Source organism: Pseudomonas sp. 43NM1, assembly GCF_002836905.1.
In the GTDB taxonomy this organism is placed as follows: Bacteria; Pseudomonadota; Gammaproteobacteria; order Pseudomonadales; family Pseudomonadaceae; genus Aquipseudomonas; species Aquipseudomonas prosekii.
The window spans coordinates 56,737-100,712 of the sequence record NZ_MKGS01000003.1 but is presented as its reverse complement, the minus strand read 5'-3'; the positions used below and the strand labels follow the sequence as shown (position 1 = coordinate 100,712).

Here is a 43,976-nt window from a genome sequence, read left to right as displayed (position 1 = left end):
CATCTGGCCACGATTCGGTACCCGAATTTCTTGACGACCATAGAGCCTTGGAACCACCTGATCCCATCCCGAACTCAGTAGTGAAACGATGCATCGCCGATGGTAGTGTGGGGTTTCCCCATGTGAGAGTAGGTCATCGTCAAGATTAAATTCCGAAACCCCTATCTGCGTATGCAGGTAGGGGTTTTGTTTGTCCGCAACAAACACGAAATGCGCCTACGAAAAAGCCCCACTCAGACAACGTCTGGTGGGGCTTTCTTGCACCTACCGAAAATCAAACCACAGAACCAAGCCAACCCAACCCAACCCACTACATCCCATTGTCGCCTTCAACTTTCCCAACCGAAGTCGTCACCCCCGTCATACTCCGTCGCCCATTAACCTGATAACCACGCCCGCCATCTACGGACTCCGGTTTGCGCATCAAAAGTTGCGCATACAGTCCGTCCTTGGCGCTATAACCCCCGAACCAATCCATCAGTCGGCCGATATAACAATCGCCGCCCAGCGTGATCGGCATATCACCGACAATTTCAAACGTGTAATGCCCGGTGCCATAAGAGGAATAAGCGCCGTCACCCTCACCTGTCGGTGGAATAGGGCACAACGGGCGGCTCTGATCGCCCACATCTTTCGCTTCAGTCTTACTGACTTCGCTCAATGCCTGAGTCAGCGCTGTATGCAGCGCCGCGTCCAGAGTTGTTACCACGCCGGTTTCTTCATCTTTCTGAGTCTTGGGCACAGACAGCTCATAGCGATAATTGACACTTATAGTCGGCACATCGCCATTAAGCTTCAATGGATTGAGCAGGTAGACATGATCAACCCCGTAATAACTGTTCTGATAAGCCGCATAAATGCGCCCACGAGCCTTCACCCAGGTTACGGTTTGATTCGCCCCGCGACCATTCAGCGAAAAAAGGAAGCTTTCAGAATCCGCTTCAGAATTCGTTTCAGAACCAGGGCCGGCGACTCTCTTGACAAAAACATCGCCACTGCGCCGAAACGTTTCAATGTATTCAAACAACCCAGTGCCACCGGTGTAGGTATCGACCACCAGATCGCGAAGTCCATCGCCGTCCAGGTCCATCAACGTGTATGACCGATTTCCGTACTCCCCGGTAATCTCAGAAGCAGTCAACGCCTTCCATTCATCCTTAGTTACTCCCGCCGGGGCCGTCTTGGGCAGATGAGGTTCGTCGTCAGCGCCCTCGCTCGCAAAACCGGTCGTCCCAGCCTTGACCGCGAGCGAGTCCAACACCCGCTCCAGAGGAAACTCAGGGTCGGATTTTTCTATTGCCTGCCGTAAATCTTCAGATGCCAACCTGTCGACATCATCCGGCCTGTAAGCAACCGCCTCACTCCACTGCGCCTTCAACTCCTGCAAGCGTTCGCGATAGCGCTGATCAAGACATGCAACATCCTCTACGCAACGATCACGACTCTTCAGCCACGCACGCTGCGCTGTTCGCAATTCAACCTGTTGTTCGGAACTGGCTTTGACCAGTGCCCGATAAGCCGCGCCCATCTGCGTATCCAACGCGTAAAGCGCAGTATTCGCGCAGATGGATTTTTCGACGGTGCTCACTGCTTTCGTACAATCCATTCCAGTCGCCAGCGCATGCTCAGTAGACAGCAATGCACAGGCAGACAAAATCCAGCGTCCTTTGGTGTACACGTAATAAGACCTTGAGTTCGTAGAGTAAGTAAGTCCCGGCAAAGTGTGCATCAACCAAGCCTCTCAATACATGATTCTGCGCAGAACTCTTCAAGAGAACGCCACTGCTGGCCGATAACCCGAACGGCCGTTGTTTACTTTATCTGCAGCCGTTCGCCAGTCCCTCACGGGCGCGCGCGAAATCGTATGTTTGCTTTTGGGTTGTTCTTCTTAAATTGCCTGGAAATCTTCGATGCTGTCGTATCACCAAAAGAGTTTTCTGATCGTCGATGATTTCTCGGATTTCCGCAGCTCCGTCAGGTCCATGCTGCGAGAACTGGGCATCAAGGATGTCGACACCGCTGATACCGGTGAACAGGCGCTGCGGATGTGTGGGCAGAAGTCGTATGACTTCATCCTTCAGGACTTTCACCTCGGCGATGGCAAGAAGAACGGTCAACAGGTGCTCGAAGACCTGATGATCGAGAAACTGATCAGCCATGAAAGCGTGTTCGTCATGGTCACCGCCGAAACCAGCCAGGCCATGGTGCTCAGCGCCCTCGAGCATGAGCCCGACGCGTACCTGACCAAACCGTTCAACCGCTCCGGCCTCGCTCAACGCCTCGAGCGACTGGTGCAGCGCAAAACCTTGCTCAAGCCGATCCTGCAAGCGCTTGATCGCAACAAACCCGTCGAAGTGCTCAATGCCTGCATCGCCCTGTGCAAACAGGACGTCCGCTATGCGCCGCTGTGCCTGCGTTATCGCGCCGATGCCTTGCGCGACCTGAATCAGAACGAAGCGCTGGAACGCCTCTACGACAGCATCATTGCTGATCGGCCGCTGCCATGGGCATTCGCCGGGTTGGGCAAGTTGCTGTTCAAGCGCGGACAGGTCACTCAGGCCAAAGAAGTGTATGAAAAAGCCCTGAAAGTGTTTCCGATGATGCCGGCACTGTATGACGGCATGGCCGACGTGCTGGTTGCCCAAGGTGACACCAAAGGCGCCCAGCGCATTCTGGAAGAAGCCATTCGCCTGTCGCCACTGGCGGTCCGGCGTCAGGCGCTGCTGGGTAAGTTGGCAATGACTAACGAAGATTTCGAAACGGCCTCCAAGGCCTATCGCCAAGCGGTATCGCAAGGTGCGCAGTCGCGTTTCAAGGATGCCGAAAGCAACCTTGGCCTCGCGCATGCCTTGATCAGCAAGGGCAGCGACAAGGGCCTCGACACGCGCACACGACTGGAAATCAACACCACACTCAGCGCTGTCGCCAAGGAGAATCCTTCCGACCCCGGCCTGCAGGTGCGTGCGCGGCTGATGAAAGCCACCAGCCTGCTGCTCAACGACGCCGAGACCGCGGAAAAGCTCACCGAGCAAGCGATGATGCGCATCGAAGGCATGGAGCAATTCATGAGCGCCGAAGCAGCGCTGCTCGTCGCCAAGCAACTGCAAATGCTCGGTCAGGCGGATGCCGGTGCGTCGATGCTGAAAAACTGCGCGGAGATTTACGGTGACGACCCGGCGGTGATGCAAGGCATCGCCAAGCTGACCGACGATCCGACTATCCTCAATGCCGGCAATGCCGCCGCTGACCTTAACCGCCAAGGCGTGCGCGTGTACAAGGCCGGCAACCTGGTGGAAGCGCGGGACGTGTTCCGCAAAGCCCTGGCGCTGCAACCGAAGAACATCAGTATCGCGCTGAACATGGCGCAATCGTTGCTGCACGGCACGGACACCAGCGTGCCGTCGGCAGAACTTGAAGCGTGTCGCGCCTGCCTGAAAACGGTCGGCATGATGCCCGATACCGATCCGCGTTTTCCCCGTTATCAGAAGCTGCGAAGCAAGGCGTTTGGCGAATGAACGACACTGAACAGGCTCTCGATTTTTCCACGGTGATTGCCTCCACCGTGCACGACATGAAGAACTCCCTGGCGATGTTGATGCAGGCCCACAGCCAATGGCTCGCGCGCCTGCCGGATCAGCAGCAGAGCACGGAGCAGGGCGTTATCGAGTTTGAATTCGCCCACCTCAACGGCATGCTTGTGCAACTGCTCGGGCTGTACAAGTTGGGCGTCAATCAGATGCCCTTGCAGCCGGCTTACCACGAACTCGACGACTTCATCGAGGCGCAACTGGCCGCGCATCAGGATGTGTTCGCCAGTCGCGGCATCATGGCCACCTACGAGGTCGATCCGCTGAGCCCGTTGGGTTTCTTCGACCGCGAACTGATCGCGACCGTGCTCGGCAACAGCATCAACAACGCGATCCGTTTTGCCCGCGATTCGCTGTTGATCACGGTCAGCGACGAGGCCGGTCAGTTGGTTATCACGGTCAACGACGATGGCGAAGGCTACCCGGCGCAGATGATCGAGCGCCAGGCCGATTACGTGCAGGGCATCAACCACAGCAGCGGCAGCACCGGCCTCGGTTTGTATTTCGCCGGACGGATTGCTGCGTTGCATCAGCGCAATGGCGTCGGCGGTTTTACTCGCATCAGCAACGGCGGGCCGCTTGGCGGCGGCGTCTTCAGTGTTTATCTACCCTGAAACGATGCAGCAGGCCTTTTTGTTCGCCGGTGCTTGATATTCCGAACGGGCGGAGCCTATTTTGTTCGGGTCGCCGTTCGCGGCTCGCACAACAACAAGGATTGCGTCATGACAACCGATGGCCAGCGCTCACTCGCTCAGCGATTGACCGGCATTGATGAGATTGAATGTGTTACTCCGGATTTGAACGGCGTACCACGGGGCAAAGTAATGACCGCCGAGGGTTTCCTCGAAGGGCGCCGGTTGCAGATGGCGCGGGGCGTGCTGCTGCAATGCATCATGGGCGGATATCCGCCAGCGCGGTTTTACGGCAGCGATGATGGTGACCTCGCATTGGTGCCGGACTCCGCACAGATTCACCGCTTGCCCTGGAGCCGCCAGCCGCGCGCGTTGGCCATCTGCGACGCCGACGAATTGAGCGGCGAGAGCTCGGCGCTGTCGACGCGCGGTCAGCTCAAAGCGGTCATCGCCCGTTACGCCGCGCGCGGTTTGGCGCCGGTAGTGGCGACTGAACTTGAGTTCTTCGTGTTCGCGCCCAATTCCGATCCGACCCAACCGTTCCAGCCCCCGCTGGGCCTGGACGGTCGTCGTGAGGAAGGGCATTCGGCGTTCAGTGTCAGCTCCAACAACGGCCTGCGCCCATTCTTCAGCGAAGTCTACGAATGCATGGCCGCGCTGGGCTTGCCGCGCGACACGTTCATGCACGAGATGGGCGTCAGTCAGTTCGAGATCAATTTGCTTCATGGCGATCCGTTGCTGCTGGCCGACCAGACATTCCTGTTCAAGCACCTGTTGAAAGAAGTCGCGCTCAAGCACGGCTTGACCGTGGTGTGCATGGCCAAGCCTTTGGCGCACACGCCGGGCAGTTCGATGCATATTCACCAGAGCATCGTCGAGATCGGCAGCGGCCGTAACGTGTTCAGCGACCAGCATGGCCAACCGACCGCGACGTTCCGGCATTTCATCGGCGGGCAGCAGGCTGGCATGGCGGACTTCACCGCGCTGTTCGCGCCCAACGTCAATTCGTACCAGCGCTTGTGCCATCCGTTCGCCTCGCCGAACAACGCCTGCTGGTCCGAAGATAACCGTGCGGCCGGTTTGCGCATTCCGGCGAGTTCGCCAGTGGCCCGGCGCGTGGAAAATCGCCTGCCTGGCGCCGATGCCAATCCGTACCTGGCGATCGCCGCGAGCCTGGCTGCCGGGCTGCACGGCATCGAAAACGAGCTCGAACCGAGCGCGGCGATTCAGGGCGAATTTGTCGTCCCGGATAATCTTTCGTTGCCATGTACCTTGCATGCCGCTCTTGAGCGTCTGAAGCGTAGTCAATTGGCGATGGAACTGTTTGGCAAGGAGTTCATCGAAGGCTACATCGCTTCGAAGACCATGGAGTTGACCAGCTTCTTTGATGAAATTACTCCCTGGGAACGGCGTGTTTTAGCAGCCCAGGCCTGACGATCCGTCGTCTTCGGGCTATCGTTTTCCGATAGCCCGATCCACTGCAAGGAGCCGCTCGGAACGCCGATGCGCCAAATCTGGAAATCCTTTCGAGCGCTGTATTTTGCCTCGCTGATGATGTTGATCGGCTCGGGCCTTTTAAGCACCTATCTGGCCTTGCGCCTGGCCGCTGACAACGTCGACAGTTTGTGGGTAGGTGCGTTGATGGCGGCGAACTATTTCGGCCTGGTATTGGGCGGCAAGATTGGTCACCGGCTGATTGCCCGGGTCGGGCACATTCGTGCCTATGCTGCGTGCGCCGGGATCGTCGGCGCCGCGGTGTTGGGCCACGGTTTGATTGACTGGCTGCCGGCGTGGCTGTTTTTGCGGGTGATCGTCGGTCTCGGCATGATGTGCCAGTACATGGTCATCGAGAGCTGGCTCAACGAGCAGGCTGAGGCCAAGCAACGCGGTCTGGTATTCAGCGGTTACATGATCGCTTCGTACCTGGGTCTGGTGTTGGGGCAACTGATCCTGGTTCTGCATCCGGGGTTGGGCTTGGAACTGCTGATGCTGGTCGCGCTGTGTTTCGCCTTGTGTCTGGTGCCGGTGGCCCTGACCCGACGCATTCACCCGGCGGCGCTGCACCCGGCGCCGATGGAGCCGCGCTTCTTTATCAAACGTGTGCCGCAGTCATTGAGCACAGTGCTCGGCGCCGGTTTGATCGTCGGTTCGTTCTACGGTCTCGCGCCGCTGTATGCCTCGCAACAAGGGCTGTCGACGGAGCAGGTCGGTCTGTTCATGGGTAGCTGCATTTTTGCCGGTCTGGTGGTGCAGTGGCCGTTGGGCTGGTTATCCGATCGTTACGACCGGGCGCTGCTGATTCGCTGTTTTGCGTTTTGTCTGGCATTGGCGGCGTTGCCGCTGGCGATCATGACTGACGTGCCGCTTGAAGTGCTGTTCATCGCCGGGTTCCTCTGTTCGCTGGTGCAGTTCTGTTTGTATCCGCTGGCCGTGGCGTTCTCCAATGACCACGTCGAGGGTGATCGCCGAGTGTCGCTGACGGCGATGTTGCTGGTGACTTACGGCGTGGGCGCGAGCATCGGGCCGTTGGCCGCTGGCGTGCTGATGAAGCTGTTCGGCAGTCACATGCTGTATGCCTTTTTCAGCTTCTTCGCGTTGGTGCTGGTGTGGCGAATTCGTCCGAAAGCGGTCACCAATCTGCACGTGGTCGACGATGCGCCGCTGCATCACGTCGCCATGCCAGACAGCATGTCGAGCTCGCCGCTGGTCGCGGCGCTCGATCCACGTGTCGACGAGCAAGTGGTGCATGAGCAGATGCATAACCCGGTCGAGCCTGAACCAGAGCCTGAGCCGGAACAGCAGCCAGAATCCGACCCCGCTACCGACGAGCCGGAAGACCCGGACGCCGGACGCGAACAAAGCTTCACCGAAGCCAGGCCTTGAAATAGGCGCATAAAAAAACGGGCAGTCACCGCAAGGGACTGCCCGTTTTTATAGGCGCGGGATACTGCTACATATCGTCTTTATCAAAGCGCCGCGCTTCGCGTTGCAGCTGATAGACGAAGCGTTCGACCTGCCGTTGCACCAGCCCGCTCATATTGTGAAAGCGCACCCCGGCGAAGGTGGTGGAGATTCTTTCTTCGAAATGCAGGTAACGCAATTCAACCGGGGCGGTCATGCTGCCGAAGGGCAGGGCGGCGATGAAACGGTCGTAGACCTGGCCCAGTTGCAGGCTGGAGGTGATATCGCCCTCGAAGCGCAACTTGCAGCCGGTCGCGGAGATGTCCAGCAGCTTGCCGCTGATGGGCGACTTGAGTTTGTCGCCGCCCAACTCAACGCTGACCAGTTGTGCGAGTTTCAATGCGGCGCGGAAGGCGTTGCGGCGCTGGTGATAAACCACTTCGGTCGGCAATGCGCCACGGTAGCAGCGTGCGCCATCGGTTTCGCTGATAGTCAGCGGGCCGTTGCTGTCCCAGGCGATGCGCACACCGTCGTGGAAGCCTTCGACGCGATAGGGTTCGCCGGCCAACAGGAAACGTTCACCGTCGCGCGGGATCATTTCGTCCAGGGCCATTGTGTTGCTGTCACGATCGATGTCCACCAGATAGCTCTGGAAACGCTGGCTACGTTCGTGGAACGTGATGATCAGCGGATCATGGCTGTCTTGCAGCTGGCGCAGGTTGCCGGAGATTTCCAGGGGAGTGGTGAGCACCTTGGGTGGCTGCGGAGCATCATCCGCGCTTGAGGCATTGAACACGGTTCATCAATCTCCAGACAAAATATGACTACTAGCAGCATTGGCTAGCATTCTGCCAGCATGTTTCGTGTCTTGATAGGGCGTGCTGATTTGCGCGCTCACGCCTGGCTGAGCGGGCGGGGCTTCGCCAGCTTGGCGGTGGAGCCGCGGGCGTCATACAGCGCTGGAGGTTCGCCGCCGGTGAGAATCTTCAATTGATTGGCGGTGGCGGCCTGCTGCATCAGGATCGACTGGCCATTTTTGACGTTGGCCGCCTGGCATTGAGCCAGCAGATCAGTCAGCACATCGCTCTGCGCCAGCAACTGGTCGCCAATGCTCGAATGGCTGGCGAGTTGCTCAAGACCCTCGCGGGTCATGGGCAGGTTGAGGCTGACGAGGATTTCGCTGCGCTTGCGGCCATGCTGTTCGAGCAGAATGATCAGTGCCTGTTTCTGCGCCAGAATTTCTTCGAGCAGTGGCATGTCGCGACCGTGCAAAGCGAGGGACTCGGTTTGCAACAACTCCAGCAAACGTTGAGCTGGAGCAAAGTCATCGGTGATCAATTGCAATAAATTAGTGTCGTGCATGGCTGGCCTTGGGTTTTAAGCGTCCAAAAGCCGGCGCAGGCGAAGGCCTAGCGCTGGGCTTCGAAGTTGAGCAGTTTGCTGGCTACACGGCTGCTGTCGACTTTATAGCTGCCATCGGCGATTGCTGCTTTCAACTCGGCCACACGGGCGTTGTCGACAGCAGGTTGATCGCGCAGCTTGTCAGTGACCTTCTGCAACTGTTGAGCCTCATTGCTGAGGTGTACCGATTCCCCGCTTTTGACGGTACTGGCCTGTTCGGCCGGGGTATTCAGCGCTGCGGATTTGCCGGCGTCGGCGGTTTCCTTGGCAACGTTGGTACGAGTACTGCCCGAAAGTGACGAGGCGTTATTTAAACGGCTGAAATCAATGACCATGACAAAAAACCTCTGGGTATTTGGACGCTTGCCATGTTTTCGGCACTCCCTGCGAAAACTTTAGGCCCATTTAAACAATGAGCTGCAACGCGCCACCACTTGAGTTGCATGGGCACAGTTTAGGCATGCGCCAAGCGGCGCGCCATAGGTTCACGACATCCCTGACGTCACATGGACACTTCCACCTGACCCGGCGCGGTAACTTGCGCCTTGATCACGCGCATCGAATTAAGATTTTTTACCCGTATTTGTTGGGACATGCCGCCATTGGACAGCGCTTCGCCGGGCATGCGCACGCTGAGCGTACCGCTGCGGGCGGTGATCACCACCTGATCGCCCTTGCGCACCACTTCTGCCTGTTCGAGGTGAACCAGGGTCATGACCTGGTCGGCTACCGTTGGTCGGGTAAGTTTCTGCCCAATCGCTTGGTCAACCGAGGTGAAGTAACCCTGATTGATCAGGCTGATGTCGCGCTCACGCAAAGCAACATCGCCAGGTTCGATAATGCCGCTACGCTTGAGAGGCCGAGTGGTGGTGACGACTTCCCGAAACAGGCGTACTTGAGCGGGTACGAACACCGTCCACGGTGAATTGCCCTCGCACCGCAGCTTGACCGTGACCCGGCCAATCGGCGTTGCCGGACTCTCCAGCGTGGCTGTCAATTCCTTGTCGCACATGGGCATGCGCATACGCGGATCGAGCTGTTTGACTTCGATCTCGTAGCGGCCCTCGGTTTGACTGGTCGCCAAATAGTCTTCAACAGTGAACTCAAGAAACCCCTGAGTCACGCCGATAAGCATATCAGGCAAGGTAACCGCGTCAGCAACGGCAGGGCTGCCAAGGGGCAAAAGGCAAACGGCCGACATCACGCAAAGCAATTTGCGGTAGTTTGATGTCAGGCGTCGGAAAAATGTCGTTTGTTCGTTCATACGGGTTAAAAAGCAAGCGCCGTGCCGTTTAGTGATGAATGTGCGTCGCAACACAACTTAGCGTTGGTTGGTGTGGGGAGTCTGGGCATGGCTGGTGTAATGGATTCGGTAAACCAGCGCACGCAACTGGTAGGGCAGAATCGCCTGGAGCTGTTGTTGTTCCGTCTCGACGGCAAACAGCTTTATGGGATCAACGTATTCAAGGTTCGTGAGGTGCTGCAATGCCCCAAGCTGACCGTGATGCCCAAGTCCAGTCCCGTCGTGTGCGGTGTGGCAAATATTCGCGGGGCGACCATCCCGATCCTGGATCTGGCGATGGCCACCGGTTCCGGAGCGTTGAAAGACAAGAACAGTCCTTTCGTGATCATCACGGAGTACAACACCAAGACTCAGGGTTTCCTGGTTCGGTCGGTAGAGCGCATCGTCAACATGAACTGGGAGGAGATTCATCCGCCACCCAAGGGCACTGGACGCGATCATTACCTGACGGCTGTGACTCGGGTCGACAATCAGTTAGTCGAAATCATCGACGTCGAGAAGATCCTCGCCGAAGTCGCGCCGACCCCGGAAGCGATTTCAGCCGGTGTGGTCGATGTCGAAACCCAGCACAAGGCGTTGTCCTTGCGCGTGTTGACCGTTGATGACTCGTCGGTGGCGCGCAAGCAGGTCTCGCGTTGCCTGCAAACGGTCGGCGTCGAAGTGGTGGCGCTGAACGACGGTCGGCAAGCGCTGGATTACCTGCGCAAACTGGTCGACGAGGGCAAGAAACCGGAAGAAGAATTCTTGATGATGATTTCCGACATCGAGATGCCGGAGATGGACGGGTACACCCTGACGGCCGAAATCCGCAGCGACCCGCGCATGCAAAAGCTCCATATCATCCTGCATACTTCGTTGTCGGGTGTGTTCAATCAGGCGATGGTCAAGAAAGTCGGTGCCGATGACTTCCTGGCCAAATTCCGCCCTGATGACCTGGCATCCCGGGTAGTCGACCGGATCAAAGCAGCAGACATCAGCTAGGGGCCTTTTGCCCCTGGCGGTTCACACGATTTAAGAGGCGGTATCTTTGTCTACGGGTAATTTGGATTTCGAACAGTTCCGGGTATTCCTGGAAAAAGCCTGTGGCATTTTGCTTGGTGAAAACAAGCAATACCTGGTGTCGAGCCGTCTCAACAAACTGATGGAACAGCAGGGCATCAAGTCCCTGGGTGAGTTGGTGCAGCGCATCCAGACCCAGCCGCGCAGTGGTTTGCGCGAAATGGTGGTGGATGCCATGACCACCAACGAAACCCTGTGGTTTCGTGACACCTATCCGTTTGAAGTCTTGAAGAACAAGGTGTTGCCTGCGGCGATCAAGGCTGCTCCCGGCCAGCGTCTGCGGATCTGGTCGGCGGCGTGCTCGTCGGGTCAGGAACCGTATTCGCTGTCGATGTCGATCGACGAGTTCGAGCGCGTCAACATGGGCCAGTTGAAGATGGGCGTGCAGATTGTTGCCACTGACCTGTCCGGCACCATGCTGACCAACTGCAAGACCGGCGAATACGACAGCCTGGCGATCGGTCGCGGTTTGTCGCCCGAGCGCCTGCAGCGTTACTTCGACCCGAAAGGGCCGGGCCGCTGGGCGATCAAGGCACCGATCAAGAGTCGCGTCGAGTTTCGTTCGTTCAACCTGCTCGACAGCTACGCGGCGCTGGGCAAGTTCGACATCGTGTTCTGCCGCAACGTGTTGATCTACTTCTCCGCCGAGGTGAAGAAAGACATTCTGTTGCGCATCCACAGCACGCTGAAGCCGGGCGGTTACCTGTTCCTTGGCGCATCGGAAGCGCTGAACGGTTTGCCCGATCATTACCAGATGGTCCAGTGCAGCCCGGGGATTATTTACCAGGCGAAGTGATGCAAAAAGCAGCGCGCTTAAAAAGGGAGTCCTCAGGGACTCCTTTTTTATGCGCGCTGCTTTTGCATCACTACAGGTGATTGATGTTGTCCGTGGCAAAGCGGCAGAAAAGCGGCAGCCAGCGGAAACCGGTTGCCGCTTTTCTGGCATTGCCGCGTTGCCGCTGCCCGCAAACCCCCGGTTTACGGGGTTTTTTGAATTGGCACGCTGCTTGCTATGGTCCAGTTAACGAAAAATCCGGTCACCCGAAGGTTCCCGCCATGAGCATCAGCTTCGATAACGCGCTCGGTATCCACGAGAAAGCCCTGGGCTTCCGCGCCCAGCGTGCAGAAGTCCTGGCCAACAACATCGCCAACGCCGACACCCCGAACTACAAGGCTCGGGATCTGGACTTCTCCGCCGTGCTTGCCGCGCAGAGCGAGAAAACCAAGAACGGCGCATTCGCCTTGAACATGACCAACAACCGTCATATCGAAGCCGAAGGCCTGAGCAATGGCGACGAGTCGCTGCTGTATCGCACGCCGATGCAGCCGTCGCTCGACCAGAACACTGTGGACGCGCAACTGGAACAGTCGAGCTACGCGGAAAACGCGGTCAACTTCCAGGCCAGCTTCACCCTGCTCAACAGCAAATTCAAAGGGCTGGTTGCAGCCCTGCGCGGAGAGTAAGTCATGTCCCTAGCCAGTGTTTTCAACATTGCCGGTAGCGGCATGAGTGCCCAGACCACGCGTCTGAACACCGTCGCGTCGAACATCGCCAACGCCGAAACCGTCTCGTCGAGCATCGACCAGACCTATCGCGCGCGCCACCCGGTATTCGCCACCATGTTCCAGGGCGGCCAGGCCGGCGGCAGCGATTCGCTGTTCCAGAACCAGGACGCTGCCGGTCAAGGCGTGCAAGTGCTGGGCGTGGTCGAGGACCAGGCCGAGCTCGAAGCGCGTTACGAGCCGGGCCATCCGGCGGCCGACGCCAAAGGTTACGTCTACTACCCGAACGTCAACGTCGTTGAAGAAATGGCCGACATGATTTCCGCGAGCCGTTCGTTCCAGACCAACGCCGAGATGATGAACACCGCCAAAACCATGATGCAGAAGGTGCTGACCCTCGGTCAGTAACAAGGGGCGACTCAGATGAGTGTTACCGATTCCACCGCTGGCCTGAGCATGAACGACATTCTGGCGAACTCGTCAGTCAAGTCGAGCAGCTCCACGGGTGACGGCATTGCCTCCGCGACCAACAGCGCCACTGGCAGCCAAAAGCTGGGCAAAGATGCCTTCCTGCAACTGCTGGTTACCCAACTGAAAAACCAGAACCCGCTGGACCCGCAAGACAACAGCGCGTTCGTCGCGCAGTTGGCGCAGTTCAGCAGCCTGGAAGGCATCACCGCGTTGAACGACACGGTGACGTCGATTGCCGGCAACTACAGCTCTTCGCAAGCGTTGCAGGCGTCGTCGCTGGTCGGCCGTTCGGTGATCGTGCAGACCGGTTCGGTGCAGGTCGATGATCCGACCAAACCGGTGACCGGCTCGGTCAACCTGTCGACGTCGATCGCCGGCGGCACCGTGACCATTACCGACAAGGATGGCAAAGCGATCCGCACCATCGACCTTGGCGCACGCGCGGCCGGCAGTGCCAGCTTCACGTGGGATGGCAAGGATTCGAGCGGCGCCGTGGTGCCGGTCGGCACCTACAACGTCAAGGCCAGTGCGCCAATCGACGGCAAGGCCACGGACCTGGCGGTGTATCTGCCGGCCACGGTCAACAGCGTGACCCTCAGCCAGACCGGCGGCGAGCTGATGCTCAACCTCGCAGGCCTGGGCCCGGTCGCCCTGTCCAAAGTTCAAACCATTGGTATATAGAGCCGACTAACCCGGCACAAAGGAGTGGAATATGTCTTTCAATATCGGCCTTAGCGGTCTCTATGCAGCCAACAAACAACTGGACGTGACCGGCAACAACATCGCCAACGTCGCGACCACCGGTTTCAAATCGTCCCGTGCAGAATTCGAAGACGTGTACTCGGCGACCAAGCTGGGTTCGGGCAGCAAAACCATCGGTAACGGTGTGCGCCTGGCCAACGTTTCCCAGCAGTTCACCCAGGGCGACATCAGCAACACCGGCAACGTGCTGGACATGGGCATCAACGGTTCGGGTTTCTTTACCCTGAGCAACAATGGCTCGTTGTCCTACACCCGTGCCGGTACGTTCAAAGTCGACAAGGAAGGTTTTGTCACCAACTCCGACGGCACTGCAAAACTGCAGGGCTACGGCGTCGATGCCAACGGCAAGATCGCCAACGGCGTTCTGAGTGACCTGCGCATCGACACCTCGAACCTGGCGCCGAAAACCACCACCAGCATTGCTTCGACGATCAACCTGAACTCCACTGCAACGGATATCGATCAGGTTGCCAACCCGTTCGACCCGAGCAAATCGGCATCCTTCACCAAGCAGTTCACCACGCCGGTCTACGATACCCAGGGCAACAAGCACGACATGGACCAGTACATGGTCAAGACCGGCGCGAATACCTGGAAAACCTACACCCTGATCGATGGCCGTAACCCCAATGGCAGCGATCCGACCGACGCAGCGACCCCGCCGGTTGCTTCGACCATGTCGTTCAACAGCTCGGGCAAACTGGTCTCGGTGACCACGCCGGCCACGCCGACGCCAATCGTCAGCCCTGATCTGAAAGTCACCGGTTGGGTTCCAGGCACCGTGACCAATGGTGTCTGGGCGCCGAACGGTGCTTCTGCCGATCCGGCCGGCATGAGCATTTCCATGGCCGACACCACGCAGTACAACGCTGACACCGCGCGTTCGATTCCAACGCAGAACGGTTATGCGACTGGCCAGATCACCAACCTGACCATCGACGGCAGCGGTGTGTTGTTGGCCAACTTCAGCAACAACCAGACCAAGCCGATCGGGCAGATCGCGCTCGCCAGCTTCACCAACGAGCAGGGCTTGCAACCGGTGGGTGGCACTAGCTGGAAAGAAACCTACAAGTCGGGCATCCCGGGCTACGATTCGCCGGAAACCGGCACCCTGGGTTCGATCCAGTCCAACGCGCTGGAAGAGTCCAACGTCAACCTGACCAACGAACTGGTTGATTTGATCAAGGGTCAGAGCAACTACCAGGCGAACGCCAAGACCATCTCCACCCAGAGCACCATCATGCAGACCATCATTCAGATGGCTTGATGCGGGTTCGGTTGTAGCGCTGCACAAGGAGCCCCTCGGAAGAGGGGCTTTTTTGTGGCCGGGGTTTGGTCGGCGGCAGATGGATTTGTGTCGGCGGGGAGGGCGCCTTCGCGGGCAAGCCTCGCTCCTGCAGGTGGCAATGATTGCGCCGAGGTATGGGAAACCTGTAGTAGCGAGGCTTGCCCGCGAAGGCGTCAGCTCAGCCAACCCTTTCCTTGGGGCAAAAGAAAACCCCCGGTCCGCCGGAGGCAGATCGGGGGTTTCAGACAAGCGCCTCGCAGCGCTTATCGATTCAACGTACCGCTCGGCTTATTGGCAAGCTTCGCAATCCGGCTCGTCGATGGCGCAAGCCTTCGGCACTGGAGCCGGGCCGGCAGGCGCAGCCAATACCGAATCGTCACCGTGGTTGCCGCCGCTGGAAACCGCGTTCAGCTTGCCGGTGTTGATGGTCGACTTCTCGGTGCTGGTCGCGGCCAGGGCACGGAGGTAGTAAGTGGTTTTCAGACCACGGTACCAAGCCATGCGGTAGGTCACGTCGAGCTTCTTGCCCGAAGCGCCGGCGATGTACAGGTTCAGCGACTGCGCCTGGTCGATCCACTTCTGACGACGGCTGGCCGCGTCAACGATCCACTTGGTGTCCACTTCGAAAGCAGTCGCGTAGAGCTCTTTGAGTTCTTGCGGGATGCGCTCGATCTGCTGCACCGAACCGTCGTAGTACTTCAGGTCGTTGATCATGACCGAGTCCCACAGACCGCGAGCCTTGAGGTCGCGAACCAGGTACGGGTTGATCACGGTGAATTCGCCCGACAGGTTCGATTTCACATAAAGGTTCTGGTAAGTCGGTTCGATCGACTGCGAAACGCCAGTGATGTTGGCGATGGTCGCGGTCGGCGCGATGGCCATGATGTTGGAGTTACGAATGCCTTTCTGTACACGGGCACGAACCGGTGCCCAGTCCAGAGATTCGTTCAGGTCAACATCGATGTACTTCTGGCCACGTTGCTCGATCAGGATCTGTTGCGAATCCAGCGGCAGGATGCCTTTGGACCACAGCGAACCCTGGAACGTCTCGTAAGCGCCGCGCTCGTCAGCCAGGTCGCAGGAAGCCTGGATCGCGTAGTAGCTGACCGCTTCCATGGACTTGTCGGCGAACTCGACGGCAGCGTCGGAACCGTAAGGAATGTGCTGCAGGTACAGCGCATCCTGGAAGCCCATGATGCCGAGGCCGACCGGACGGTGCTTGAAGTTGGAGTTCTTCGCTTGTGGCACCGAGTAGTAGTTGATGTCGATAACGTTATCGAGCATGCGCACAGCGGTGTTCACGGTACGTTCCAGCTTGGCGGTGTCCAGCTTGCCGTTGGTGATGTGGTTCGGCAGGTTGATCGAGCCCAAGTTGCAAACGGCGATTTCGTCCTTGTTGGTGTTCAAGGTGATTTCGGTGCACAGGTTCGAGCTATGAACCACACCAACGTGCTGCTGCGGGCTGCGCAGGTTGCACGGGTCTTTGAAAGTCAGCCAAGGGTGGCCGGTTTCAAACAGCATGGAGAGCATTTTGCGCCACAGGTCTTTGGCCTGGATGGTCTTGAACAGCTTGATCTTGCCCGGGTATTGCGACAGCGCTTCGTAGTACTCGTAACGCTCTTCGAACGCCTTGCCGGTCAGGTCGTGCAGGTCCGGCACTTCGGATGGCGAGAACAGAGTCCACTGGCCGTCATCGAAGACGCGCTTCATGAACAGGTCAGGGATCCAGTTGGCAGTGTTCATGTCGTGGGTACGACGACGATCATCACCGGTGTTCTTGCGCAGCTCGATGAACTCTTCGATGTCCATGTGCCAGGTTTCCAGGTAGGCACAGACCGCGCCTTTGCGCTTGCCGCCCTGGTTGACCGCTACGGCGGTGTCGTTGACCACTTTCAGGAACGGTACAACGCCCTGGGATTTGCCGTTGGTGCCCTTGATGTACGAACCGAGCGCACGAACCGGCGTCCAGTCGTTGCCCAGGCCGCCCGCAAATTTCGACAACATGGCGTTGTCGTGGATCGCGTGGTAAATACCCGACAGGTCATCCGGCACGGTGGTCAGGTAGCAGCTGGAAAGCTGTGGACGCAGGGTGCCGGCGTTGAACAGGGTTGGCGTCGAGGACATGTAGTCGAAGGACGACAGCAGGTTGTAGAACTCGATTGCACGGTCTTCTTTCTGCTTCTCTTCAATCGCCAGGCCCATGGCCACGCGCATGAAGAAGATCTGCGGCAGTTCGAAGCGGATACCGTCCTTGTGGATGAAGTAACGGTCGTACAGGGTTTGCAGGCCCAGGTAGGTGAACTGCTGATCGCGCTCGTGGTTGATGGCCTTGCCGAGTTTTTCCAGGTCAAACGTGGCCAGGATCGGGTTGAGCAATTCGAATTCGATACCCTTGGCGATGTAGGCCGGCAGCGCTTTGGCGTACAGGTCGACCATCTCGTGGTGGGTCGCGCTTTCGGCAACTTCGAGGAAGCTCAGGCCTTCGGCACGCAGGGTGTCCATCAGCAGGCGGGCGGTCACGAACGAGTAGTTCGGCTCACGCTCGACCAGCGTACGGGCGGTCATCACCAGTGCGGTGTTGACGTCGGTCAGGGCCACGCCGTCGTACAGGTTTTTCAGGGTTTCGCGCTGGATCAGGTCGCCGTCGACTTCTTCCAGGCCTTCGCACGCTTCAGTGACGATGGTGTTCAAGCGACCCATGTCCAGCGGGGCAAAAGTGCCGTCGGCGCGGGTGATGCGGATCGATGGGTGAGCGTTGACCGCTTCCTCGACCGGCGCGTGGGCAGCGCGTTCTTTCGAACGACCGTCGCGGTAGATCACGTAGTCGCGCGCCACTTTCTGCTCGCCGGCACGCATCAGGGCCAATTCAACCTGGTCCTGGATTTCTTCGATGTGGATGGTGCCGCCCGAAGGCATGCGACGCTTGAAGGTTGCGGTGACTTGTTCGGTCAGGCGGGCAACGGTGTCATGGATTCGCGACGAGGCGGCAGCGGTGCCGCCCTCAACTGCGAGAAACGCTTTGGTGATAGCGACGGTGATTTTGTCATCGGTATAAGGGACGACAGTGCCGTTACGCTTGATCACGCGCAATTGACCAGGCGCGGTGGCGGACAGATCCGAAGTCGAATCAGCGGCCTGCGGCAAGGTGCCCTGCGGGTTCTCGCGAGTTGTGTCGGTTTGCATGGGGGGTTGTCTCCGCATTCTCTATGTTTGTTTGAGCACCGTCATGGTGCTCACCGTTCTGTCCTGAAGCACTACAACCGACGGGCGTCGGGCATATCCACTTCGGGACAGTAGGAAAAAGGCTAATGACGCCGCATCCTTGCCGAAGTTTTTGGCAGCGAGCTGGGCTCGACACCGGATTCCTTTCAGGGGTGCAGAAATGACTGCAACACCCGTACCGTTCCGACCGTTTGGGCCTTAAAAAACGGTGCCATCCGCAAGTGCGGTTTGGGCTTTGAAAAACACGCTTGGTTCAACCGTAAACAGGCAATAAAGCACTTGAGTTTCTGGTCTGAAATATGGTGGGCTTTTTGCCGAAAACCCTACATGTAGGGTTTGGTTTTGCGTCGGGCTACAAGATAGTGCGTTTTGTAGAGTGTTGCAACGTACTGCTTGTGGATAAACCTGTGGGTAAATTGTGTGGGAAAGGTGGAACAGGCGTGTAGGCCGCGACGCTGCTGCATCGCGCGGATTTTCACTGTTTTTCAATCATTGAAAACAGTCGTTCGGATTTTTAAGGGCGCGAACCCTACCACAAAAAAGCGGCTTGTCCGAACGCATTTGCCGACTTGTTTTCTCGCCGGGCGACGTTTATACAATCGGCCAGTGCACACGCATTCTTATCCTCCCCAATCATTACAAAAAAACGGGCGGATCCTTCCTTATAAGTGTTGTTGGCAAGCAGAGGTCACCCGTGGAGCAAGAAGCCTGGCAGGTATTGATTGTCGAAGACGACCAGCGACTGGCCGAGCTGACCCGCGATTACCTCGAAGCCAACGGCCTGCGCGTGTCGATCGAGGGCAACGGTGCGCTGGCGGCCGCGCGGATCATCAAGGAACAACCGGATCTGGTGATCCTCGACTTGATGTTGCCCGGTGAAGATGGCCTGAGCATTTGCCGCAAGGTTCGCGACAAGTTCGATGGGCCGATCCTGATGCTCACCGCGCGCACCGACGACACCGATCAGATTCTCGGCCTCGACCTCGGCGCCGACGACTACGTGTGCAAACCGGTGCGCCCGCGCTTGCTGCTGGCGCGCATCCAGGCCTTGTTGCGCCGCAGCGAAGCGCCGGAAGTCGCCCCGGAAAAACTCCGCCGCTTGCAGTTCGGGCCGCTGATCGTCGACAACGCGTTGCGAGAAGCCTGGCTCAACGACAACGGCATCGAACTGACCAGCGCCGAATTCGACCTGCTGTGGCTGCTGGTGGCCAACGCCGGGCGCATCCTCTCTCGCGAAGAAATCTTCACCGCCCTGCGCGGCATCGGTTACGACGGCCAGGACCGCTCCATCGACGTGCGCATCTCGCGCATCCGTCCAAAAATCGGCGACGACCCGGACCATCCACGCCTGATCAAAACCGTGCGCAGCAAAGGTTACCTGTTCGTGCCGGAAGCCTGCGCAGACCTGCCGCTGTGAACTCGATTTTCCTGCGCATCTACGGCGGCATGTGCGCAGCGCTGATCCTCGTGGCGGTGCTCGGCGTGCTGGCGCTGCACCTGCTTAATCAGGTGCGCAGCGAGCAATATCGCGAGCGCCTGGCCCACGGCACGTTCTCGCTGATGGCCGACAACCTGCAACCGATGAACCCGACCGAGCGCCACCGCGCGTTGCTGGTGTGGGAACGCTTGCTGGGCATTCCGCTGGCGCTGCAAACCTTCGCCCAGACCGACCTCGACCTGACCCAGCGCACCCGTGTGCTGCGCGGGCAGGCGCTGGTCGAACAGACTGGCCCGCACGCGGCGAAGGTCTACCGTCTGGTCAGCGACAAGGAGCAACTGGTGCTGACCGGCGAAGTGCAGCAGATCAGCGAGCAACTGGCCCGCGCGACGATTTATCTGTTGGCCGACGAACTGGTGCGCTACCCGGTCGCCGAGCAACCGCGGCGCCTGGCGCAATTGAAGGAAGACAAGGGTTTTGGTTTCGACCTGCGGCTGGTCAAAGTCGAACAGGCTGACATGGACGAAGACCAGAGCCGGCGCGTGTCTGAAGGCGATACGGTGATGGCGCTGGGCAAGGGCGGCGATTCGATCCGGGTGTTTGCCGGCATGGTCGGCACGCCGTGGGTGCTGGAAATCGGTCCGTTGTTTCAGATGAATCCGTATCCGCCGGAATGGCTGGTGTTGATTGCGGCGCTGGGGCTGAGCTTGATCGGGTTGATCGTTTATTTGCTGGTGCGGCAACTGGAGCGGCGTTTGCGCGGCCTCGAAGCAGCCGCCACGCGCATCGCCAAGGGCAGCCTGGAAACCCGCGTGCCGGCGCGCGGCGCGGATTCGGTGGGGCGGCTGGCGGCGGCGTTCAATGGCATGGCCGAGCACTTGCAGCAGTTATTGGCGATTCAGCGCGAACTGGTGCGCGCGGTTTCCCACGAACTGCGCACGCCGGTCGCGCGCCTGCGTTTTGGCCTGGAGATGATCGGCTCGGCGACCACGCCGCAAGCGTTGGAGAAGTACCGCGAAGGCATGGACCATGACATCGAAGACCTCGACAAACTGGTCGACGAGATGCTGACGTACGCGCGCCTGGAGCAGGGTTCGCCGGCGCTGAATTTCCAGCGAGTCGATCTCGATGCGCTGGTCAATCAAGTCATCGAGGAACTGGCGCCGTTGCGCGCGGAGGTCACGGTGCAGCGCGGTTTGTGTCTGTCCGCCGCTGATTGCGACGACGCCTGGGTTGAAGCCGAACCGCGTTATCTGCACCGCGCGCTGCAAAATCTGGTCGGCAACGCCATGCGCCACGCGCAATCGCGGGTCACGGTGAGTTATCAGGTCGGGCAATTGCGCTGTCGGGTCGATGTCGAGGACGACGGGCCGGGCGTGCCGGAAGCGGCGTGGGAGAAAATCTTCACGCCGTTCCTGCGTCTCGACGACAGTCGCACTCGCGCGTCCGGTGGGCATGGTTTGGGCTTGTCGATTGTCCGGCGCATCGTCCATTGGCATGGCGGCCGGGCGCTGATCGGTAAAAGCAAAAGCCTCGGCGGCGCGTGTTTCAGTTTGAGCTGGCCGAGGAATCAGGAGAAGCGTTGAGGCTTGACGAGCACCTGTAGCAGCTGGCGAAGCCTGCGTTCGGCTGCGAAGCAGTCGTAAATCCTGCGCACGCGGTTTACCTGAAACACTGCGGTGTCTGGTTTGGCGACTGCTGCGCAGTCGAACGCAGGCTTCGCCAGCTGCTACAAGGGGCGAGCCTCAAGCCTTGATACTGACCAGACTCAACAACTGCCCATCTTTCACCGCGAACTGCGCATCCAGCTCAGCCCCATTCCTCCACTCACTGGACAAATCCGTGAGCAAGCGCAAGCGCACCTGACCGTCCGCCGACCATTCCAGCACTTCAGCGTGTTCAAAATAGAAGCGCTGCTGGACGATCGGGTACAGCGCTTTGAACAGGCTTTCCTTCACCGAAAAGGTCAGGGTCACCAGCAGCGCCAGATGCTCACTGCCAGCAGCGGCCATGCGCTGCAGCTCCGGCGGTGTGAGGATTTCCCCGGCCAGGCGCTCGGCGCGTTCGAAGTTCAGTAGGTTTTCCAGGTCCATGCCCAAGCCGCGCCAGTGCGCCTTGTTCGCGACAATCGCGGCGGCGCGACCGGTGCTGTGGGTGATCGAACCTGCAATGTGCGCCGGCCAGACCGGCGCGCGGTCCTCGCCGATGGCCGGCACACAATCCAACCCTTCAAGCTGTTGCAACGCGGCGCGGGCGCACACCCGTCCGGCAAGAAACTCGGCTTGGCGCTTGGCTACCGAACGCTGAATGCTCGCCGGCGGCGCGATGACGCTGCGCTGGAAATCATCGGCGGCCAGTTGCGCAGGGTCGAAGTGCGTGCTGAGCAACACCGTTTCCGCCAGCCGCAATGGCAGCGGCCAATGGGCATCGAGCGGGGTGCAGCAGGCGGGCAGGGCAGGGGTTGAATTCATGGCGGGCATTTTGCCGGGTTGCTCTCAGGCTGGGTAGTAGCAACAGCTTTTGTGGCGAGGGGGCTTGCCCCCGTTGAGCCGCGAAGCGGCTCCCGGCATCCTTCCATCCCAGCCGGTTTTGCGACTGCTTCGCAGCCGAACGGGGGCAAGCCCCCTCGCCACAGGGTTCACTGATCAGCCAAAGATTTTCTTGAAGAACGCCTGCATGTCCGCCCACGAACGCTCGTCCGCCGCTTTGTTGTAGCCGATATCCGGCCCGCCATGTTCGCCATGCCCGAGCCGGTCGGCGTCAGGGTTGCTGAACCCGTGCTTGGCGTCCGCAAGGCTGACGAATTGATAATCGGCGCCAGCCTTGTCCATTTCCGACTTGAACGCGGCGACGTTGTCCGGGGTAATCATGCTGTCTTTCGCGCCATGCTCGACGAGGATTTTCGCCTTCACGCTGCCCGCGGTCGCCGGCGTCTTGGTCGCCAGCGCGCCGTGGAAACTCACCACGCCTTTGAGCGGCAGGCCCTGACGCGCCGCATTCAGCACCACCGCTCCGCCGAAGCAATAACCGATTGCCGCGAGATTCTGCGGATCGGTCTGCGGCTGTTTCTTCAGCAGATCGAGCCCGGCCTGAAAGCGTGCGCTCGCCACCGCGCTGTCCTTCAGCGCCTCTTGCATGAACGCCATCGCGTCCTTCGGATGTTCGGTGTTCTTGCCGCCGCCGTACATGTCGATGGCCAGCGCGCTGTAACCGAGACCAGCGAGATCGCGGGCGCGGCGCTTGGCGTAATCGTTAAGGCCCCAGAACTCATGTACCACCACCACACCGGGGCGCGGGCCTTTGATCGCGTCGTCGTAGGCGTAATAACCGATCATTTGCGTGCCGTCGCTGCTCTGGTAAGGGATTTCCTCAGTCTTGATCGCAGCGTTGGCCAGCGTGCTGGCGGCCAGTAGGGCGAGGGCGAGAAACAGGCGCATGGTCGGGTCTCCTCAAAAGAAAGTGGTCAAATCAGCCTAGTCGATTTGATTCAGCTCAGGTTCAGAGAGCGTTCAGGGGCAGTTCAGGGGCGGGTAAGTAACCTTGCCTCGTACCCAAAAAGCGATAGTGCATAAGGAAACCTCCTATGACTTCTTTGAAAAAACTGCTGTTGGCTTTCACCGTGTTGAGCGCCAGTGCTGCGGCGCACGCTACCGACGATACCTTCGCCGGCCTGACGCTGGGGCAAACCAGCGACAAGGTGAAAAAATCCCACGCCCTCAACGACAACCTCGGCCACCCGAACGCCGACGGTGCCATCGGCAAAGACACCACCTGGGGTGTGCGTCTGGGCAAGCAAAACAACCAAGGCCGCTACTACGCCACTTACGACAACGTGTCCGGCTCGCACAATGGCATTAAACTGCGCCAGGAAAACCTGCTCGGCAGCTACGATCTGTTTTACCCGGTGGGCGGCAGCACCAAATTGTTTGGCGGCGCCACGGCCGGTTTCACCAAGCTGACCCAGGAGTCCCCAGGCTTCAGCCGCGACAGCGACATCGGTTACGCCCTCGGCGGCCAGGTCGGCGTGTTGCAGCAAGTTTCGCAGAACACCTCGGTCGAGCTGGGTTACCGTTACCTGCGCAGCAATGCCAGCACCGAAATGAGCGAACGCGGTGGCAGCAAACAAGGCTCGCTGGCACTTAACAGCAGCGCCCAGACCTACCTGTCCGCCAACTACGCTTTCTAAAAGCAGTTCGCGACAGACCTGCGCCGGGTCACCCAAAAAGGGTGATCCGGCGTTGCCATGTTGACCATTGAGGCATCTGCGCGTGCCTCTGGAGATGTTGTTTTGCCCGGGAGAGCGTTATGAAATTGCTGGTCGTCGAAGATGAAGCGCTGCTGCGCCATCACCTGCAAACTCGCCTGACGGATAGCGGCCACGTGGTCGAATCCGTAGCCAACGCCGAAGAGGCGCTGTACCAGACCGAGCAATTCAACCATGACCTGGCGGTGATCGACCTCGGCCTGCCGGGCATGGGTGGCCTCGACCTGATCCGCCAACTGCGTTCGAGCGGCAAGACCTTCCCGATCCTGATCCTCACCGCGCGCGGCAACTGGCAGGACAAAGTCGAAGGCCTCGCCGCCGGCGCCGACGACTACGTGGTCAAGCCGTTCCAGTTCGAAGAACTCGACGCGCGGCTGAATGCCTTGCTGCGGCGTTCCAGCGGTTTCACCCAGTCGACGATCACCGCCGGGCCGCTGCTGCTCGACCTCAATCGCAAGCAGGCGACCCTCGATGAACAGCCGCTGGCGCTGACCGCCTACGAGTACCGGATTCTCGAATACCTGATGCGCCATCACCAGCAAGTGGTGGCCAAGGATCGCCTGATGGAACAGCTCTACCCGGATGACGACGAGCGCGATCCGAATGTCATCGAAGTGCTGGTCGGGCGCTTGCGGCGCAAACTCGAAGGCCCGGCCGGGTTCAAGCCGATCGATACCGTGCGCGGCCTCGGCTACCTGTTCAACGAGCGCTGCACTTGATTCGCTCGCTTCGCGTTCGCCTGATGCTCGCCGCCACGCTGTTGGCGGTGTTGTTCATGCTCGCGTTGCTGCCGGCGATGCAAGGCGCGTTCAGCCTCGCGTTGCAGGACTCGATCGAGCAACGCCTGGCCTCGGACGTGACCACGCTGATTTCCGCCGCGCGCGTCGAAGACAACCGCTTGCAGATGCCGGCGCAGTTGCCGGACGAGCGCTACAACCTCACCGACAGCCGATTGCTCGGCTACATCTATGACCGCGAAGGGCGGCTGGTCTGGCGCTCGAAAGGCACCCGCGAAGAGAACATCAACTACAAACCGCGTTACGACGGACGCGGTAACGAGTTCGCCAGAATCAAGGAAACCGACGGCCAGGAATTTTTCGTTTATGACGTCGAGGTCAAACTGCTCGGCGGCAAAAGCGCGGCGTTCAGCATCGTCGCGCTGCAACCGGTGCGCGAATACGAAATCACCCTCGAAGGCCTGCGCGAAAACCTTTACCTCGGTTTCGGCGCAGCGTTGCTGGTGTTGCTGGCGCTGCTGTGGATTGGCCTGACCTGGGGTCTGAAAGCCCTGCGCCGCTTGAGTCAGGAACTCGATGAAATCGAAAGCGGCGACCGCGAAAGCCTCACCGAGCAACACCCGCGCGAACTGCTGCGCCTGACCGGCTCGCTGAACCGCTTGCTGCACAGCGAACGCGAGCAACGCAGCCGTTACCGCGATTCCCTCGACGACCTCGCGCACAGTTTGAAAACCCCGCTGACCGTGTTGCAAGGCGTCAGCGAAGACATGGCGCAGCGCCCCGAGGACCGCGATCAGGCGTGGGTGCTGCAATCGCAGATTGAGCGCATGAGCCAGCAGATCGGCTATCAATTGCAGCGCGCCAGCCTGCGCAAAAGCGGTCTGGTGCGCCATCAGGTGCGCCTGCGCCCGGTGCTGCAAAGCCTCTGCGACACGCTGGACAAGGTCTATCGCGACAAACGCGTGCGCGTGGCTTTCGATTTGCCGGAGCACTGTTACGTGCCGATCGAGCAGGGCGCGTTGCTGGAAATGCTCGGCAATCTGCTGGAAAACGCCTACCGGCTGTGTTTGAGCGAAGTGCGCGTCAGCGTCCGCGACACCCAGGGCGGCATTGAGCTGTGCGTCGAGGACGACGGGCCGGGCGTGCCGCCAGACCAGCGCGCGCGGATTCTGCAAAGGGGCGAACGGCTGGATCGCCAGCACCCGGGGCAGGGGATTGGTTTGGCGGTGGTCAAGGACATCATCGAAAGCTACAGCGCCAAATTGACCTTGGGTGACTCGGCGCTGGGTGGCGCGGCGTTTCGGATTCATTTCCCGGCGCTTTGATCTGAATCTGAGGTGTGCCGGCGGACGGCATCGCGAGCAAGCTCGCTCCCACCGGGGACTGTGGTGAACACACTGTGGGTGAACGCCGCGAACCAAATGTGGGAGCGAGCTTGCTCGCGATGAGGCCGGAGAAAACACTCGAGAATCTGCTGCTGAGATTCAATTCTCCTGCGCGCGATAAGCCCCCGGTGTCAGCCCGGTCCATTTCTTGAACGCCCGATGAAACGCCGAAGGCTCGGAGAATCCCAGTTGTTCGGCAATCTGTTGCAACGACAGGTCGGCGCGCCCGAGGTGATAAATCGCAATGTCGCGGCGCAACTGATCCTTCAATTCCTGAAAACTGCTGCCCTCTTCACGCAAATGCCGGCGCAAGGTCTGCGGGCTGATGTGCAACTGCGCGGCCACCGCTTCCAGGTCCGGCCAACGGGAACTGTCGCGGCTGAGCAAACGGCGCAACTGGCTGCTCAAACTGTCGCCGTCATCCGGACGCGACAACAGGTCGGCGGGGGAGCGTTCGAGAAAATGCTTGAGCGTGCGTTCGTCCTGCAACAACGGCATTGCCAGGTAGCGACTGTGGAACAACAGACTGCTTTGCGGCCGGGAAAACTCCCGCGCGCAAGGAAACAGCAAATCGTATTCCGCGCCGTGCTCGGGCCGCGCATAGCTGAACGTCGCTTGCTCCAGCCGAATCCGTTGGCCGATCAGCCAACTGCCGAGGCGATGCCAGATCACCAGCAGGCATTCCGTCAGAAAATGATCCGGGTCCCACAGTTGCGCATCGTCGAGGCTCAGGCGAATCATTTCGTCCTCGCGGCTCAGGGTCAGGCGCGGGGCCTCGGGGAATAGGCTATAAAACAATAAGCCGCGATGCAGCGCCTTATCCAGATTGCGACAGTGGATCAGCGCGTGGCACATCATCGCGAAACTGCCGGGTTTGCTCGGCGCCGGGCCGAAACCCAGGTATTCGTCGTCGAGCGCCAGCCACAGGCTCTGGATCAACCGAGTGAATTGTTCCGGCGCGATCCGCGCACGCGGCTCGTCGAGCAATTCGGGGCTGATCCCGAGTTGTAACAACAGCGCGGAATAATCCAAGCCACGACGGCGCGCGCCGCCAAGGGCGGCGCGGGCGAAATGACTGGCGATAGTGCGTTCACGCATGGCTGGCAGGTCCGTCCGTTAAGCGGCGAATGGTAGCCGCACGGCTCGGCGCTGAACAAGGCGGATATCCGCCATATTGTAGGACGAGGTTAGGTGGTTAGGCGGGAATCCGCCACATTGCGCGGTGCGTTGCAGCGCGGCAAAAACCTGCAGCCCCTGATGTCAAAAGGCTTGCCGGGATTCTCGTGAAGGTGGCACGGGCTTTGCGATACAAGCGGTAGATGCCTGCCGCTGCGCAGCTCGACAAAACAAATCCCTCCAGTGCAGGAGGGTTCGCAATTGAAGTGTCTTGGGCAACAGATGGATGTTGTCATCGGGCACTCTTGAGGAACTTTGCAATGACGACTCGTCAGCCACTGTACAAATCCCTGTATTTCCAGGTGATCGTTGCCATCATCATCGGCATTCTGATCGGTCACTTCTATCCGCAGACCGGTGTGGCCCTCAAGCCATTGGGTGACGGGTTCATCAAGCTGATCAAAATGATCATCGCGCCGATTATCTTCTGCACCGTCGTCAGCGGTATCGCTGGCATGCAGAGCATGAAATCGGTCGGCAAAACCGGCGGCTATGCGCTGCTGTACTTCGAAATCGTTTCGACCATCGCTTTGCTGGTGGGTCTGGTCGTGGTCAACATCGTGCAGCCGGGCGCCGGCATGCACATCGACGTGACCACCCTGGATGCCTCCAAAGTCGCGCAGTACGTAGCGGCCGGTGCTGATCAAAGCGTCGTTGGCTTCCTGCTCAACGTGATCCCGAACACCATCGTCGGCGCGTTCGCCACCGGTGACATCCTGCAAGTGCTGATGTTCTCGGTGATCTTCGGTTTCGCCCTGCATCGCCTCGGTTCGTTCGGTCGGCCGCTGCTGGACCTGATCGATCGCTTCGCCCACGTGATGTTCAACATCATCAACATGATCATGAAACTCGCGCCGATCGGTGCCTTCGGTGCCATGGCGTTCACCATCGGTGCCTACGGTGTCGGCTCGCTGGTGCAACTGGGTCAGTTGATGGCGTGCTTCTACATCACCTGCCTGCTGTTTGTCCTGATCGTGCTGGGCGGTATCGCTCGCGCTCACGGCTTCAGCGTGCTGAAAGTGATTCGCTACATCCGTGAAGAACTGCTGATCGTGTTGGGTACTTCTTCTTCGGAATCGGTACTGCCGCGCATGCTGATCAAAATGGAGCGTCTGGGCGCACAGAAATCCGTGGTTGGCCTGGTCATCCCGACCGGTTACTCGTTCAACCTCGACGGCACCGCGATCTACCTGACCATGGCTGCGGTGTTCATTGCCCAGGCAACTGACACGCACATGGACATCACGCACCAGATCACCCTGTTGGTGGTGTTGCTGCTGTCCTCCAAAGGCGCGGCTGGCGTGACCGGTTCGGGCTTCATCGTCCTCGCCGCCACCCTGTCGGCAGTAGGCCACTTGCCGGTTGCCGGTCTGGCGCTGATCCTCGGCATCGACCGCTTCATGTCCGAGGCCCGCGCGCTGACCAACCTGGTCGGTAACGCCGTGGCCACGCTGGTTGTGGCCAAGTGGGTCAAGGAACTCGACGTCGACACCCTGAACACCGAGCTGGCCTCGGGCGGTCGTGGTATCTCCGACGAGCGCGTTGAAGACGACCTGGGCGTGGCTGAAGGCCCAACCCCAAGCAACGTCAAGTAATCTCAGATGCACTTAATCTGAGCTGTACTGAAAAACCCGCTTCGGCGGGTTTTTTCATGCCTGCGATTTGAGCGTAACGGTCACAGTTGCTGACACATCAAGTGATTGCCGCAATGCGATTGCCTGCCTAGGCTCAAGCCATTGCATACAAGCCTTCGCAAACGGGGAACATTCATGCTCGGTCCACTGGCATCACTCAAGGTTCTGGATTTCTCGACACTGCTGCCGGGGCCGTTCGCCTCTTTGTTGCTGGCGGACATGGGCGCCGAAGTGCTGCGTATCGAATCACCGACCCGCGCCGATCTGCTGCGCGTGTTGCCGCCGCACGATCAAGGTGTGTCGGCCAGCCACGCCTACCTCAATCGCAACAAGCGCAGCCTGGCGCTGGACCTCAAGCAACCGCAAGCGCTGGAGCTGATCAAGCAATTGCTGCTGGACCACGACATCCTCCTCGAACAGTTCCGTCCCGGTGTGATGGAGCGGCTGGGCCTGGGTTATGCAGCGCTGAAGGCGATCAACCCGAAGCTGATTTACGTGTCGATTACCGGCTACGGCCAGACCGGCCCGTACAAGGAACGCGCCGGCCACGACATCAACTATCTGGCGTTGGCCGGATTGTCGAGCTACACCGGCCGCGCCGACAGCGGCCCATTGCCGCTGGGCATGCAAGTGGCGGACATCGCCGGTGGCTCGCTGCACGGCGTGATCGGCCTGCTCGCGGCAGTGATCGCGCGCCAGCACAGCGGGCAGGGGCAGCATCTGGACGTGAGCATGACCGACTGCGCGTTCAGCCTTAACGCGATGGCTGGCGCCGGTTACCTGGCTTGCGGCGTCGAGCCCGAGTGCGAAGAGCAGATGCTCAATGGCGGCAGCTTCTACGACTATTACCGCTCGCGCGATGGTCGCTGGATGTCGGTGGGCAGCCTCGAACCGGCGTTCATGCAGCAACTGTGTTCGGCGCTCGGTCGCCCGGAGCTGGCGGCGCAGGGTTTATCGACTAAACCGGAGCAGCAACAGGCGTTGAAAAATGAGCTGAAAATGGAATTCGAGAAGCATGACTTTGCTGAGTTGTGCGCGTTGTTTGCCGGCGTCGATGCGTGTGTCGAACCGGTTCTGAGCGTCGGCGAAGCGTTGCAGCATCCGCAGTTGCAGGCGCGGGCACTGGTAACGCAAGTGCCGCGCGCGGATGGCTCGACGCAGGCGCAGATGGCGTGTCCGCTGAAATTTTCCGAAGGCTTGCCGGCGCCACGCTTTATCGGCGCGGCGGTAGGCGAGCATACGGATCAGGTGTTGGCGGAACTGGGGTTAAGTGCGCAGCGGATTGAGCAATTGCGGCGTGCCAAGGTGATCGTGTAGCGCCTACCCAGACGCCATCGCGAGCAAGCTAGCTCTCACATGGGGCCGTGTCGCGCCGAATATCCCCTGTGGGAGCGAGCTTGCTCGCGATGAGGCCGGCATGCACACAAAAAATCTGACTTACTCGACGCGCATCTCGCCGCTGAACACCAATGTGCTGCGGCATCGCCGGCACAGATAACGCCGACCCTGGCGCACCAGGCTATGGCGCTGCGCCGAAAACGGGAAATCGCTGTCGGCGCACGGACACTTGTAGATGTACCGCGTCACGCTGCGGCGTTTCACGTCATAGGTGTGGCAACGGTTCGGCGGCAGTTCGTAAACGCCGCGCATGATCAGTTGCCATTCTTCGCCATGCGGCTGAATGCGATCGCCAAACAATTGATGCGCGATCAGGTGCGCGACCTCGTGAGCCACGGTTTGCTTGAGGAAATCTTCGCTGTTTTCCCGGTACAACTGCGGATTGAAACGCAGCAGGTTCTCGTGCAAATGCGCGACACCGGCCTTTTGCCCACGCAGCTTGAGGCTCACCACGGGGCGTTTGAAAGTTCGTTTGAAAAAGGATTCGGCTTGTTGGTAACAGTCTTCGACGCGGGTATTGAGTTGCTCGGGCATGCTTGATGGGTCTCCAGAGGCGTCGAGTATGCCGCAACCCTCGGGACTTGCGAATCAGTCAGGCGCCGAATGGTCGTTGTCCCGAACCTTTTGCGCCAGCCATTAAAAGGCCGCCCGGTGGCGGCCTGTGTTGGCAGATCTTGGTCTGTTGGTCTAGTGCCGTGGCCATTCCTGGCTGATGGCTAATTGGTATAGACCGGCCCCACGCCGAGTCCCCAGACGATCACGGTAAACGCCATGATGGCCACCAGCACCACCAGGCCGACGGCAAGCACTGAACTGGAAAACAGAAAACCCTCGTCCGATGGAATGTTCATGAATGTCGGCAACCCCACATACAGCAGGTACACCGTGTAGCAAATGGCAGCCGTGCCGACGACCATTCCCAGCCACATATGCGGATACAACGCCGCCAAACCGCCGATGAACAGCGGTGTCGCCGTGTAAGTGGCGAAGGCAACGCAACGGGCCAGGCTCGGATTGGCGTCATACGTGCGAGCCATCCAGTGCACAAATGCGCCCATCACCGCCACGCCGCCGAGCATCGCCAGGTACGACATGATCGTCATCCACAGCGCGCTTTCCTGAGTCAGCATCACCGGCGCCCGATTGCCGATGACCCAGCCGACCTGCGTGGTACCGATAAACGCCGAAACGGCCGGGATCGCCGCCAGGATCAGCGTGTGGGTAAGGTACATGTGGCTGATGCTTTCCTCCTGGTCGCCACGGATTTCTTTCCATTCCTGGTCGGGGTGGGTGAAGAGCCCCACTACGTGATGGATCATGCCAGTCACTCCTCTTGTTATTACCATCGCCCCCCAGCGGAGCGCCTACGGGCCAAAGTGGCCAAGTAAGGAAAGGTCTGAATACGTGTGCGACCTTATGTCGGAGTATAGAAAGGTCTGCACGCCACGGGTTGCGGGGCTTTAGAGCAAATCGCGCTGTAAAGATCGCTGTTAATCGCCGGCAGGTCTGTACATTGCACCGCAAACCTGTAGCAGCTGGCGAAGCCTGCGTTCGGCGACGAAGTCGTCGTAAAACCAGCCGCCTCGGTGTATCAGACGTATCGCGTGTACCGGATTAGCGACGACTGCGTCGCCGAACGCAGGCTTCGCCAGCTGCTACAAGGGAGGGGGAGGGTTGAGGTAATCGGCGGCGCTTCGCCCATGCGGGATTTTTGCGTAAAATGCGGGCCTTTCGTCACACCTCACGGATGCGTTGCATGGGCACTCTCACGGTCAACCAGAACAAATTGCAAAAGCGCCTTCGCCGCCAGGCCGGTGAGGCTGTTGCCGATTTCAACATGATTGAAGACGGCGACAAGGTCATGGTCTGCCTGTCCGGTGGCAAAGACAGTTACACCATGCTCGACGTGCTGATGCACTTTCAGAAGGTCGCGCCGATCAAGTTCGACATCGTCGCCGTGAACATGGACCAGAAGCAGCCGGGTTTCCCCGAGCACGTGCTGCCGGCCTACCTGAAATCGCTGGGCGTCGAGTATCACATCGTCGAAAAAGACACCTATTCGGTGGTCAAGGAATTGATCCCGGAAGGCAAAACCACGTGTTCGCTGTGTTCACGCCTGCGTCGCGGCACGCTGTACACCTTCGCCGACGAAATCGGCGCAACCAAAATGGCCCTCGGTCACCATCGCGACGACATCGTCGAAACGTTTTTCCTCAACATGTTTTTCAACGGTTCGCTCAAAGCCATGCCGCCGAAACTGCGCGCCGACGATGGCCGCAACGTGGTGATCCGGCCACTGGCTTACTGCAACGAAAAAGACATCCAGGCCTACTCGGACTTCAAGCAATTCCCGATCATCCCGTGCAACCTCTGCGGCTCGCAGGAGAACCTGCAACGCCAGGTGGTCAAGGACATGTTGCAAGAATGGGAACGCAAGACCCCGGGCCGCGTCGAAAGCATATTCCGCAGTTTGCAGAATGTGCAGCCGTCGCAATTGGCGGACCGCAACCTGTTCGACTTCGGCAGTTTGAAGATCGACGAAAGCGCCGCGTCGCGCTTCGTCAACGTCGTCAACCTCTGAACAACATTGTTCGGGAGCGGGCCCTGTGGCGAGGGGGCTTGCCCCCGTTGGGCTGCGAAGCGGCCGCAAAATCGCCGCGTTGTCGGAGATTTTGTGAGTGCTACGCACTCAAACGGGGGCAAGCCCCCTCGCCACAGCTCGCACGCTCCCACAGTTTTTATCTTTTCAATCCTCAGGAGAGGGCATGCGCGATTACAAGTGGCTACACGAGTACTGTCTGAACCGTTTTGGTTCAGCGGCTGAACTGGAAGCCCATCTGCCGGTACCCAAGACCCCGGCACAATTGCGCAAGATCAGCGACGACCGTTACCTCTCGACCATGGCGCTGCGCGTTTTCCGTGCCGGGCTCAAGCACAGTCTGGTGGACGCCAAGTGGCCATCTTTCGAAGAAGTGTTTTTCAGGTTCGACCCGGAAAAAGTCGTGCTGATGAGCGCCGAACACCTCGAACGCCTGATGCAGGACGCGCGGATCATCCGCCACTTGGGCAAGCTCAAAAGCGTGCCGCGCAATGCGCAGTTCATTCTCGATGTGACGCACGAGAAGGGCAGCTTCGGCGAACTGATCGCCGAGTGGCCGGTGACCGATATCGTCGGTTTGTGGAGCTTTCTGAAAAAGCGCGGCCATCAACTCGGCGGGCTGTCGGCGCCGCGGTTTTTGCGCATGGTCGGCAAGGACACGTTTGTGCCGAGCTACGACGTGGTCGCGGGACTGAATGCGCAGAAGATCGTCGACAAAGTGCCGACCAGCCAGCGTGATCTGGCGTTGGTGCAAGACGTGTTCAACCAGTGGCATGAACAGAGCGGCGGGCGGCCGATGAGCCAGATATCGATGATGCTGGCGTATACGGTCAACCATTAAGACCGAGTTGCCTGCATCGCGAGCAAGCTCGCTCCCACATTGGATCTGTGTCGTTCACAAATCCCCTGTAGGAGCGAGGCTTGCCCGCGAAGGCGTCAGATCAGCCAACCGAGATTTCGCCCTCGCCAGCGAGCTTGCGATTCAACTGAAACCGCCACCGCACATACAGCAACGCCGAACAAAACACTGCCAGGCTCGCGCCCATTTCCAGCAGGCCGAACAACTGCCGGTTCGGGTCATACGCGGCCAATGCGCCTTTGATGAAATACAGATTCACCACAAAACACATCCACGAATGCCCACGCGCGCTGCCGACGATCATCCCCGGCGCCAGCAACAGCAGCGGCACCAGCTCGATCAGCAGAATCACCCACGGTCGCGCGCCGTGCAGGTCGGCGAACAGCAAGTAATAACCGCAGAGCAAACCCAACAGGGCAAAAAAGCACAGCAGGCTGATCACGCGCATCGCCCGCACGCGCGGTTCGAGCCATTCGATCGACGGCAGAATTTTCGGCTTCCTGGCCATTTCAGCCCTCCAGTTTCTGGGCGGTTTTGGCCAGGCGCAGGCCCAGAGCCCGGCACAGCGAAACTTCATGTTCGTTCAAACCGAGTTTGCCGTCAGCGCCGGCGTGGTGGCTGGCGCCGTAGGGCGTGCCGCCGCCACGGGTTTCCAGCAACGCCGATTCGCTGTAGGGCAGGCCGGTGATCAGCATGCCGTGGTGCAACAACGGCAACATCATCGACAGCAGGGTGGTTTCCTGGCCGCCGTGCAGGCTCGCGGTGGAGGTGAACACGCCGGCCGGTTTGCCGACGAGGGCGCCGGTCAGCCACAGGTTGCTGGTGCCGTCGAGAAAGTATTTCAGCGGCGCCGCCATGTTGCCGAAACGCGTCGGGCTGCCGAGGGCGAGGCCGGCGCAGTTTTTCAAATCATCGAGGCTGGCGTACAACGCGCCTGCGTCGGGGATGTCCGGCGATACTGCTTCGCACTCGGTGGAAATCGCCGGCACCGTGCGCAGGCGCGCTTCCATGCCCGACTGCTCGACGCCACGGGCAATCTGCCGGGCCATTTCATTGGTCGAGCCGCTGCGGCTGTAATACAAAACCAGAATGTACGGCGCGCTCACGGCAGCAACTCCAGGACATTCTCCGGCGGACGGCCGATGACGGCTTTGTCGCCCACTTCGAGAATCGGGCGCTCCATGAGTTTCGGGTGCGCGGCGATGGCGGCAATCAATTGCGCCTCGGTCAGCGTCGCGTCGGCCAGGTTGAGGGTTTTGTATTCGTCCTCACCGGTGCGCAGCAGTTCGCGTGCGGTGATGCCGAGCTTGTTCAGCAAGCCCTGCAATTGCGCGGCGTCCAGCGGGGTTTCGAGGTAGCGAACCACGTTCGGGGTCAGGCCACGGGCTTCGAGCAGTTGCAGCGCACCGCGGGATTTCGAGCAGCGCGGGTTGTGATAAAGCGTCAGATCGGTCATGTGCGGGTCGCATCTTGCGTAATGTGGCGGCTATTCTAACTGTGCAGCGCGCAATCCAGAACCTCGGGAGGCGATGGGTCGCAGGCGCATTCAATTTTGAACAAGGAAAACCACATGACAAGGCGATTGGCAGCGGCATTGGCGATCATCGGCGCGTTGATGCTGGGGGGCTGTGGTAACGACTACGGGATTGACCAGGACGGGCAGAAAGTCGCGTCCGGGCGACTCGATAAACAATGGCTGGTGGTCAATTACTGGGCCGAATGGTGCGGACCGTGTCGTACCGAGATCCCGGAATTGAACACTTTGGCTGAAGAATTGAAGAGCAAGAAGATCGGCGTGTTCGGGGTCAACTTCGACAATGTGCAGGGCGAAGAGCTGAAGAGCGCCAGCGACAAACTCGGGATCAAGTTCACGGTGCTGGCGCAGGACCCGGCGGAGGTTTTCGATTTGCCCCGCAGCGAAGCGCTGCCGGTGACGTACATCATCGACAACCAGGGCAAAGTGCGTGAACAGCTGATGGGCGAGCAGACAGCGGCGGGGGTGATGGCAAAACTTGAAGAGTTGAAAGCGACGAACTGAGCAGGACTGAAATGGGTGTTGATCGTTGGATCCAGCCCCTCACCCCAGCCCTCTCCCCACAGGGGAGAGGGGGAAAGGGAGCAGACCGCATGCTTTTCAAATCCTGAGTTCGGCTCGGTTTTCAGGGACTTGAAGAGTTGAAAGCGACGAACTGAGCAGGACTGAAATGGGTGTTGATCGTTGGATCCAGCCCCTCACCCCAGCCCTCTCCCCACAGGGGAGAGGGGGAAAGGGAGCAGACCGCATGCTTTTCAACTCCTGAGTTCGGCTCGGTTTTCAGGGACTTGAAGAGTTGAAAGCGACGAACTGAGCAGGACTGAAATGGGTGTTGATCGTTGGATCCAGCCCCTCACCCCAGCCCTCTCCCCACAGGGGAGAGGGGGAAAGGGAGCAGACCGCATGCTTTTCAACTCCTGAGTTCGACTCGGTTTTCCAGGTCGATGTAGCTCCAAGAGCAACTCGGTCAGTCCCCTCGCCCCACAGGGGAAAGGGAGCAGACCGCATGCTTTTCAAATCCCGAGTTCGACTTGGTTTTCCAGGTCGATGTAGCTCCAAGAGCAACTCGGTCAGTCCCCTCTACCCTCTGGGGAGAGGGTTAGGGTGAGGGGTGGATCTGGCTGACGGAACACACTCGAACAGCCAATCAACCCTCTTCAAGCCACCAGCGCAGCGGCTTGCCTTCGGCGGGCCAGAAGCGCATCTGGTCGATCGGCGAGATGTCCCAGCGTTGCACGTTTTCCAGCGCTTGCAGGAAGCGTTTTTCCTGCTCCATCAGCGCTGGCGCGCAGAGTTTGCGGGTGCTGCCGATTTTGCCGAAACTCAGCTTGTCGCCGTCCTGCGTGTACGGTGCGAACCAATGGTTGCAGCCGCCGTTACCGTAGGCGCGACCGTCGTCGCCCAAGGTAATGGTCAAGTGGCTGTAATCCATCAATGGCCGTTCGCCGATCCATTCCAGAATGTAGCTGCGGTTGTGTTGCAATTGAACCGGTTCGGCGGCGCAGCCCATCAGGCTGGCGCCGACCATCGCCGCCAGAGCCAAACGTTTCATCACGCGGGCTCCTGGCATTTCGGACACAGGTGTTTGTCGCCAACGGTGGACCAGCCCAACTCGGCAATCCGCGCGGTGGCGGCAGGCTTTTCGGCTTTGTTGCCGAGCTTGGCGTCGACCGCGAACTCGAAGCTCAGTTCTTTGGCGCAGCTGTCGCAGTTGACCTTCCACGTATGGATCGCCAGTTCGCCGAACACCGGACCACTGGCCACCGCGACCCATTGGCCGGGCGGGTTGATCAAGTGGCGAACGGTTTCGACGGTCAGGCGCATGGACAAGTCCTTGGCACCTTTGAGAGTGACGACCAGCACGTCATTGTTGCGAATCGAGCCGCCATTGCCGGTGACTTGATAACGCCCCGGCACCAGGGCGCGGCATTCGGTCAGGGTGTGCTGCGGGTTCATCAGGTTGTAGCGGAAATCGTGTTCGACCATGGGTCCTCCAAATATGCGCGGTATGCTAGCACGGGCATCGGCGCAGCATGGCGCGGGCGTGTGACCTTCGATCAGGTTCAGCCCTCGACCAGATTCTGCGGCGTCCCGGCCGCCCACGCCGCGATGTTGTGCAAGGTCGTCGCGGCAATCGCGCCCAGCGCTTCGCGCGTGAGAAAGGCCTGATGCGCGGTGATGATCACGTTGGGAAACGTCAGCAAGCGCGCCAGCACATCGTCTTGCAGCGGCAGGTCCGAGCGATCCTCGAAAAACAGCTGCGCCTCTTCTTCATACACGTCGAGCCCCAGATAACCCAGCTGACCGTCCTTTAATGCGTCGATCAGCGCCGGTGTATCCACCAATCCGCCGCGCCCGGTATTGATCAGCATCGCCCCCGGTTGCAGGTGCGCCAGCGACTCGCGGTTGATCAGGTGTTTGCTTTGCGCGTTGAGCGGGCAATGCAGGCTGATGATCTGCGACTCGGCCAGCAGCTCGGGCAGGCTCAGGTAACGTGCGCCGAGGGCTTCGACTTGCGGATTGGGGAAGGGGTCATAGGCCAGCAATTGGCAGCCAAAACCGTTCATGATTTTTGCGAACGTCGCGCCGATCTGCCCGGTGCCGACCACGCCGACAGTCTTGCCGAAAAGGTCAAAACCGGTCAGTCCATGCAGGCTGAAATCGCCTTCGCGGGTGCGATTGTAGGCGCGGTGCAAACGTCGATTGAGCGCGAGGATCAGCGCCACCGCATGTTCGGCCACCGCGTGCGGCGAATAGGCCGGAACCCGCACAATCGCCAGCCCCAGACGTTGCGCCGCCAGCAGATCGACATGGTTGTAACCCGCCGAGCGCAGGGCGATCAGGCGCGTGCCGCCGGCCGCCAAGTGTTCAAGCACTGGCGCGCTGAGGTCATCATTGATGAACGCGCACACCACTTCGTGATGTTCGGCCAGCGCCACCGTATCGACGCTCAGGCGCGCCGGTTGAAACTGCAACGCGATACCGGCGGGCAAGTCGGCAGCGAGAAAGCTCTCGCGATCGTAAGTCTGGCTGCTGAAAAGAATAGTGCGCATGTCGTCCTCCTGGAAAAAACCACTGTAGCGGCCCCGCCGCCCTGTAGCCCTGTAGCCCTGTAGCAGCTGCCGAGCCTGCGAGGCTGCGTTCGGCGGCGCAGCCGTCGTCAATCCGGTGAATGCGGTTTACCTGATACACCGAGGCGGCTGATTTTACGACTGCTGCGCAGCCGAACGCAGCCTCGCAGGCTCGGCAGCTGCTACAAAAAACCGATCGCAGCGTTTTGCGGATTTCAGGATCCTAGCGTTTTGCGGATTTTGGCGTGTTGCCCTGGATCACGCGCTGATGCGTGCTTGCATGGCCAGCCGGTTGATCGAGCGCTCCAGTTCTTCGAGGGCTGCCGCCGCTTTCGGGTCCTGTTGCTTGAGCAACGTCTCGCTGCGCTGACACGCAGCCCGCAGCTGCGGAACGCCGCAATAGCGCGTCGCGCCGTGCAGGCGATGCACGCGTTCGATCAACGCATTCTGGTCGTTCGCCTCGCGGGCCACGCGAATCGCTTCGCGATCAGCTTCCAGCGAGGCCAGCAGCATCGCCAGCATGTCCGCCGCCAGATCAGCCTTGCCCGCAGCCAGACGCAAACCTTCTTCGTGATCGAGCACCAGCAATTCGCTGCCGCCATGGCTGTCGCTGGAGCGCTCCGGCCCCTGATTGCGCAGGGCCAGCCCGGTCCATTTCAACACCACTTGCGCCAGTTGCCGCTCGCTGATCGGTTTGGTCAGGTAGTCGTCCATGCCGCTTTGCAGCAGTGCGCGTTTTTCGTTGGCCATCGCATGGGCGGTGAGGGCGACGATTGGCAGCGGCGTGCAATGCCGCTCACTTTCCCACTGGCGAATCGCTTCGGTGCTCTGGCGCCCGTCCATGCCAGGCATTTGCACGTCCATCAGCACCAGATCGAAGGTTTCGCTCTGCACCGCTTTCACTGCGGCGTAACCGCTCTCGACCGCGAGCACTTTCGCGCCCATGTCTTCGAGCAAGGTCTGCACCAGCAACAAATTCGCCGGGTTGTCGTCCACGCACAGCACTTTCGGCGCGCGGCTCGACACCGGTTCGCCGGGCTCGCTGCGCTGCTGGCGCGGGTTGACCAGATCGGCCAGCGCCCGACGCAACTTGCGCGTGCACGCCGGTTTCGCCTGCAACTGACTGTGCGGGTTGGGCACCGAGAGATGGAACAGCGTCTGCTCGGTGGTCGGGCACAGCACCAGCACTTTGCAGCCGAGGTGTTCGAGGTCCCAGATGTGCTGGTTGAGGCGCTCCGGCGGCATGTCGTTGCTGGTGATGCCGAGCACTGCCAGATCAATCGCCTGATCGGTTTGATGCGCGCCAGTGACGCCATTGGTCAAACTTTCCAGAGTATTGAACGGCGTGACTTCGAGGCCGCAATCTTCCAATTGATGCTGCAACGCCTGGCGCGCCAGTTCGTGATTTTCCAGCACCGCCACCCGCCGCCCGAGCAACGGTGGGCCGGGCAGATCTTCGGCATCGTCGCGGGTTTTTGGCAGGCTCAGGCTGATCCAGAACTCCGAGCCTTCGCCCGGCGTGCTGTCGACGCCGATTTCGCCGCCCATCTGTTCGATCAAACGCTTGGAAATTACCAACCCCAGCCCGGTGCCACCCGGCTGCCGCGAGAGTGAATTGTCAGCCTGACTGAACGCCTGGAACAACGCGCGCACGTCCTGATTCGACAGGCCAATGCCGGTGTCCTGAATGCTGATGCGCAACTGCACGCTGTCGTCGTGTTCTTCTTCGAGCATCGCGCGGGCGACGATCGTGCCTTCGCGGGTGAACTTGATCGCGTTGCTCACCAGGTTGGTCAGAATCTGCTTGAGCCGCAGCGGGTCGCCGATCAGCGACAGCGGCGTGTCGCGATACACCAGACTGACCAGTTCCAGCTGTTTAGCGTGGGCGGCGGGGGCGAGGATGGTCAGCGTGTCCTGCAGCAGATCGCGCAGGTTGAACGGAATATTGTCGAGCACCAGTTTGCCGGCCTCGATTTTCGAAAAGTCGAGAATCTCGTTGATGATCCCCAGCAGGCTGTCGGCGGATTTTTCGATAGTGCCCAGATAATCGAGCTGGCGCGGGGTCAGTTCACTTTTTTGCAGCAGATGAGTGAAGCCGAGAATGCCGTTCAGTGGCGTGCGGATTTCATGGCTCATGTTGGCGAGAAACTCGGACTTGATCCGGCTCGCTTCCAGTGCTTCCTTGCGTGCCAGGTCCAGCTCGATGTTCTGGATTTCGATGGTTTCCAGATTCTGCCGGACGTCTTCGGTGGCCTGATCGACGCTGTGTTGCAATTCTTCCTGCGCGTTTTGCAGGGTGCCGGCCATGCGGTTGATGCCGGACGCCAGTTCATCCAGTTCCTGGCTGCCGAGGGGCGGCAAGCGGGTTTCCAGATGACCGTCCTTGAGTTGCGCCACCGCCAGTTTGATCTGGCTGATCGGCCGGTTGATCGTGCGGCCCATGCGCAACGCCAGCAACGCCGCGCCGGCCAGCCCGGCGGCGATCAACAGCAGGCTGGCGAACAGGCTGCGGTAACCGCGCAGCAGCATGCCGTTGTGCGTGAGTTCGAGTTCGACCCAGCCGAGCAGGCGTTCCGACTCGTCGGGAATCAGCTCGCCGGCGAAATTACGGTGCTTGCCGAACACCGGCAGCAAGTAGCGGGTGGCGTCATTGCCGCTGCGCCGGAGCATGTGCGCACCGTTGCCGATCGGCGCGGCGTTGAGCATGGTCGGCCCGGCGTGGGCCAGCGGCGTGCGGTCGGGCGCGAGGAAAGTCACGGCGCGCACGTCGGTCTGTTCCAGCGACAGGGTGGCGATGCGCTCAAGCAATTCGGTGTTCTGGTGGCCCATGGCCGGGGCTACCAGCGGCGCCAGTTGCTCGGCGATCATCTCGCCACGCTGCATCAATTGGGTTTGCAGGTCCGATTGCTGCGTCCAAGTGAAATAGCCGCCCAGGACCAATGCCATCAGGCTGGTCGGCAGCAAGGTCAGCAACAGCACGCGGCCTTTAATTCCCAGTTTCTTGAGCACGCATTTCTCCTGCATCCCGCTATTTATTAGACCCGCGCGTGCATCCGGCACGCACCACTTGCGCAGTGTAGCGATTTGCTTGCGGGCAATCTTCGTAAATTGATGTCGTCATTCGTCGGTTGGATCGGCGCTTTCGCCCGCCCGGCAAACCTTGGGTTGCCCCTGACGAGGCAATCTTGAATAATCGCCAACTGAGAATTATTTGCAGATACTCATGAATCCCATCAATGCCGTTCTTCCTCGCATCCTCTCTATAGAAGACGACCTCGTGCTCGGCGCGTACGTCCACGAGCACTTGGGCCGTTGCGGCTTTCAGGTGACCTGGTGCCAGAACGGTCAGGAAGGCCTGGCGATAGCGCGCGGCCAGCCGTTTGATGTGGTGTTGATGGACATTCTGCTGCCGGGCCTCGATGGCTTGAATGTGCTGACGCAGTTTCGCCAGAGCCATTCAACGCCCGTGGTGCTGATGTCGGCATTGGGCGCCGAGGCCGATCGCATCAGCGGTTTTCGCCTCGGCGCCGACGATTACCTGCCCAAACCGTTCAGCATGGCCGAGCTGCGCGTGCGCATCGAAGCGATCCTGCGACGCGTGGCGCTCGACCGTCGGCCCGAGCCGCCAGCGCCGGTCAGTCCCGTGCACAGTTTGTTGTTCGACGACGATCAGTGCGAAGTCTTCTATCGCGAGCACGGCGCCGGCCTGACGCGCAGCGAATACCGGCTGCTGGAAACGCTGAATCGCAACAACGATGAAGTGCTGAGCAAAGCCTTCCTTTATCAGCACGTGCTGCAACGCGGTTATGCCGCGCACGACCGCAGCCTCGATATGCACATCAGCCAGATCCGGCGCAAACTCAAGGCGATCGGCTACACCGAGCGCGAAGTGCGTACCGTCTGGGGCAAAGGTTATGTGTTGAGCGCCATCGATGAAATGGTCTGACCTGCCGGGCCGGCACTCGCTGTTCTGGAAACTCGCCTGTCTGCTGGTGGCTTTTTGTCTGCTGATGATCTGGCTGAGCTGGTCCTGGGGCCGCTACATGGAGGAGCGCAACCAGTTTCTTGCCGATGACGCCCGAGGCACGTTGACCCGCTACGCCGCCGAGGCCGAAAAGGCGTGGCGTCAGGGCCAGCGGACCGGAGTCGATGCCTGGCTGCAAGGCATGCGCCAACGCGAAAAAGGCTGGGTCGGAGTGATTGGCGGCGACTTGCAATCGCTGAGCACGCAGCCGTTGACCGACAAGGACATCGAGCGCCTGACCTTCCTGCGCGGCCTCGATTGGCCGATCCACAAGAAAAACCTGCCGTGGCTGCGCGTGCCGTTTCCCGGCGACCCGCACGCGGGCAATCTGGTGATCGAGTTGCCGCAGCGTTTCATGCCGGGGCGTTATCAGGTGTTTTGGCGCGTCATTACCAACGGAGTGATTCCCGGGCTGTTTACGTTGCTGCTGTGCGTCGGTTTGTATCGGCTGCTGGTGGTGCCGCTCAACAGCCTGCGCGAGCAGGCCAACGCCTGGCGCGCCGACCAGTTGAACGTGCGCTTGTCGAGGCACACCACCAATCGTTCGGATGAGCTGGGCGAACTGGGGCGCGCCTTCGATCACATGGCCGAGCGCCTGCAAAGCACCGTGGCCCTGCAGCAACAATTACTGCGCGACCTGTCCCACGAACTGCGCACGCCGTTAAGCCGTCTGCGTGTCGCCAGCGAAAGCGAGCAGGGCGTGGCGCAACTGCGTGAACGCATCAGCCGCGAAGTCGATGGCATGCAGCGTCTGGTCGAAGATACCCTGCAACTGGCCTGGCTCGACACCGAACGCTCGCGCCTGCCCGACGAAGCGATCCAGATTCAAGCGCTGTGGGACATGCTCACGGAAAACGCTTGTTACGAAACAGCGTGGCCGGCGCGCCAGTTGCACTGCGCCGTCGACTCCACCTGCTGGGTGCGTGGCCATCTCAACACCTTGGCTCAGGCGCTGGAAAACATCCTGCGCAACGCCATTCGGCACTCGCCGAGCGACGGCGTGATCACCCTCGGCGCACAGCGCGATGGCGACTTTTGGCTGGTGTGGCTGGAAGATCAGGGCGGCGGCGTGGCTGAAGTCGACTTGGAACGCATCTTCTCACCCTTCATCCGCCTCGACGGCTCGCGGCCGGGCGACGGCGGTTTTGGCTTAGGGCTGAGCATCGCGAGGAATGCGGTGCAACGTCAGGGCGGATCGCTTTGGGCGGAGAACGCTGGGGCAGGGTTGCGCCTGAATATGCGCCTGGTGGCGGATGTGGGTGGCGTTGGCGAGGACGCTTTCGCGAGCAAGCTCGCTCCCACCGTGGATTTGCGTCGCCCACATATCGTGTAATAACGACGACCCCCTGTAGGAGTGAGCCTGCTCGCGATGAGGCCCTTCCATCTGATGAAAAAGTGTCAGCGGGATCAAGTAGAGGTGGTCAAGGCGTGAGCTTGAACGTCAATTCAAAGCTGCACTATTCGAACGCAGCATCACCCAACCGGTGAAAGTCTCAACGGCATTGAGACAAACTCATCCTTCGGCGCTGGAGATTTTTCGCGATGCGTACATAGCCGAATTTCTCGGCTTCCCCGGCGGTCATGCCGAGACCGACCTTCATCAAGGATTGCTCACACGTCTCAAGGAGTTCCTGATCGAGTTGGGGCGTGACTTCTGTTTTCGGGAAGGGCTGATCCAGCCCCTTATTCCCATAAGCCATAAGCACCGCACTTTGCGTGATATGGCCT

At 59.9% G+C, this 43,976-nt stretch carries 40 protein-coding genes, 1 rRNA gene and 1 pseudogene; 24 read left to right on the top strand and 18 right to left on the bottom strand.

Going from position 1 to position 43,976, the window contains the following annotated elements:
• Window positions 1–29: 29 nt before the first annotated feature.
• Window positions 30–145 (top strand): 5S ribosomal RNA (gene rrf, locus BI292_RS02420).
• A 165-nt stretch (window positions 146–310) separates the two neighbouring features.
• Here rrf and BI292_RS02415 read toward each other — a convergent pair.
• On the bottom strand, window positions 311–1,678 hold the full coding sequence (locus tag BI292_RS02415) for a lysozyme inhibitor LprI family protein (RefSeq protein ID WP_101206857.1): 1,368 nt from the start codon (window positions 1,676–1,678) through the stop codon (window positions 311–313).
• Window positions 1,679–1,910: 232 nt separating this feature from the next.
• Here BI292_RS02415 and BI292_RS02410 point away from each other — a divergent pair, with 232 nt between their 5' ends.
• From BI292_RS02410 to BI292_RS02395, 4 genes are all read left to right on the top strand, one after another.
• Window positions 1,911–3,515: a tetratricopeptide repeat-containing response regulator gene (locus BI292_RS02410; RefSeq protein ID WP_101206855.1), complete on the top strand. Its 1,605-nt coding sequence runs from the start codon at window positions 1,911–1,913 to the stop codon at window positions 3,513–3,515.
• Window positions 3,512–4,201 (top strand): sensor histidine kinase KdpD, encoded by a 690-nt coding sequence (locus tag BI292_RS02405; RefSeq protein WP_092279080.1) that lies wholly within the window; start codon window positions 3,512–3,514, stop codon window positions 4,199–4,201. The genes BI292_RS02410 and BI292_RS02405 overlap by 4 nt, the downstream gene beginning before the upstream one ends.
• Before the next feature lie 210 nt (window positions 4,202–4,411).
• A complete protein-coding gene (locus BI292_RS02400; protein WP_178076518.1) occupies window positions 4,412–5,653 on the top strand; it encodes a glutamine synthetase family protein in 1,242 nt (413 codons plus the stop codon).
• 69 nt (window positions 5,654–5,722) lie between these two features.
• Window positions 5,723–7,102 carry an MFS transporter gene (locus BI292_RS02395; protein WP_092279084.1) on the top strand — a complete coding sequence of 460 codons (1,380 nt, stop codon included), beginning with the start codon at window positions 5,723–5,725 and terminating at the stop codon, window positions 7,100–7,102.
• Window positions 7,103–7,169: 67 nt separating this feature from the next.
• Here BI292_RS02395 and BI292_RS02390 read toward each other — a convergent pair whose 3' ends face one another.
• The 4 genes from BI292_RS02390 to flgA all read right to left on the bottom strand — a co-directional run bounded on the left by BI292_RS02390 (window position 7,170) and on the right by flgA (window position 9,785).
• Window positions 7,170–7,916 carry a flagellar brake protein gene (locus BI292_RS02390; RefSeq protein WP_092279086.1) on the bottom strand — a complete coding sequence of 249 codons (747 nt, stop codon included), beginning with the start codon at window positions 7,914–7,916 and terminating at the stop codon, window positions 7,170–7,172.
• 98 nt (window positions 7,917–8,014) lie between these two features.
• On the bottom strand, window positions 8,015–8,482 hold the full coding sequence (locus BI292_RS02385) for a flagella synthesis protein FlgN (protein ID WP_092279088.1): 468 nt from the start codon (window positions 8,480–8,482) through the stop codon (window positions 8,015–8,017).
• Window positions 8,483–8,529: 47 nt separating this feature from the next.
• Window positions 8,530–8,856, bottom strand: coding sequence for a flagellar biosynthesis anti-sigma factor FlgM (gene flgM, locus BI292_RS02380; RefSeq protein ID WP_092279090.1), 327 nt, complete (start codon window positions 8,854–8,856; stop codon window positions 8,530–8,532).
• Window positions 8,857–9,023: 167 nt separating this feature from the next.
• Window positions 9,024–9,785 carry a flagellar basal body P-ring formation chaperone FlgA gene (flgA, locus tag BI292_RS02375; RefSeq protein WP_092279092.1) on the bottom strand — a complete coding sequence of 254 codons (762 nt, stop codon included), beginning with the start codon at window positions 9,783–9,785 and terminating at the stop codon, window positions 9,024–9,026.
• An 87-nt stretch (window positions 9,786–9,872) separates the two neighbouring features.
• Here flgA and BI292_RS02370 point away from each other — a divergent pair, with 87 nt between their 5' ends.
• The 6 genes from BI292_RS02370 to flgE all read left to right on the top strand — a co-directional run bounded on the left by BI292_RS02370 (window position 9,873) and on the right by flgE (window position 14,886).
• Window positions 9,873–10,805, top strand: a complete 933-nt coding sequence (locus BI292_RS02370) for a chemotaxis protein CheV (RefSeq protein ID WP_092279094.1) — start codon at window positions 9,873–9,875, stop codon at window positions 10,803–10,805.
• A gap of 46 nt (window positions 10,806–10,851) precedes the next feature.
• Window positions 10,852–11,679: a protein-glutamate O-methyltransferase CheR gene (gene cheR, locus BI292_RS02365; RefSeq protein WP_074879171.1), complete on the top strand. Its 828-nt coding sequence runs from the start codon at window positions 10,852–10,854 to the stop codon at window positions 11,677–11,679.
• Window positions 11,680–11,939: 260 nt separating this feature from the next.
• Window positions 11,940–12,347, top strand: a complete 408-nt coding sequence (gene flgB, locus BI292_RS02360) for a flagellar basal body rod protein FlgB (protein ID WP_092279096.1) — start codon at window positions 11,940–11,942, stop codon at window positions 12,345–12,347.
• A gap of 3 nt (window positions 12,348–12,350) precedes the next feature.
• Complete coding sequence (gene flgC, locus BI292_RS02355; RefSeq protein ID WP_092279098.1) at window positions 12,351–12,794, top strand: flagellar basal body rod protein FlgC; 444 nt, start codon at window positions 12,351–12,353, stop codon at window positions 12,792–12,794.
• A gap of 15 nt (window positions 12,795–12,809) precedes the next feature.
• A complete protein-coding gene (gene flgD / locus BI292_RS02350; protein WP_092279100.1) occupies window positions 12,810–13,538 on the top strand; it encodes a flagellar hook assembly protein FlgD in 729 nt (242 codons plus the stop codon).
• A gap of 31 nt (window positions 13,539–13,569) precedes the next feature.
• A complete protein-coding gene (flgE, locus tag BI292_RS02345) occupies window positions 13,570–14,886 on the top strand; it encodes a flagellar hook protein FlgE (protein ID WP_101206854.1) in 1,317 nt (438 codons plus the stop codon).
• 309 nt (window positions 14,887–15,195) lie between these two features.
• Here flgE and BI292_RS02340 read toward each other — a convergent pair whose 3' ends face one another.
• Window positions 15,196–18,090: a ribonucleoside-diphosphate reductase subunit alpha gene (locus BI292_RS02340; protein ID WP_092279104.1), complete on the bottom strand. Its 2,895-nt coding sequence runs from the start codon at window positions 18,088–18,090 to the stop codon at window positions 15,196–15,198.
• 733 nt (window positions 18,091–18,823) lie between these two features.
• On the opposite strand from BI292_RS02340, the gene BI292_RS02335 reads away from it, so the two are divergent.
• Window positions 18,824–19,546, top strand: a complete 723-nt coding sequence (locus BI292_RS02335) for a winged helix-turn-helix domain-containing protein (protein WP_092279106.1) — start codon at window positions 18,824–18,826, stop codon at window positions 19,544–19,546.
• Window positions 19,543–21,153, top strand: a complete 1,611-nt coding sequence (locus BI292_RS02330) for an ATP-binding protein (RefSeq protein WP_101206853.1) — start codon at window positions 19,543–19,545, stop codon at window positions 21,151–21,153. Before BI292_RS02335 ends, BI292_RS02330 begins: the two co-directional genes overlap by 4 nt.
• Window positions 21,154–21,312: 159 nt before the next feature.
• On the opposite strand, the gene BI292_RS02325 is transcribed toward BI292_RS02330, so the two are convergent.
• Window positions 21,313–22,038, bottom strand: coding sequence for a 4'-phosphopantetheinyl transferase (locus BI292_RS02325; protein ID WP_218563472.1), 726 nt, complete (start codon window positions 22,036–22,038; stop codon window positions 21,313–21,315).
• A 174-nt stretch (window positions 22,039–22,212) separates the two neighbouring features.
• Window positions 22,213–23,004 (bottom strand): dienelactone hydrolase family protein, encoded by a 792-nt coding sequence (locus BI292_RS02320; protein ID WP_092279112.1) that lies wholly within the window; start codon window positions 23,002–23,004, stop codon window positions 22,213–22,215.
• Between the two features lie 146 nt (window positions 23,005–23,150).
• Between BI292_RS02320 and BI292_RS02315 the strand changes: the two genes are divergently transcribed.
• The 3 genes from BI292_RS02315 to BI292_RS02305 all read left to right on the top strand — a co-directional run bounded on the left by BI292_RS02315 (window position 23,151) and on the right by BI292_RS02305 (window position 25,893).
• Complete coding sequence (locus BI292_RS02315; RefSeq protein ID WP_092279114.1) at window positions 23,151–23,753, top strand: outer membrane beta-barrel protein; 603 nt, start codon at window positions 23,151–23,153, stop codon at window positions 23,751–23,753.
• Window positions 23,754–23,872: 119 nt separating this feature from the next.
• Window positions 23,873–24,550 (top strand): response regulator, encoded by a 678-nt coding sequence (locus tag BI292_RS02310; RefSeq protein WP_092279116.1) that lies wholly within the window; start codon window positions 23,873–23,875, stop codon window positions 24,548–24,550.
• Window positions 24,547–25,893 (top strand): ATP-binding protein, encoded by a 1,347-nt coding sequence (locus tag BI292_RS02305; RefSeq protein WP_101206851.1) that lies wholly within the window; start codon window positions 24,547–24,549, stop codon window positions 25,891–25,893. Before BI292_RS02310 ends, BI292_RS02305 begins: the two co-directional genes overlap by 4 nt.
• 159 nt (window positions 25,894–26,052) lie before the next feature.
• Here the strand turns inward: BI292_RS02305 and BI292_RS02300 are convergent, their stop codons facing one another.
• A complete protein-coding gene (locus BI292_RS02300) occupies window positions 26,053–27,051 on the bottom strand; it encodes an AraC family transcriptional regulator (protein WP_101206850.1) in 999 nt (332 codons plus the stop codon).
• A 338-nt stretch (window positions 27,052–27,389) separates the two neighbouring features.
• On the opposite strand from BI292_RS02300, the gene BI292_RS02295 reads away from it, so the two are divergent.
• The gene (locus tag BI292_RS02295; protein ID WP_092279122.1) at window positions 27,390–28,724 is read left to right on the top strand and encodes a dicarboxylate/amino acid:cation symporter; all 1,335 of its coding nucleotides are present in this window, start codon (window positions 27,390–27,392) and stop codon (window positions 28,722–28,724) included.
• Between the two features lie 174 nt (window positions 28,725–28,898).
• On the top strand, window positions 28,899–30,080 hold the full coding sequence (locus tag BI292_RS02290) for a CaiB/BaiF CoA-transferase family protein (RefSeq protein WP_101206849.1): 1,182 nt from the start codon (window positions 28,899–28,901) through the stop codon (window positions 30,078–30,080).
• Window positions 30,081–30,200: 120 nt separating this feature from the next.
• On the opposite strand, the gene BI292_RS02285 is transcribed toward BI292_RS02290, so the two are convergent.
• Complete coding sequence (locus BI292_RS02285) at window positions 30,201–30,695, bottom strand: SprT family zinc-dependent metalloprotease (protein WP_092279126.1); 495 nt, start codon at window positions 30,693–30,695, stop codon at window positions 30,201–30,203.
• Window positions 30,696–30,877: 182 nt separating this feature from the next.
• Window positions 30,878–31,480, bottom strand: a complete 603-nt coding sequence (locus BI292_RS02280) for a Yip1 family protein (protein WP_045061787.1) — start codon at window positions 31,478–31,480, stop codon at window positions 30,878–30,880.
• 437 nt (window positions 31,481–31,917) lie between these two features.
• On the opposite strand from BI292_RS02280, the gene ttcA reads away from it, so the two are divergent.
• Window positions 31,918–32,742, top strand: coding sequence for a tRNA 2-thiocytidine(32) synthetase TtcA (gene ttcA, locus BI292_RS02275; protein ID WP_101206848.1), 825 nt, complete (start codon window positions 31,918–31,920; stop codon window positions 32,740–32,742).
• 184 nt (window positions 32,743–32,926) lie between these two features.
• Entirely contained in the window at window positions 32,927–33,601 is a 675-nt protein-coding gene (locus tag BI292_RS02270) for a DNA-3-methyladenine glycosylase I (protein ID WP_101206847.1), read from the top strand.
• Between the two features lie 100 nt (window positions 33,602–33,701).
• Here the strand turns inward: BI292_RS02270 and BI292_RS02265 are convergent, their stop codons facing one another.
• From BI292_RS02265 to arsC, 3 genes are read right to left on the bottom strand one after another with little or no spacing between them, the layout of a single operon-like run.
• Window positions 33,702–34,127 (bottom strand): DUF2069 domain-containing protein, encoded by a 426-nt coding sequence (locus BI292_RS02265; RefSeq protein WP_101206846.1) that lies wholly within the window; start codon window positions 34,125–34,127, stop codon window positions 33,702–33,704.
• 1 nt (window position 34,128) lies between these two features.
• Window positions 34,129–34,725 carry an NAD(P)H:quinone oxidoreductase gene (wrbA, locus tag BI292_RS02260; protein ID WP_092279134.1) on the bottom strand — a complete coding sequence of 199 codons (597 nt, stop codon included), beginning with the start codon at window positions 34,723–34,725 and terminating at the stop codon, window positions 34,129–34,131.
• Complete coding sequence (gene arsC / locus BI292_RS02255) at window positions 34,722–35,075, bottom strand: arsenate reductase (glutaredoxin) (RefSeq protein WP_101206845.1); 354 nt, start codon at window positions 35,073–35,075, stop codon at window positions 34,722–34,724. Before arsC ends, wrbA begins: the two co-directional genes overlap by 4 nt.
• Before the next feature lie 114 nt (window positions 35,076–35,189).
• Between arsC and BI292_RS02250 the strand changes: the two genes are divergently transcribed.
• Window positions 35,190–35,657, top strand: a complete 468-nt coding sequence (locus tag BI292_RS02250) for a TlpA disulfide reductase family protein (RefSeq protein ID WP_092279138.1) — start codon at window positions 35,190–35,192, stop codon at window positions 35,655–35,657.
• 643 nt (window positions 35,658–36,300) lie between these two features.
• On the opposite strand, the gene BI292_RS02245 is transcribed toward BI292_RS02250, so the two are convergent.
• The 4 genes from BI292_RS02245 to BI292_RS02230 all read right to left on the bottom strand — a co-directional run bounded on the left by BI292_RS02245 (window position 36,301) and on the right by BI292_RS02230 (window position 41,233).
• Window positions 36,301–36,705 carry an META domain-containing protein gene (locus tag BI292_RS02245; RefSeq protein ID WP_092279140.1) on the bottom strand — a complete coding sequence of 135 codons (405 nt, stop codon included), beginning with the start codon at window positions 36,703–36,705 and terminating at the stop codon, window positions 36,301–36,303.
• Entirely contained in the window at window positions 36,705–37,139 is a 435-nt protein-coding gene (locus BI292_RS02240; RefSeq protein ID WP_092279142.1) for a hypothetical protein, read from the bottom strand. Before BI292_RS02240 ends, BI292_RS02245 begins: the two co-directional genes overlap by 1 nt.
• Before the next feature lie 77 nt (window positions 37,140–37,216).
• The gene (locus tag BI292_RS02235) at window positions 37,217–38,206 is read right to left on the bottom strand and encodes a 2-hydroxyacid dehydrogenase (protein WP_101206844.1); all 990 of its coding nucleotides are present in this window, start codon (window positions 38,204–38,206) and stop codon (window positions 37,217–37,219) included.
• Window positions 38,207–38,482: 276 nt separating this feature from the next.
• Window positions 38,483–41,233, bottom strand: a complete 2,751-nt coding sequence (locus BI292_RS02230) for a response regulator (protein ID WP_092279146.1) — start codon at window positions 41,231–41,233, stop codon at window positions 38,483–38,485.
• Between the two features lie 214 nt (window positions 41,234–41,447).
• Between BI292_RS02230 and BI292_RS02225 the strand changes: the two genes are divergently transcribed.
• From BI292_RS02225 to BI292_RS02215, 3 genes and pseudogenes are all read left to right on the top strand, one after another.
• Window positions 41,448–42,170 (top strand): response regulator transcription factor, encoded by a 723-nt coding sequence (locus BI292_RS02225; protein WP_101206843.1) that lies wholly within the window; start codon window positions 41,448–41,450, stop codon window positions 42,168–42,170.
• The gene (locus BI292_RS02220) at window positions 42,157–43,581 is read left to right on the top strand and encodes a sensor histidine kinase (protein WP_101206842.1); all 1,425 of its coding nucleotides are present in this window, start codon (window positions 42,157–42,159) and stop codon (window positions 43,579–43,581) included. Before BI292_RS02225 ends, BI292_RS02220 begins: the two co-directional genes overlap by 14 nt.
• A gap of 82 nt (window positions 43,582–43,663) precedes the next feature.
• A pseudogene (locus BI292_RS02215) lies at window positions 43,664–43,909 on the top strand (PDDEXK nuclease domain-containing protein); the annotation flags it as partial.
• Window positions 43,910–43,976: the final 67 nt, after the last annotated feature.

Coding starts and splice junctions, on each gene's coding strand:
- BI292_RS02400 (WP_178076518.1), top strand. CDS start 4,412: ATGACCGCCGAGGGTTTCCTCGAAGGGCGCCGGTTGCAGATGGCGCGG.
- flgM (WP_092279090.1), bottom strand. CDS start 8,856: ATGGTCATTGATTTCAGCCGTTTAAATAACGCCTCGTCACTTTCGGGC.
- flgD (WP_092279100.1), top strand. CDS start 12,810: ATGAGTGTTACCGATTCCACCGCTGGCCTGAGCATGAACGACATTCTG.
- flgC (WP_092279098.1), top strand. CDS start 12,351: ATGTCCCTAGCCAGTGTTTTCAACATTGCCGGTAGCGGCATGAGTGCC.
- BI292_RS02395 (WP_092279084.1), top strand. CDS start 5,723: ATGCGCCAAATCTGGAAATCCTTTCGAGCGCTGTATTTTGCCTCGCTG.
- BI292_RS02285 (WP_092279126.1), bottom strand. CDS start 30,695: ATGCCCGAGCAACTCAATACCCGCGTCGAAGACTGTTACCAACAAGCC.
- BI292_RS02410 (WP_101206855.1), top strand. CDS start 1,911: ATGCTGTCGTATCACCAAAAGAGTTTTCTGATCGTCGATGATTTCTCG.
- BI292_RS02310 (WP_092279116.1), top strand. CDS start 23,873: ATGAAATTGCTGGTCGTCGAAGATGAAGCGCTGCTGCGCCATCACCTG.
- flgB (WP_092279096.1), top strand. CDS start 11,940: ATGAGCATCAGCTTCGATAACGCGCTCGGTATCCACGAGAAAGCCCTG.
- BI292_RS02225 (WP_101206843.1), top strand. CDS start 41,448: ATGAATCCCATCAATGCCGTTCTTCCTCGCATCCTCTCTATAGAAGAC.
- BI292_RS02240 (WP_092279142.1), bottom strand. CDS start 37,139: ATGGTCGAACACGATTTCCGCTACAACCTGATGAACCCGCAGCACACC.
- BI292_RS02220 (WP_101206842.1), top strand. CDS start 42,157: ATGAAATGGTCTGACCTGCCGGGCCGGCACTCGCTGTTCTGGAAACTC.
- BI292_RS02385 (WP_092279088.1), bottom strand. CDS start 8,482: ATGCACGACACTAATTTATTGCAATTGATCACCGATGACTTTGCTCCA.
- BI292_RS02245 (WP_092279140.1), bottom strand. CDS start 36,705: ATGAAACGTTTGGCTCTGGCGGCGATGGTCGGCGCCAGCCTGATGGGC.
- BI292_RS02235 (WP_101206844.1), bottom strand. CDS start 38,206: ATGCGCACTATTCTTTTCAGCAGCCAGACTTACGATCGCGAGAGCTTT.
- arsC (WP_101206845.1), bottom strand. CDS start 35,075: ATGACCGATCTGACGCTTTATCACAACCCGCGCTGCTCGAAATCCCGC.
- BI292_RS02270 (WP_101206847.1), top strand. CDS start 32,927: ATGCGCGATTACAAGTGGCTACACGAGTACTGTCTGAACCGTTTTGGT.
- BI292_RS02300 (WP_101206850.1), bottom strand. CDS start 27,051: ATGCGTGAACGCACTATCGCCAGTCATTTCGCCCGCGCCGCCCTTGGC.
- BI292_RS02405 (WP_092279080.1), top strand. CDS start 3,512: ATGAACGACACTGAACAGGCTCTCGATTTTTCCACGGTGATTGCCTCC.
- BI292_RS02280 (WP_045061787.1), bottom strand. CDS start 31,480: ATGATCCATCACGTAGTGGGGCTCTTCACCCACCCCGACCAGGAATGG.
- BI292_RS02290 (WP_101206849.1), top strand. CDS start 28,899: ATGCTCGGTCCACTGGCATCACTCAAGGTTCTGGATTTCTCGACACTG.
- BI292_RS02370 (WP_092279094.1), top strand. CDS start 9,873: ATGGCTGGTGTAATGGATTCGGTAAACCAGCGCACGCAACTGGTAGGG.
- BI292_RS02265 (WP_101206846.1), bottom strand. CDS start 34,127: ATGGCCAGGAAGCCGAAAATTCTGCCGTCGATCGAATGGCTCGAACCG.
- BI292_RS02325 (WP_218563472.1), bottom strand. CDS start 22,038: ATGAATTCAACCCCTGCCCTGCCCGCCTGCTGCACCCCGCTCGATGCC.
- BI292_RS02320 (WP_092279112.1), bottom strand. CDS start 23,004: ATGCGCCTGTTTCTCGCCCTCGCCCTACTGGCCGCCAGCACGCTGGCC.
- BI292_RS02315 (WP_092279114.1), top strand. CDS start 23,151: ATGACTTCTTTGAAAAAACTGCTGTTGGCTTTCACCGTGTTGAGCGCC.
- BI292_RS02295 (WP_092279122.1), top strand. CDS start 27,390: ATGACGACTCGTCAGCCACTGTACAAATCCCTGTATTTCCAGGTGATC.
- ttcA (WP_101206848.1), top strand. CDS start 31,918: ATGGGCACTCTCACGGTCAACCAGAACAAATTGCAAAAGCGCCTTCGC.
- BI292_RS02250 (WP_092279138.1), top strand. CDS start 35,190: ATGACAAGGCGATTGGCAGCGGCATTGGCGATCATCGGCGCGTTGATG.
- flgA (WP_092279092.1), bottom strand. CDS start 9,785: ATGAACGAACAAACGACATTTTTCCGACGCCTGACATCAAACTACCGC.
- BI292_RS02340 (WP_092279104.1), bottom strand. CDS start 18,090: ATGCAAACCGACACAACTCGCGAGAACCCGCAGGGCACCTTGCCGCAG.
- flgE (WP_101206854.1), top strand. CDS start 13,570: ATGTCTTTCAATATCGGCCTTAGCGGTCTCTATGCAGCCAACAAACAA.